Origin of the sequence: Streptomyces sp. NPDC048111 (assembly GCF_043202815.1) — a bacterium.
In the GTDB taxonomy this organism is placed as follows: domain Bacteria; phylum Actinomycetota; class Actinomycetes; order Streptomycetales; family Streptomycetaceae; genus Streptomyces.
Genome location: NZ_JBIDBD010000012.1, coordinates 55969 through 112864, shown reverse-complemented (window position 1 = coordinate 112864; position 56896 = coordinate 55969). Strand labels below are relative to the sequence as shown.

General features: G+C 71.8%; 51 protein-coding genes, 2 pseudogenes and 1 riboswitch (2 of these 54 running past the window's edge). Of the genes and pseudogenes, 13 read left to right on the top strand and 40 right to left on the bottom strand.

Going from position 1 to position 56896, the window contains the following annotated elements; translation table 11 throughout:
* Together ACGF3I_RS20665 and ACGF3I_RS20660 are read left to right on the top strand one after the other, a co-directional pair.
* On the top strand, window positions 1–772 hold the 3' portion of the coding sequence (locus tag ACGF3I_RS20665) for an adenosine deaminase (RefSeq protein WP_393134011.1). It extends 260 nt beyond the left edge of the window; 772 of the gene's 1032 nt are visible here — the last part of the coding sequence; the start codon falls outside the window, past its left edge; its stop codon occupies window positions 770–772.
* A gap of 302 nt (window positions 773–1074) precedes the next feature.
* Complete coding sequence (locus ACGF3I_RS20660; protein WP_393134009.1) at window positions 1075–1758, top strand: glycerophosphodiester phosphodiesterase; 684 nt, start codon at window positions 1075–1077, stop codon at window positions 1756–1758.
* A gap of 94 nt (window positions 1759–1852) precedes the next feature.
* On the opposite strand, the gene ACGF3I_RS20655 is transcribed toward ACGF3I_RS20660, so the two are convergent.
* From ACGF3I_RS20655 to ACGF3I_RS20640, 4 genes and pseudogenes are all read right to left on the bottom strand, one after another.
* Window positions 1853–2410 (bottom strand): hypothetical protein, encoded by a 558-nt coding sequence (locus ACGF3I_RS20655; RefSeq protein WP_393134007.1) that lies wholly within the window; start codon window positions 2408–2410, stop codon window positions 1853–1855.
* A 136-nt stretch (window positions 2411–2546) separates the two neighbouring features.
* Window positions 2547–2972 (bottom strand): annotated as a pseudogene (locus ACGF3I_RS20650) (DUF6308 family protein); the annotation flags it as partial.
* A gap of 49 nt (window positions 2973–3021) precedes the next feature.
* Window positions 3022–4218 carry a spermidine/putrescine ABC transporter substrate-binding protein gene (locus ACGF3I_RS20645; protein ID WP_393134005.1) on the bottom strand — a complete coding sequence of 399 codons (1197 nt, stop codon included), beginning with the start codon at window positions 4216–4218 and terminating at the stop codon, window positions 3022–3024.
* A gap of 197 nt (window positions 4219–4415) precedes the next feature.
* Entirely contained in the window at window positions 4416–5855 is a 1440-nt protein-coding gene (locus ACGF3I_RS20640; RefSeq protein WP_393134003.1) for a gamma-aminobutyraldehyde dehydrogenase, read from the bottom strand.
* Window positions 5856–6035: 180 nt separating this feature from the next.
* Between ACGF3I_RS20640 and ACGF3I_RS20635 the strand changes: the two genes are divergently transcribed.
* The 6 genes from ACGF3I_RS20635 (at window position 6036) to ACGF3I_RS20610 (ending at window position 12215) form a co-directional block, all read left to right on the top strand.
* The gene (locus tag ACGF3I_RS20635) at window positions 6036–6527 is read left to right on the top strand and encodes an Lrp/AsnC family transcriptional regulator (RefSeq protein WP_189764099.1); all 492 of its coding nucleotides are present in this window, start codon (window positions 6036–6038) and stop codon (window positions 6525–6527) included.
* Window positions 6512–7891 carry an aspartate aminotransferase family protein gene (locus tag ACGF3I_RS20630; protein ID WP_393134001.1) on the top strand — a complete coding sequence of 460 codons (1380 nt, stop codon included), beginning with the start codon at window positions 6512–6514 and terminating at the stop codon, window positions 7889–7891. The genes ACGF3I_RS20635 and ACGF3I_RS20630 overlap by 16 nt, the downstream gene beginning before the upstream one ends.
* A 179-nt stretch (window positions 7892–8070) precedes the next feature.
* A complete protein-coding gene (locus ACGF3I_RS20625) occupies window positions 8071–8817 on the top strand; it encodes an ABC transporter ATP-binding protein (RefSeq protein ID WP_393133999.1) in 747 nt (248 codons plus the stop codon).
* The gene (locus ACGF3I_RS20620; protein WP_393133997.1) at window positions 8799–9959 is read left to right on the top strand and encodes a hypothetical protein; all 1161 of its coding nucleotides are present in this window, start codon (window positions 8799–8801) and stop codon (window positions 9957–9959) included. The genes ACGF3I_RS20625 and ACGF3I_RS20620 overlap by 19 nt, the downstream gene beginning before the upstream one ends.
* A 71-nt stretch (window positions 9960–10030) precedes the next feature.
* Window positions 10031–11152, top strand: coding sequence for an LOG family protein (locus ACGF3I_RS20615; RefSeq protein WP_393133995.1), 1122 nt, complete (start codon window positions 10031–10033; stop codon window positions 11150–11152).
* 154 nt (window positions 11153–11306) lie between these two features.
* Entirely contained in the window at window positions 11307–12215 is a 909-nt protein-coding gene (locus tag ACGF3I_RS20610; RefSeq protein WP_393133993.1) for a hypothetical protein, read from the top strand.
* Between the two features lie 720 nt (window positions 12216–12935).
* On the opposite strand, the gene ACGF3I_RS20605 is transcribed toward ACGF3I_RS20610, so the two are convergent.
* The 9 genes from ACGF3I_RS20605 to rpsB form a co-directional block, all read right to left on the bottom strand.
* On the bottom strand, window positions 12936–13955 hold the full coding sequence (locus tag ACGF3I_RS20605) for an ABC transporter ATP-binding protein (RefSeq protein ID WP_393133991.1): 1020 nt from the start codon (window positions 13953–13955) through the stop codon (window positions 12936–12938).
* The gene (locus tag ACGF3I_RS20600; RefSeq protein WP_393134140.1) at window positions 13955–15568 is read right to left on the bottom strand and encodes an ABC transporter permease; all 1614 of its coding nucleotides are present in this window, start codon (window positions 15566–15568) and stop codon (window positions 13955–13957) included. Before ACGF3I_RS20600 ends, ACGF3I_RS20605 begins: the two co-directional genes overlap by 1 nt.
* 77 nt (window positions 15569–15645) lie before the next feature.
* Window positions 15646–16746, bottom strand: a complete 1101-nt coding sequence (locus ACGF3I_RS20595) for a thiamine ABC transporter substrate binding subunit (protein WP_393133989.1) — start codon at window positions 16744–16746, stop codon at window positions 15646–15648.
* Between the two features lie 82 nt (window positions 16747–16828).
* Window positions 16829–16947: riboswitch (TPP riboswitch) on the bottom strand.
* Window positions 16948–17101: 154 nt separating this feature from the next.
* The gene (gene rlmN / locus ACGF3I_RS20590) at window positions 17102–18214 is read right to left on the bottom strand and encodes a 23S rRNA (adenine(2503)-C(2))-methyltransferase RlmN (protein ID WP_393133987.1); all 1113 of its coding nucleotides are present in this window, start codon (window positions 18212–18214) and stop codon (window positions 17102–17104) included.
* A gap of 170 nt (window positions 18215–18384) precedes the next feature.
* Window positions 18385–19497 carry a phosphatidate cytidylyltransferase gene (locus ACGF3I_RS20585; protein WP_393133985.1) on the bottom strand — a complete coding sequence of 371 codons (1113 nt, stop codon included), beginning with the start codon at window positions 19495–19497 and terminating at the stop codon, window positions 18385–18387.
* A complete protein-coding gene (frr, locus tag ACGF3I_RS20580; RefSeq protein WP_120727660.1) occupies window positions 19497–20054 on the bottom strand; it encodes a ribosome recycling factor in 558 nt (185 codons plus the stop codon). The genes ACGF3I_RS20585 and frr overlap by 1 nt, the downstream gene beginning before the upstream one ends.
* A 124-nt stretch (window positions 20055–20178) precedes the next feature.
* Window positions 20179–20970, bottom strand: a complete 792-nt coding sequence (pyrH, locus tag ACGF3I_RS20575) for a UMP kinase (RefSeq protein ID WP_393133983.1) — start codon at window positions 20968–20970, stop codon at window positions 20179–20181.
* 160 nt (window positions 20971–21130) lie between these two features.
* Window positions 21131–21967: a translation elongation factor Ts gene (gene tsf, locus ACGF3I_RS20570; RefSeq protein ID WP_393133981.1), complete on the bottom strand. Its 837-nt coding sequence runs from the start codon at window positions 21965–21967 to the stop codon at window positions 21131–21133.
* A gap of 122 nt (window positions 21968–22089) precedes the next feature.
* Entirely contained in the window at window positions 22090–22992 is a 903-nt protein-coding gene (rpsB, locus tag ACGF3I_RS20565; RefSeq protein ID WP_393133979.1) for a 30S ribosomal protein S2, read from the bottom strand.
* A 363-nt stretch (window positions 22993–23355) separates the two neighbouring features.
* Here rpsB and ACGF3I_RS20560 point away from each other — a divergent pair, with 363 nt between their 5' ends.
* Window positions 23356–23865: a M23 family metallopeptidase gene (locus ACGF3I_RS20560; RefSeq protein WP_393133977.1), complete on the top strand. Its 510-nt coding sequence runs from the start codon at window positions 23356–23358 to the stop codon at window positions 23863–23865.
* 113 nt (window positions 23866–23978) lie between these two features.
* Here the strand turns inward: ACGF3I_RS20560 and ACGF3I_RS20555 are convergent, their stop codons facing one another.
* The 18 genes and pseudogenes from ACGF3I_RS20555 to proS all read right to left on the bottom strand — a co-directional run bounded on the left by ACGF3I_RS20555 (window position 23979) and on the right by proS (window position 39103).
* Window positions 23979–24536 (bottom strand): TetR/AcrR family transcriptional regulator, encoded by a 558-nt coding sequence (locus ACGF3I_RS20555; RefSeq protein ID WP_393134138.1) that lies wholly within the window; start codon window positions 24534–24536, stop codon window positions 23979–23981.
* A gap of 83 nt (window positions 24537–24619) precedes the next feature.
* Complete coding sequence (gene whiG, locus ACGF3I_RS20550; protein WP_393133975.1) at window positions 24620–25462, bottom strand: RNA polymerase sigma factor WhiG; 843 nt, start codon at window positions 25460–25462, stop codon at window positions 24620–24622.
* A 252-nt stretch (window positions 25463–25714) separates the two neighbouring features.
* A complete protein-coding gene (gene dprA, locus ACGF3I_RS20545) occupies window positions 25715–26911 on the bottom strand; it encodes a DNA-processing protein DprA (RefSeq protein ID WP_393134136.1) in 1197 nt (398 codons plus the stop codon).
* 116 nt (window positions 26912–27027) lie between these two features.
* Window positions 27028–28644, bottom strand: a complete 1617-nt coding sequence (locus tag ACGF3I_RS20540) for a YifB family Mg chelatase-like AAA ATPase (protein WP_393133973.1) — start codon at window positions 28642–28644, stop codon at window positions 27028–27030.
* 1 nt (window position 28645) lies between these two features.
* On the bottom strand, window positions 28646–29020 hold the full coding sequence (locus tag ACGF3I_RS20535; RefSeq protein ID WP_393133971.1) for a YraN family protein: 375 nt from the start codon (window positions 29018–29020) through the stop codon (window positions 28646–28648).
* Window positions 29021–29239: 219 nt separating this feature from the next.
* Window positions 29240–29548 (bottom strand): DUF2469 domain-containing protein, encoded by a 309-nt coding sequence (locus ACGF3I_RS20530; protein WP_003965949.1) that lies wholly within the window; start codon window positions 29546–29548, stop codon window positions 29240–29242.
* Between the two features lie 55 nt (window positions 29549–29603).
* Complete coding sequence (locus ACGF3I_RS20525) at window positions 29604–30089, bottom strand: NUDIX hydrolase (protein ID WP_393133969.1); 486 nt, start codon at window positions 30087–30089, stop codon at window positions 29604–29606.
* 5 nt (window positions 30090–30094) lie between these two features.
* Window positions 30095–30835, bottom strand: coding sequence for a signal peptidase I (gene lepB, locus ACGF3I_RS20520; RefSeq protein ID WP_393133967.1), 741 nt, complete (start codon window positions 30833–30835; stop codon window positions 30095–30097).
* 105 nt (window positions 30836–30940) lie between these two features.
* The gene (gene lepB, locus ACGF3I_RS20515; RefSeq protein WP_393134134.1) at window positions 30941–31933 is read right to left on the bottom strand and encodes a signal peptidase I; all 993 of its coding nucleotides are present in this window, start codon (window positions 31931–31933) and stop codon (window positions 30941–30943) included.
* A pseudogene (lepB, locus tag ACGF3I_RS20510) lies at window positions 31842–32987 on the bottom strand (signal peptidase I); the annotation flags it as partial. The gene lepB (ACGF3I_RS20515) and the pseudogene lepB (ACGF3I_RS20510), both read right to left, overlap by 92 nt.
* The gene (gene lepB, locus ACGF3I_RS20505) at window positions 32980–33753 is read right to left on the bottom strand and encodes a signal peptidase I (RefSeq protein ID WP_393133965.1); all 774 of its coding nucleotides are present in this window, start codon (window positions 33751–33753) and stop codon (window positions 32980–32982) included. The gene lepB (ACGF3I_RS20505) and the pseudogene lepB (ACGF3I_RS20510), both read right to left, overlap by 8 nt.
* A gap of 57 nt (window positions 33754–33810) precedes the next feature.
* Window positions 33811–34161, bottom strand: coding sequence for a 50S ribosomal protein L19 (rplS, locus tag ACGF3I_RS20500; protein ID WP_350232925.1), 351 nt, complete (start codon window positions 34159–34161; stop codon window positions 33811–33813).
* A 126-nt stretch (window positions 34162–34287) separates the two neighbouring features.
* The gene (gene trmD / locus ACGF3I_RS20495) at window positions 34288–35109 is read right to left on the bottom strand and encodes a tRNA (guanosine(37)-N1)-methyltransferase TrmD (protein ID WP_393133963.1); all 822 of its coding nucleotides are present in this window, start codon (window positions 35107–35109) and stop codon (window positions 34288–34290) included.
* The gene (rimM, locus tag ACGF3I_RS20490) at window positions 35109–35723 is read right to left on the bottom strand and encodes a ribosome maturation factor RimM (protein WP_393133961.1); all 615 of its coding nucleotides are present in this window, start codon (window positions 35721–35723) and stop codon (window positions 35109–35111) included. Before rimM ends, trmD begins: the two co-directional genes overlap by 1 nt.
* 162 nt (window positions 35724–35885) lie before the next feature.
* Window positions 35886–36125: an RNA-binding protein gene (locus ACGF3I_RS20485; RefSeq protein WP_030206382.1), complete on the bottom strand. Its 240-nt coding sequence runs from the start codon at window positions 36123–36125 to the stop codon at window positions 35886–35888.
* 2 nt (window positions 36126–36127) lie between these two features.
* Complete coding sequence (gene rpsP, locus ACGF3I_RS20480) at window positions 36128–36565, bottom strand: 30S ribosomal protein S16 (protein ID WP_388726104.1); 438 nt, start codon at window positions 36563–36565, stop codon at window positions 36128–36130.
* Window positions 36566–36802: 237 nt separating this feature from the next.
* The gene (locus ACGF3I_RS20475) at window positions 36803–37405 is read right to left on the bottom strand and encodes a hypothetical protein (RefSeq protein WP_393133959.1); all 603 of its coding nucleotides are present in this window, start codon (window positions 37403–37405) and stop codon (window positions 36803–36805) included.
* 285 nt (window positions 37406–37690) lie between these two features.
* Window positions 37691–39103, bottom strand: coding sequence for a proline--tRNA ligase (proS, locus tag ACGF3I_RS20470; protein ID WP_393133957.1), 1413 nt, complete (start codon window positions 39101–39103; stop codon window positions 37691–37693).
* A 199-nt stretch (window positions 39104–39302) separates the two neighbouring features.
* Between proS and ACGF3I_RS20465 the strand changes: the two genes are divergently transcribed.
* Window positions 39303–40163 (top strand): class I SAM-dependent methyltransferase, encoded by an 861-nt coding sequence (locus ACGF3I_RS20465; RefSeq protein ID WP_393133955.1) that lies wholly within the window; start codon window positions 39303–39305, stop codon window positions 40161–40163.
* Window positions 40164–40205: 42 nt separating this feature from the next.
* Here ACGF3I_RS20465 and ftsH read toward each other — a convergent pair whose 3' ends face one another.
* From ftsH to ACGF3I_RS20435, 6 genes are all read right to left on the bottom strand, one after another.
* On the bottom strand, window positions 40206–42062 hold the full coding sequence (ftsH, locus tag ACGF3I_RS20460; protein ID WP_393134132.1) for an ATP-dependent zinc metalloprotease FtsH: 1857 nt from the start codon (window positions 42060–42062) through the stop codon (window positions 40206–40208).
* Between the two features lie 262 nt (window positions 42063–42324).
* Window positions 42325–43866, bottom strand: a complete 1542-nt coding sequence (gene ffh / locus ACGF3I_RS20455; protein ID WP_393133954.1) for a signal recognition particle protein — start codon at window positions 43864–43866, stop codon at window positions 42325–42327.
* Between the two features lie 159 nt (window positions 43867–44025).
* Window positions 44026–46470 carry a [protein-PII] uridylyltransferase gene (locus tag ACGF3I_RS20450; RefSeq protein WP_393134130.1) on the bottom strand — a complete coding sequence of 815 codons (2445 nt, stop codon included), beginning with the start codon at window positions 46468–46470 and terminating at the stop codon, window positions 44026–44028.
* A gap of 36 nt (window positions 46471–46506) precedes the next feature.
* Window positions 46507–46845: a P-II family nitrogen regulator gene (locus ACGF3I_RS20445; RefSeq protein WP_393133952.1), complete on the bottom strand. Its 339-nt coding sequence runs from the start codon at window positions 46843–46845 to the stop codon at window positions 46507–46509.
* On the bottom strand, window positions 46842–48182 hold the full coding sequence (locus tag ACGF3I_RS20440) for an ammonium transporter (protein WP_393133950.1): 1341 nt from the start codon (window positions 48180–48182) through the stop codon (window positions 46842–46844). The genes ACGF3I_RS20445 and ACGF3I_RS20440 overlap by 4 nt, the downstream gene beginning before the upstream one ends.
* A gap of 329 nt (window positions 48183–48511) precedes the next feature.
* Entirely contained in the window at window positions 48512–49987 is a 1476-nt protein-coding gene (locus tag ACGF3I_RS20435) for a hypothetical protein (RefSeq protein WP_393133948.1), read from the bottom strand.
* A gap of 461 nt (window positions 49988–50448) precedes the next feature.
* Between ACGF3I_RS20435 and ACGF3I_RS20430 the strand changes: the two genes are divergently transcribed.
* Complete coding sequence (locus tag ACGF3I_RS20430) at window positions 50449–51114, top strand: bifunctional DNA primase/polymerase (protein WP_393133946.1); 666 nt, start codon at window positions 50449–50451, stop codon at window positions 51112–51114.
* Window positions 51115–51208: 94 nt separating this feature from the next.
* On the opposite strand, the gene ftsY is transcribed toward ACGF3I_RS20430, so the two are convergent.
* Window positions 51209–52417 (bottom strand): signal recognition particle-docking protein FtsY, encoded by a 1209-nt coding sequence (gene ftsY, locus ACGF3I_RS20425; RefSeq protein WP_393133944.1) that lies wholly within the window; start codon window positions 52415–52417, stop codon window positions 51209–51211.
* Window positions 52418–52609: 192 nt separating this feature from the next.
* On the opposite strand from ftsY, the gene ACGF3I_RS20420 reads away from it, so the two are divergent.
* Both ACGF3I_RS20420 and ACGF3I_RS20415 read left to right on the top strand, forming a co-directional pair.
* A complete protein-coding gene (locus tag ACGF3I_RS20420; protein WP_393133942.1) occupies window positions 52610–54079 on the top strand; it encodes a cytosine permease in 1470 nt (489 codons plus the stop codon).
* 70 nt (window positions 54080–54149) lie between these two features.
* On the top strand, window positions 54150–55115 hold the full coding sequence (locus tag ACGF3I_RS20415) for an LLM class flavin-dependent oxidoreductase (protein ID WP_393133940.1): 966 nt from the start codon (window positions 54150–54152) through the stop codon (window positions 55113–55115).
* 88 nt (window positions 55116–55203) lie between these two features.
* Here the strand turns inward: ACGF3I_RS20415 and ACGF3I_RS20410 are convergent, their stop codons facing one another.
* Together ACGF3I_RS20410 and smc are read right to left on the bottom strand one after the other, a co-directional pair.
* Window positions 55204–56622, bottom strand: coding sequence for a sugar porter family MFS transporter (locus tag ACGF3I_RS20410; RefSeq protein ID WP_393133938.1), 1419 nt, complete (start codon window positions 56620–56622; stop codon window positions 55204–55206).
* A 235-nt stretch (window positions 56623–56857) separates the two neighbouring features.
* Window positions 56858–56896, bottom strand: the 3' end of a protein-coding gene (gene smc, locus ACGF3I_RS20405) for a chromosome segregation protein SMC (protein WP_393133936.1). The gene runs 3519 nt beyond the window's last position; only the last 39 of its 3558 coding nucleotides appear in the window; its start codon lies beyond the right edge, outside the window; it ends in the stop codon at window positions 56858–56860.

The window sequence follows — 56896 nt, the reverse complement described above, 5'->3', positions numbered from 1 at the left end:
CATGGCCCGGCAGAACATCCGTTACGCCGAGCTGACCATCACCCCCTTCTCCTCCACCCGCCGGGGCATCGACGAGCGGGCCTTCATGGAGGCGATCGAGGACGCGCGCAAGGCGGCCGAGGCGGAGTTCGGCACGGTGCTGCGCTGGTGCTTCGACATCCCGGGCGAGGCGGGTCTGGAGGCGGCGGCCGAGACGGCCCGGCTCGCCACCGAGGACGGGGTGCGCCCCGAGGGCCTGGTCTCCTTCGGCCTGGGCGGCCCGGAGATCGGGGTGCCGCGCCCGCAGTTCAAGCCCTACTTCGACCGGGCGATCGCCGCGGGGCTGCACTCGGTGCCGCACTCGGGCGAGTCGACCGGGCCGCAGTCCATCTGGGACGCCCTGACCGAGCTGCGCGCCGAACGCATCGGCCACGGCACCAGCGCCACCCAGGACCCGGCGCTCCTCAAGCACCTCGCCGACCACCGGATCGCCCTGGAGGTCTGCCCGACGTCCAACCTGGCCACCCGCGTGGTGCCCGACCTGGACCGGCACCCGGTCAAGGAGATGGTGGCGGCGGGCGTCCTGGTCACCATCAACAGCGACGACCCGCCGATGTTCGGCAGCGACCTGAACAACGAGTACGCGGTGGCGGCCCGCCTCCTCGACCTGGACGAACGGGGCGTGGCGGACCTCGCCAAGAACGCGGTGGAGGCGTCGTTCCTGGACCCGGCGGGCAAGGCGAAGCTGGCGGAGGAGATCGACGCCTACACGGCGGGGTGGACCACCCGCTGACGTCCACCCGGGCCCGGGGGCCCGCGCCCCGGGAGCCCGCGTCCCGGGGGCCCGCGGGATGGTCGCCCCTGACGAGCCCGCGGCGGGGTGAGCCATCCGCTGACGGACGTGCAGACCCGGAGCCCGCGCCCGGGCGGCCCGTGCCCCCGGCCGGTCGGCCCGCACCCCGGTCGCCCGCATCACCCGACCCCTCCTGCATCACGCACCCCCGCCCGGGGGGGGCTTCCCCGCCCGGAGGGGGCTTCCCGCTCGGACCGTCCGCCCGGCTGGCCGCCCCTTCCTGTGCTCAGCACAATGACCCCATGCGCACCGTGACAGCCGTGGCCCACCGCGGCGACCCGTACCGCGTCCGCGAGAACACGCTCCCCTCCATCGCCTCGGCCTGGGAGCGGGGCGCGGACGCGGTCGAGATCGACGTTCGCACGACCCGCGACGGCGTGCCGGTGCTGCTGCACGACGAGACGCTGAAACGGCTGTGGGACTTCGACCGGCCGATCGCGGAGCTGCCGTACGAGGAGGTCCGCGAGGTGACCGGGGGCGGGGTCCCCACGCTGCGCCAGGCCCTGATCGCGGCAGGCGCGCACCGGGTGCTGGTCGACCTGCCCGGCGCCGACGAGAGGGCGGTCCGCGCGATGGTGACCACGGTCCGCGAGTGCGGGGCCGTCGAGCGGGTGTACTACTGCGCGGGCCCGGTCAACGCGCTGCGCCTGCGCGCGGCCGACCCGGCCGCCGAGATCGCCCTGAACTGGACGAAGCCCGGCCTGCCACGCCCCTCCCTGGTCGAGGCCCTGAAGCCGCGCTGGCTCAACTACCGCTTCGGCCTGCTGAGTTCACAGCTGGTGGAGCAGGTGCACCGGGAGGGCCTGCTGGTCTCGGCGTGGACCGCGGACACGGCCCGCACCCAGCGCCGCCTCGTCGCCCACGGCGTGGACGCGATCACCACCAACCGCCTGGACACCCTGCTGGGCGCACTGGCCAGGAGCTGACCCCCCTGGACACCAGGCCCGCCCGGAACCAGGCTTCGCCCGCCCGGAACCCAGGCCCCGCCCGCCCGGAGCCGATGCCCGCCCGCCGCGGAGTTCAGGCCCCGCTCCCCAGAGCACCAGGCACCCCAACCACCTCAGCCGCACCCGTCACCCACCCGTCACCCATCCCCTCCAACACCTTGATCTTGCGCCGCACGACAGCCAGCGGAATCACACCAACCACCCCGAAGGACATGTCGATCACCGACCACCACAGGGGGATCCCCCTGACGGGCCCGCAGATCAGCGCGAGCGGAATGACCCCGGCGCACGCGATCATCGCGAACTCGACGACCCAGATGTTGCGGACGGGATCACGCAGGACCCCGTAGAAGGCCACGGCGATGACGAGGTGGGCGAAGGCCAGCCAGTCGGTCCCGTAGAGCAGGAACGGGTAGTCGGCATCGGCGGAGTCGAGCCCGCCCCGCACCCGGTCGATCCAGGCACTCAACCCCGGCAACCAGTCGCCCAGCGGGGTCGCGCGCAACAGGGACTGCGTCCAGCGCAGCTCGTGCACCAGAGGGAAGGCCGTGAGCCCGCTCAACACGAGACACACGACGAACACGACAACCCACACGCGGATACGGCGCACCAGGGCGCTTCGCTCGCTCATACCCGCAGCGTACGCCCCCATTGAACGCGTTCAAAACGAACAAGGAGCTGGTAGCGCGCGGGGGTTGCCCGTCAACGGTATGAGCCGGCGATCCGTCGCTCAGGTCGGCGGTATCGGCGTCGACCATGTCGACGTCACGCGGCACCCGACCGAGCAGCCCGGTCAACTGGACACCGAGGTCGCCTTCCAGAAGGTCGAGCGCCGTCCGCGCCGGGATCCTGACCGACAGGGTCTGTAGCGCCACCAGATCATCGGCGGTCACCGTGTCCGCGACGGCCGGGCGATCCCCTCCCCCGGCGAGATGCTCGAAGCGGCTCCCGTCGTAGGCGCGCGCATCGCTCCGACTCCCGGTGCCGAAGTAGAGCTGGAGGTCCGTCACCGCAGAGGCGGACGAGATGAGGTCATGCACCCGCGCAACGACGCCATCCGCACCCTCGCCCCCTGAGCACCAGGGGGCAAACGGTAGACCTCCGGGGCCAGGCCGGTCCCCGCTACGGACACATTCGCCGCTCGGCCGCGGACGGGGCGGCCGAACTCGCCGATCCCCCTGCGCACCGGGCATCAACCCACCCCGCCCAAGGGCCACCTGGCACCCAAGCCCCCCCAACCCCCTACAACCCCACAATCCCATTCCACCGCTTGGCGAACCCCACCCGCTCCTCCGACGTGATGTCCCGGGCGATCGCCAGGCGGCCGCGCATCGTGGTGTCGGGGAAGATCAGGGGGTTTTCGGCGAGTTCGGCCTCGTCCTTGTTCTTCGAGGAGGCCAGCACCTCGCGGGCCGCGGGGACGGGGCAGACGTAGTTGACCGAGGCGGCCAGTTCGGCGGCCACCTGGGGGTCGTAGTAGTAGTCGATCAGGGCCTCGGCGTTTGCCTTGTGGCGGGCCAGGTTGGGGATCAGCAGCGACTCCGCCCACAGCTCCGCGCCCTCCTCGGGCACCACGAACTCGATGTCGGGGTTGTCGGCCTGGAGCTGGAAGACGTCCCCGCTGTAGGCCTGGCAGGCCAGGACGTCGCCCTTGTTGAGGTCGCTGGTGTAGTCGTTGCCGGTGAAGCGGCGGATCTGCCGCCGGGCGACCTGCTTCTCCACCTGGTCGCACATGCGGTGGAAGTCGTCCGCGTTCCAGCGGGTGATGTCCACGCCGTTGCCCTGCATCAGGAGCGCGAACGACTCGTCGAGGCCGGAGAAGAGGGTCACCTTGCCGGCCAGGCGCGGGTCCCACAGGTCGCTGACCTGCTTCAGCTCGCGGCCGAGCTTCTTGCGGTTGTACGCGATGCCGGTGATCCCGGACTGCCACGGGACGCTGTGCAGACGGCCGTTGTCGAAGGCCGGTGTGCGCAGCTGGGGGTCGAGGTGGCGGGTGACGTTGGGCTGCTTGGCGCGGTCCATCTCCTGCACCCAGCCGAGCCGGACGAAGCGCGCGGCCATCCAGTCGCTGATGACCATCAGGTCGCGGCCGGTCTCCTGGTGGTTCATCAGCGCGGGGCTGATCTTCCCGAAGAACTCGTCGTTGTCGTTGATCTCCTCGGTGTAGGTGACGGAGATCCCGGTGGTTTTGGTGAAGGCGTCCAGGGTGGGCCGGCGGGAGGCGTCGTCGTCGTCGACGTCTATGTACAGCGGCCAGTTGGCGAAGGTCAGGGACTTGTCGGCGGCCGAGCGGTCGCGCCCGGAGCGTTCGCCCGGCTCGACGTACGCCGCGGGGACCCCGCAGCCGGCCAGCGCCGCCAGCGCGGCGCCGCCGCCGAGGGCGCGCAGCAGGCTGCGGCGGGGGAACGGGCTGCTGGCGCGGGGCGCGGTCGGTGGCATGCCCGCAGGATGCCCGCCCGGGCCCGCTCCCTTCAATGGACGCCGCGTCCAGCCCTCACCCCCAGGCCAGACACCCTGTCGGGCCGGACACCCCGCCGGGGGCGCGCGGGCAGCGAAAAGGGGCGGGGGATCAACTCCCCCGCCCCTGCCCGTCGTTCAGACCTCGGCCCGGACCCGCAAGCCTCGGCCCGGACCGTTCAGCCCTCGATGGACGTCATCACGTGCTTGATGCGGGTGTAGTCCTCGAAGCCGTACGCGGAGAGGTCCTTGCCGTAGCCGGACTTCTTGAACCCGCCGTGCGGCATCTCGGCGACCAGCGGGATGTGGGTGTTGATCCACACGCAGCCGAAGTCGAGGTTCTTGGACATCCGCATGGCGCGGGCGTGGTCCTTGGTCCACACCGAGGAGGCCAGCGCGTACTCGACGCCGTTCGCGTACTCCAGGGCCTGGGCCTCGTCGGTGAAGGACTGGACGGTGATGACCGGCCCGAACACCTCGTTCTGGATGATCTCGTCGTCCTGCTTGAGGCCGGAGACGACGGTCGGGGCGTAGAAGTAGCCCTTGTCACCGACCCGGTGGCCGCCGGCCTCGACCTTGGCGTGGGCCGGGAGGCGGTCGATGAATCCGGAGACCTGCTTGAGCTGGTTGGCGTTGTTGAGCGGGCCGTACAGCACGTCCGCGTCGTCCGGCTGCCCGGTCTTGGTGTCGGCGGCGGCCTTGGCGAGGGCGGTCACGAACTCGTCGTGGATCGACTCGTGGACCAGCACGCGGGTGGCGGCCGTGCAGTCCTGGCCGGCGTTGAAGTAGCCGGCGACCGCGATGTCCTCGACGGCCTTGGCGAGGTCGGCGTCCTCGAAGACGACGACCGGGGCCTTGCCGCCCAGCTCCAGGTGGACGCGCTTGACGTCCTTGGACGCCGACTCGGCGACCTGCATGCCGGCCCGTACCGAACCGGTGATGGAGGCCATGGCCGGGGTCCTGTGCTCGACCATCGCGCGGCCGGTGTCGCGGTCGCCGCAGACGACGTTGAAGACGCCCTTGGGCACGATCGCGCCGATGATCTCGGCGATCAGGACGGTCGAGGCGGGGGTGGTGTCCGACGGCTTGAGGACGACCGTGTTGCCCGCGGCGAGCGCCGGGGCGAACTTCCACACGGCCATCATCATCGGGTAGTTCCACGGCGCGACCTGGGCGCAGACGCCGACCGGCTCGCGGCGCACGATGGACGTCAGTCCCTCCATGTACTCGCCGGCGCTGCGGCCTTCGAGCAGGCGGGCCGCGCCCGCGAAGAAGCGGATCTGGTCCACCATCGGCGGCACTTCTTCGGTGCGGGTGAGCTCGATGGGCTTGCCGGTGTTCTCCGACTCGGCGGCGATGAGCTCCTCGGCGCGCTCCTCGAAGGCGTCCGCGATCTTGAGCAGGACCTTCTGGCGCTCGGCGGGGGTGGTGTCGCGCCAGGCCGGGAAGGCCGCGGCGGCGGCGGCCATCGCGGCGTCGACGTCCGCCTGGCCGGAGAGCGGCGAGGTCGCGTACGCCTGGCCCGTGGCCGGGTTGACCACCTCGATGGTCCGCCCGTCGGCGGCATCGCGGAACTCTCCGTCGATGTAGTTGCGCAAACGACGCAGTTCGGTGGTCACTTCGCTGGCCTCCCGGTCCGATGTCCGATGGGTGAGACACCCCACCCTAGTCGGTGTGGTGACGCTTTCGACAGACCCAACCCCCGGGAACTTCGGATTCAGTTCTCTGGAGGTCACGGAACAACGAATTTCATCGCCTTGGGGTTGCGGCACGGACCGAGTCGGGTGCACAGTGGCTCCGTGGCCAGCCGAAGCACAGACCCCAGGATCGGGAACGGATCGTCCCCCTCCATCGACGCCGTCTCCCTGGCGATCATCGAGCAGCTCCAGGAGGACGGTCGCCGTCCGTACGCCGCCATCGGCAAGGCCGTGGGCCTGTCCGAGGCGGCCGTGCGCCAGCGCGTCCAGAAGCTGCTCGACCAGGGCGTGATGCAGATCGTCGCCGTCACCGACCCGCTCACCGTGGGGTTCCGGCGCCAGGCGATGGTCGGGATCCGCGTCGAGGGAGACCTCGACCCGGTGGCGGAGGCCCTGACGGCCATGGCCGAGTGCGAGTACGTGGTGATGACCGCGGGCTCCTTCGACCTGATGGTGGAGGTCGTCTGCGAGGACGACGACCACCTTCTCGAAGTGATCAACAAGAGGATCCGCGCCCTCCCCGGCGTGCGCTCCACCGAGAGCTTCGTCTATCTCAAGCTGAAGAAGCAGACCTATATGTGGGGAACCCGATAGCCGTGAGCAAGGACCTCAGCCAGACCGCCTACGACCACCTGTGGATGCACTTCACCCGCATGTCGTCGTACGAGAACGCGCCCGTTCCCACCATCGTCCGTGGCGAGGGCACCTACATCTTCGACGACAAGGGCAAGAAGTACCTGGACGGCCTGTCGGGCCTGTTCGTCGTCAACGCCGGCCACGGCCGTCACGAGCTCGCCGAGACCGCCTACAAGCAGGCCCAGGAACTGGCCTTCTTCCCGGTGTGGTCCTACGCCCACCCCAAGGCCGTCGAGCTCGCCGAGCGCCTCGCGAACTACGCGCCGGGCGACCTCAACAAGGTCTTCTTCACCACCGGTGGCGGCGAGGCCGTCGAGACCGCGTGGAAGCTGGCGAAGCAGTACCACAAGCTCACCGGCAACCACACGAAGTACAAGGTCATCTCGCGCGCGGTCGCCTACCACGGCACCCCGCAGGGCGCCCTGTCCATCACCGGTCTGCCCGCCCTGAAGGCGCCCTTCGAGCCGCTGGTCCCCGGCGCGCACAAGGTGCCCAACACCAACATCTACCGCGCCCCGATCCACGGCGAGGACCCGGTGGCCTTCGGCCGCTGGGCCGCCGACCAGATCGAGCAGGAGATCCTCTTCGAGGGCCCCGAGACGGTGGCCGCCGTCTTCCTCGAGCCGGTGCAGAACGCGGGCGGCTGCTTCCCGCCCCCGCCCGGCTACTTCCAGCGGGTGCGCGAGATCTGCGACAAGTACGACGTGCTGCTCGTCTCCGACGAGGTCATCTGCGCCTTCGGCCGCCTCGGCACGATGTTCGCCTGTGACAAGTTCGACTACGTCCCGGACATGATCACCTGCGCCAAGGGCATGACCTCGGGCTACTCCCCGATCGGCGCCTGCATCATCTCGGACAGGCTGGCCGAGCCGTTCTACAAGGGCGACAACACCTTCCTGCACGGCTACACCTTCGGCGGCCACCCGGTCTCCGCCGCGGTGGGCCTGGCCAACCTCGACATCTTCGAGAAGGAAGGCCTCAACCAGCACGTGCTCGACAACGAGGGCGCCTTCTTCGACACCCTCAAGAAGCTGCACGACCTGCCGATCGTCGGCGACGTCCGCGGCAACGGCTTCTTCTACGGCATCGAGCTGGTCAAGGACAAGGCCACCAAGGAGACGTTCAACGACGAGGAGACGGAGCGCGTCCTGTACGGCTTCCTCTCCAAGGCGCTGTACGACAACGGCCTGTACTGCCGGGCCGACGACCGCGGCGACCCGGTCGTCCAGCTCGCTCCGCCGCTGATCTCCGACCAGTCGACCTTCGACGAGATCGAGGGCGTGCTGCGGCAGGTCCTGACGGAGGCCTGGACCAAGCTCTGACCGTCCGCGCCCCCGTCCACGGCCCGGCCCGCGCCCATCCGAGTGAGATGGGAGCGGCCGGGCCGCGTGCTGTCATGGCAGCCACACCCCAGTGCCTAGCGTGCCCAGTGACCGATCGGCCCTGCCTTCGTTCCCCCGTACGGGGAGCAGGAAATCTGATCTGAACCGAGGTGTGCACCATGGTGGCTCCGCCGGACAACGACGTGCTGTGGGCGCGTTCCCTGCACCACTCCCACAGCGGCTCGCCCGCCCTGACCGGGGTCGGCGTGGAGGTCCGCGAGGGCGAGATCCTCGCCGTGGGCGGCCCGCGCGGCGCGGGCAAGACGACCCTGCTGCGCTGTCTCTCCGGCGCCCTCGTGCCGGACGAGGGCGAGGTCTGGTTCAACAGCGGGCCCGTGCACACCCTGGGCGCGGTGGCCCGTGAGCGGCTGCGGCGCGACCGGTTCGGCTGGATCGACCCCGAGCCCACCCTGGTGCCCGAGCTGAGCGCGTGGGAGAACGCGGCGCTGCCGCTGCTCCTGCGCGGGGTCCCGCAGCGGGCCGCCAAGAAGACCGCCTTCGAGTGGCTGGAGCGGCTCGACATCGACTCCTGCGCCAAGAAGCGCCCGCACGCCCTGCTCCAGGCGCAGCGCCAGCGGGTGGCGATCGTGCGCGCCCTGATCACCGAGCCCGCGGTGCTGTTCGCGGACGAGCCGACCGCCACCCTGCACCGCGCGGACGCGGCCCAGGTACTGCGCACCCTGCTCACCGCGGTGCGCTCGCACCGCATCACCACGCTCATCGCCACCCATGACACGGACGTCGCCGAGCTGGCCGACCGCACGGTGGTCCTCATTGACGGCCGCCGCGTGACCGCCGCCAACTCCCGTGCGGACAACGGCACTTCGGATGCGGAGGGTATCGCCGCGTGCTCGCTCTCCGTCTAGCCCGCGGCACCCATCCCCTGGTCCTGCTGCGCCGCCTGCTGGTGTCCGCCGCGTCCGCCGGGGTGGGCTTCCTGCTGCTGTGCACCCTCGGGTACGCGGTCGGCCATCCCGGCGCCTCGGTGCTGCGGCTGCTGTGGTGCGCGGTGCCGCTGGCGGCGACCGTGCACTTCGCGGTCGCGGTGGCCCGCACCGATCCGAGCACCCGGCCGCGGCCCGGGCTCTCCGCGGTCGGCCTCGGCCCCGCCCGGCTCGCCGCGATCGCCGCCGCGTCCACGGCGGTGACCTGCACGCTCGGCTCGGCCATCGCGCTCCTGGTCTATCTGCACCTGCGCGGCGACCTCAACGGACTGCCCTTCGACGGCGCCGCGGCCGGCCTGCTCGCGGCCGACCAGCCGATGCCGCTGGCGGGCGCGCTGACCCTGCTGGCCGTGCTGCCGGTGACCGCGTCCGTCGCGGCCGGCCTCGCCCTGCGCCCGCACCCGCCCCGCTCCGGCGGGGCGAGCGACCCGGTGCACCCCGAGGAGCCCGCGGCGACGCCGAGCGGCCTGCCGTGGGGCTTCGCGCTGGTCGCGGCCGGCCTCGCCGTCGAGACGTACGCGAGCCGGGGCGGCCAGGGGGCCGCCTTCCCGATGCCGGGCCACCCCGAGGGGACCCCGGCCGGAGTGCTCGGCGGCTGGGCGCTGGCCGCGCTCGGCCTCGCCCTCGCGGGACCCGCCCTCGCCCACTTCGCGGGGCGGCTGCTCCAGCTGGCCCGCCCGGGGGCGGCCCGGCTGCTCGCGGGCCGGGTCCTGATGGCGGAGGCCCGCCGCATCGGGCGCCCGCTGGGAGTGGTGGGCGCGGTGGCCTGCGGGGGCATCGCCGCGGCCACCCTGTACGGCGACCGGGCGGGAGCGCATCCCTTCGGCCCGCTGACCGGGCTCGGCGCGGCGCTGGTGATGAGCTGCACGGTCGCCACCCTGCTGACCGCGGCCCTGGAATCACGCCACGCCCGCGCCGACACCACGGCCGCCCTGCTCTCGCTCGGCACCCCGGTGAGCCTGCTGCGCGCCGCGGCGTGGCTGCGGGCGGCGGCCCTGCTCGTGGTCTTCGTCCCGCTGACGGTGACGATCGCGGAGCTGGCGGCGCTGCCGCTGCGCGGCTGAGCACGAGCGCGGCCGCGGGGCCGGACCGGGCCGTTCGCGGACCCGTTCGGCGCAACGCCTAGCATGGCGGGGTGCCGGACGACGAGACGAAGTTCCCCGCGGGCAGCGACATCGAGATCGAGTCGCTCGCCGAGTTCGACGACGTGACCGCGCGCGGCCCGCTGGCCGGATTCCGGCTCCAGTCGGTCGACCTGACGGACCGTACGTCCATCCTGCTCGCCACCGACACCGCGGGAGCCGTCTTCCTCGGCTGCGCGATGACGCCCGAGGCGGCGGCCAAGGTGGGCGCGGACGGCGCGCTGGTCTTCCCGCCCGTGCCGCATCTGCCCTTCGACCCCTACCGGGGCGGCCTCTACTCCCCCGCCGAGCTCTTCGCGGGTCTCGCCGAGGGGTACGAGCGGACCCCGGACGCCCTGTCGTACGCCTGGTTCCAGCGGACCAAGGCGGACGGCGACGTCTTCTCCTCGATGCTGCGCTCCATCCACGACGACGCGATCTCGGACGCGCTCGACGAACTGCTCGTCGGGGCGCGGGTGGTGGGCGTGATGGGCGGCCACGCGATGGCCCGCGGCACGGACGAGTACGCGGGGGCCGCCGAGCTCGGCCGCACGCTGGCCCGCGCCGGGTTCACGGTGGCCACCGGTGGCGGCCCGGGCGCGATGGAGGCCGCGAACCTCGGGGCGTACGCGGCGCCCTTCGACGACGCGATGCTGGCAGCGTCCCTCCAACTCCTGGCCGAGGAGCCCTCGTTCAGGCCGTCGGTGTCCGCGTGGGCCCGCGCAGCCTTCGAGGTGCGTACGAAGTGGCCGCGCGGCGGCACGTCCGTGGGGATCCCCACCTGGTTCTACGGTCATGAGCCGCCGAACGCGTTCGCGGGCGCCATCGCCAAGTACTTCGCCAACGCCACCCGCGAGGACGGGCTGCTCGCCCGCTCCAACGCCGGCGTCGTCTTCCTGCCGGGGGCGGCCGGCACCGTCCAGGAGATCTTCGACAACGCGACGCCGAACTACTACGAGTCGCGGGGGACGCCGACGCCGATGGTGCTGGTGGACCGGGCGCACTGGACGGAGCACCTGCCGACCTGGCCGCTGCTGCGGGCCCTGGCGGGCGACCGGGCGATGGCGCGGCGGATCGCGCTGGTGGACTCGGTGTCCGAGGCGCCGGAGGCGCTGGCCCGGATGTCGTCCGGCTGAGGGGGCCGGGGCGGGGTCGGGTGCAGAAAGGGGCGGGTGCAGAAAGGGTCGGGGGCAGAAAGGGGCGGCCCTCAGGCAACTCCCAAGGACGAGTAAACGTCTGGTAAAGCGGAGTGGGGTGAACGGGTTGCCCCCGCCATGAACGGAGTCACCTGTGCTGCTCGGTCTGCTGACCGCCATCGCCGCCTCGGTCTGTTACGGCACGGGCTCGGTCCTGCAAGCCGTCGGGTCCCGCAGGGCCGCCCGCCTCGACGCGGCCGACGCCGACCGCACCCAGCACGGCGGGCCGAGTCTGTCCTCGACCGCCAAGGCGGCGATGACGTGGGAGTTCATCGTCGGTACCGTCCTCGACTTCGTCGGGTTCGGGCTCGGCGCGCTCGCCGCACGGATGCTTCCCCTCTTCCTCTCCCAGACGGTGATCAGCGCGAACCTCGTGATCACGGCGGTGCTCAGCGTCAAGCTCCTGGGCATCCGGCTGAGCCGTGCGGAGTGGACGTCGATCGGGGTGGTCTGCTCGGCGCTGGTGCTGCTCGCCTCGGCGGCGGGGCACGAGGGGAGCGGGCACACCGGGGTGGCCACGCACTGGTGGCTCCTGGTCGTCTCGCTCGTCCTGATGGCCGGGGGCACAGTGGTCGTACGGGTCCTGGGCGCCGGCGCCGCGATCCTGGCCGGGCTGCTCTCGGGCCTCGGCTTCGGCGCGCTCGGGGTCGGCGTGCGCATCCTGAACGGCATCGACCCCTTCGACCTCGGCGCGCTCCTGGGCGACCCCGCGCTGTACGCGATCCTGGTCGCCGGGGTCGGCGGCATGTACCTGCACACGGTGGCGCTGCAGATCGGCTCGGTGAACGGGGCGACGGCGGCGCTGGTGGTGGGCGAGACGGTGCTGCCGGGGGCGATCGGGGTGCTGTGGCTCGGCGACGCGTCGCGGGCGGGGCTGGGGTGGATGGCAGTGCTGGGGTTCGGCCTCGCGGTGGGGGGTGCGGTGGCGGTTGCCTGGTTCGGCTCCGCGGAGGGGGTTGAGGCTGGGCGGCGCTCTGCCCCGGAGCCCCTGGGGGTGCGCTAGCCGCGCGGGGTGTCCTGGGCCCCGGGGGGTTCGCCCACCCGCCCGCCCGTGCAGGGGGTTGGAGGGTGCCTGGCCCTGGGGCTGCGCCCCAAACCCCCCGGAGGTTGCCCACCCACCCGCCCGTGCAGCGGATTGCATCGGCTGAGCCCTGGGGCTCCGCCCCAGACCCCGAGGGGTTTGCCCACCCGCCCACCCGTACAGGGGGTCGGACAGGCCCGGCCCCTGGGGCTGCGCCCCAGACCCCCCGAGGGGTTTGCCCACCCACCCGCCCGTGCAGCGGGTCGGATAGGCCCGGCCCCTGGGGCTGCGCCCCAGACCCCCTGAGGGGCTCCACCCCTCGAACCCCGGCGGGGGCTGCGCCCCCTGCACCCCCCATCGCGCCTGAACGGCGCTCGTCCTCAAACGCCGGACAGGCTGAGGATGCGCATGCTGGCCAGCACCGAACAGTTAAGGGGCGCGGGGAACTGCGCAAGCCAGGCCGCACACGACATACGGGCCAGCACCCGTCCCGCCAGGGGCGCGAGGAACTGCGCGAGAAGCGACCACGGCCCGCAGACGGCCGAGGGGTTAGGGGCGCGAGGAACTGCGCGACAAGCGGGCACGGGCTGCGCGCGAGCGGCGGGTCAAGGGGCGCGGGGAACTGCGCACACCCCGGGCCCGCCCAGCACCCCCAAGGGCGCGGGGAGCTGGTGCTCGCGGGCGGGGCCGGGGCCGGGGGGCTCACTCCGGTGGGAGCAGCGCCACGCCCCGGGCCGAGAACCCCACCCCCACCACCTCCCCCACCCCGGGCGCCCCCCCGAACTCACACTCCGCCTCCAGCAACGGCCCCACCTCCGGGCGCAGTTGGAGGGACACGTGGCTGCCCCGGAACGTACGGGCCAGGACCTCGCACGGCAGGCCGTCGGCTTCGGGCAGCAGCCGTACCCCGGACGGGCGCACCAGCACCTGCGCCGCCCCCTGGATGCCGCCGGCGACCGGGATCTTGCCCCAGGGGGTGTCGGCCGTCTCCCCGGACACCGTCGCGGGCACCACGTTCTCGAAGCCGAGGAAGCGGGCCACGAAGGCCGAGGCGGGGTGCTGCCAGACGTCCAGGGGCGTGCCGCTCTGCGCGATGCGGCCGTCGCGCATCACCACGACCCGGTCGGCCAGCGCGAACGCCTCGCCCTGGTCGTGCGTCACGGCGAGCACGGTGGTGCCCAACCGGCCGAACAGGGAACGCAGTTCGACCACCAGGCGCTCGCGCAGGGTGCGGTCGAGCTGGCCCAGCGGCTCGTCCAGCATCAGGAGGCGGGGCGAGGGGGCGAGGGCCCGGGCGAGGGCGACGCGCTGCTGTTCGCCGCCGGACAGGGCCGCCACCGCGCGCGGCCCGGCGCCGGGCAGTCCGACCAGGTCGAGCAACTCCGCCACGCGCTCGGCCTGTTCACCCCGGGAGGCGCCGCGCATGCGCAGGCCGAACGCCACGTTGCCGGCGACGTCGCGCTGCGGGAAGAGCTGGTGGTCCTGGAACATCAGGCCGAGCCCGCGCTGGTGCACGGGCACGCCGCTCTGGTCGGCTCCGTCCAGCAACACCCGTCCGCCGTCCAGGGGTTGGAGCCCGGCGACGGCCCGCAGCAGGGTGGACTTGCCGCTGCCGCTGGGGCCGAGCACGCACACCGTCTCGTGGTCGGCGACCTCCAGGTCGACCGCGTCGAGCGCGGTGCGCCGGGCGAACCGTACGGTCGCTCCGTCGAGTCGCAGCATCAGAACTCCCCGCTCCGGTCGGTGCGCAGGCGTTCCAGGACGAGCAGGGACACCGCGCACACCACCATCAAAATCGTGCTGAGGGCCATCGCCTGGCCGTAGTTGAGGTCGCCGGCCCGGCCGAGCAGGCGGGCCACCGCGACGGGCAGCGTCGGGCGGTCGGGCCGGGCGATGAAGACGGTCGCGCCGAATTCGCCGAGCGAGACGGCGAACGCGAAGCCGGCCGCGACCAGCAGGGCCCGCCGCACCAGCGGCAGGTCGACCTCGCGCCAGGCCCGCCACGGGGAGGCACCGAGCACGGCCGCCGCTTCGCGCAGCCGTCCGTCCACCGCGCGCAGCACCGGCAGCATGATCCGTACGACGAAGGGCGTGCCGACCAGGGCCTGGGCCAGCGGCACCAGGATCCAGGAGGTCCTGAGGTCGAGCGGCGGCTCGTCCAGGGTGATCAGGAAGCCGAAGCCGACGGTGACGGCGGAGACGCCGAGCGGCAGCATCAGCAGGGCGTCGAAGCCGCGCATGAGCCGGCCGCTGCCGCGCCGGGCGAGGGCCGCCGCGGCGAGGCCGCCGACCAGGAGCGCGATGGCGGTGGCGGCGAGGGCGTACTGGAGGGAGTTGCCGATGGCCTCGATGGGCGGCACCAGGAAGCTGCCGTTGTCCCCGGCGTCCTGGAGGGCGCGGTAGTAGCCGAGCCCGTAGCCGTCGGGGGTGTCGAGGGAGCGCTGGACCAGGACGCCGAGGGGCAGCAGGATCAGCACCGCGACGACGGCGAGGACCGAGCCGAGCAGGGTGCGCTGCGCCGCGGTGCGCGGGCGGTGCGCGGTGTGCGCCGGGTCGACGAGCTTGAGGGCGCTCTCGCGGCGGCGCACCGTCCGGGCGTGCACGGCGAGGATCGCGCCGACCGCGGCGAACTGCACCATCGTCAGGACGGCGGCGGTCGGCAGGTCGAGGAGTTCGGCGGTCTGGCGGTAGACCTCGACCTCCAGGGTGGAGAACGCGGGGCCGCCGAGGATCTGGACGACGCCGAAGGAGGTGAAGGTGAAGAGGAAGACCATGAGGGCGGCGGCGGCGACCGCGGGGCCGAGCGCGGGCAGCGTCACCCGGCGCCAGGCGGCGAGGCGGGAGGCGCCGAGGACGCGGGCGGCCTCCTCCTGGCGCGGGTCGAGCTGGGACCACAGGCCGCCGACGGTGCGCACCACCACGGCGTAGTTGAAGAAGACGTGCGCGAGCAGGATCGCCCACACCGTGGTGTCCAGGCGTACGCCCCACAGCTGGTCGAGCAGTCCGCCGCGGCCGAGCAGCGCGAGGAAGGCGGTGCCGACGACAACGGTCGGCAGCACGAACGGCACGGTGACCACGGCCCGCAGGAGCTGCTTGCCGGGAAAGTCCAGGCGGGCGAAGACATAGGCGCCGGGCAGCGCGAGGGCCAGGGTGAGCCCCGTGGAGGCGAGCGCCTGCCAGGTGGTGAACCACAGGACGTGCCCGATGTCCGGGTCGGTGAGCACCTCGCCGACGCGGCCGAACTGCCAGGCGCCGTCCGCCTTCAGCCCGCGGCCGACGATGGCGGCCACGGGCCAGGCGAAGAACACGGCGAAGAAGGCGAGCGGCAGGGCCATCAGGCCGAGCCGCACCGCGGTCGCCCGCGGCGCGCGGCGCCGTCCGCCGCCCGCCCGCTCCTCCTGTGCGGGGCGCTCTACTTCAGGACGAGCGAGGACCACGTCTTGACCCACTGGTCGCGGTTCTTGGCGATCGTGTCGGGGGCCACGGTCGACGATTCGGTGACCTTGGCGCCGAACTTGGTGAACTCGGCGGGCACCGCCGCGTCCTTGGCGACCGGGTCGACGAACATCTGGAGCGGCATGTCCTCCTGGAACTTCTTGGAGATCAGGAAGTCGAGGAGCGCCTTGCCGCCGGCCTCGTTCTTCGCGCCGTCGAGCAGGCCCGCGAACTCGGTCTGGCGGAAGCACGTGCCGGTGGCGACGCCGGTGGGGGCCTCGGCCGGCTTGGGGTCGGCGTAGATGACCTCGGCGGGCGGGCTGGAGGCGTAGGAGACGACCAGCGGGCGGTCGCCCTTGGCCTTCCTGCCGCCGGCCGAGCCGGAGAAGTCGGTGTTGTAGGCCTGCTCCCAGCCGTCGACGACCTTGAGACCGTTGGCCTTCAGCTTCTTCCAGTAGTCCTGCCAGCCGTCGTCGCCGTACTGGGCGATGGAGCCGAGCAGGAAGCCGAGGCCGGGCGAGGAGGTGGCCACGTTCTCCGTGACGAGCAGGTCCTTGTACTCGGGCTTGATCAGGTCGGCGAAGGACTGCGGGGGGCTGAGCTTCTTGTCCGCGAAGTACTTCTTGTCGTAGTTGACGCAGATGTCGCCGGTGTCGACGGGCGTGACGCGGTGCTTGGCCCGGTCGAGCTGGTCCGCGGCGGGCACCCGGTCCAGGCCCTTGGCCTCGTACGGCGTGAAGATCCCGTGGTCCAGGGCGCGCGAGAGCAGCGTGTTGTCGACGCCGAAGAAGACGTCGCCGCGCGGGGAGCCCTTGGTGAGGATCTCCTGGTTGAGGGCGGCGCCGGCGTCCCCGCTCTTGAGGACCTTGACGGTGTAGCCGGTCTCGGCGGTGAACGCCTTGAGCACCGGGTCGGAGGCGTTGAACGAGTCGTGGCTGACCAGCGTCACGGTCTTGCTGCCGGAGCCGTCGCCGGCGTTGGAGGTCTTCTTGCCGTCCGAGCCGCCGCACGCCGCGAGGGTGGTGACGCCGAGGGCGGCGGCGAGCGCGCCGGCCGCGAGCCTCTTGGTACTGCGCATTTCTTCATTCCTCCTGGAGATGACCAGGAAGAGACGCGGCCCTGCCCGCACGGTTCGAGACCGTGCGGGCAGGGCGCAACAGCTTGAGTAATCGCCGAACTTCCTACCCCGCATGACCGGGGCAAGGTTCAGAGGGTCTGCGGTCCGTGTCCCTTGCGGGCACCGCACTCTCAGCGCTGTGGCGCTCCCCTGTCGGAATATGCAGATGTTTCCAGCCAGGTTACACGGGGCCCCTGACATGGCCCCGACGGTTTCGCCGTTCGGGACGGGGCCGCCGCGCGGGGCCGGGGCCACCTGCCGCGGCCACCCGTCGCGGCCACCCGTCGCGGCCGGGTGCGCGGCCCGGCGTCGCCGGCTATCGCTCGGAGGCGGCGAGCTGCCCGCAGGCCCCGTCGATCTCCTGGCCGCGGGTGTCGCGGACCGTGACCGGCACGCCGTGGGCCGCGATGGCCTCGACGAACGCCTTCTCGTCCTCGGGGCGCGAGGCGGTCCACTGGGAGCCGGGCGTCGGGTTCAGCGGGATGAGGTTGACGTGCACCCGCTTGCCCTTGAGGAGCCGGCCGAGCAGGTCGCCGCGCCAGGCCTGGTCGTTGATGTCGCGGATCAGGGCGTACTCGATGGAGATGCGGCGCCCGGACTTCTCGGCGTACTCCCATGCCGCGTCGAGGACCTCGCGGACCTTCCAGCGGGTGTTGACGGGGACGAGGGTGTCGCGCAGTTCGTCGTCCGGGGCGTGCAGGCTGACCGCGAGACGGCACTTGAAGCCCTCGTCGGCGAAGCGGTGCATGGCGGGGACCAGGCCCACGGTGGAGACGGTGATGCCGCGCTGGGACAGGCCGAGGCCGTCGGGCTCGGGGTCGGTGAGGCGGCGGATCGCGCCGACGACGCGCTTGTAGTTGGCGAGCGGCTCGCCCATGCCCATGAAGACGATGTTGGACAGCCGCGCCGGGCCGCCCGGCACCTCGCCGTCGCGCAGCGCCCGCATGCCGTCGACGATCTGGTGCACGATCTCGGCAGTCGACAGGTTGCGGTCGAGGCCCGCCTGGCCGGTGGCGCAGAACGGGCAGTTCATGCCGCAGCCGGCCTGCGAGGAGATGCACATGGTGACCCGGTCCGGGTAGCGCATCAGGACGGACTCGACGAGCGTGCCGTCGTGCAGCTTCCACAGCGTCTTGCGAGTGGTGTCGTCGTCGCAGGAGATGTGGCGCACGACGGACATCAGGTCCGGCAGCAGCTCCTCCTGGAGCCGGCCGCGCGCGGCGAGCGGGATGTCGGTCCACTGCGCCGGGTCGTGGGCGTAGCGCGCGAAATAGTGCTGGGAGAGCTGCTTGGCACGGAACGGCTTCTCGCCGATCGCGGCGACGGCCTCCTTGCGCTCGGCGGGCGAGAGGTCGGCGAGGTGGCGCGGCGGCTTCTTGGCTCCGCGAGGGGCGACGAAGGTGAGTTCTCCCGGAACGGGGCGTGCCATGAGCGGTATCTCCTCAGTACGACGAGGCCGGGCGATCCCCCGCTGGCGCGGGGCAGGCGACGATACGGTGCCGAAGCCAGGAGACCTCACAGGATCACCCCGCAGTCGCGGGGCCGAAAAGGGCGCGTCGCTCGCGAGCGACGCGCCCTTCCAGGGTAACCGGCGTGCGGTCAAGCCGTGCCGACGAAGACGGCGAGCAGCAGCCACACCACCGGGGCGGTCGGCAGCAGGGAGTCGAGGCGGTCCATGATGCCGCCGTGCCCGGGCAGCAGGGTGCCCATGTCCTTGATCCCGAGATCCCGCTTGATCATCGACTCGCCGAGGTCGCCGAGGGTGGCGCTCGCGGCGACCGCGAGGCCCAGCAGCAGGCCCTGCCACCAGGTGCCGTCGTCGATCAGGAACTCCATGCACAGCGCGCCCGCCACCATCGCGAACGACACCGCGCCGAACAGGCCCTCGCGGGTCTTGCCCGGGCTGATGCGCGGGGCCAGCTTGTGCTTGCCGAAGCGCCAGCCGATCGCGTACGCGCCGGTGTCGCTGACCACGGTCAGGAGCAGGAAGGTGAGCACCCGCCAGGGGCCGTCGTCCGCGGTGAGCAGCATCGCGACGAACGTGGCGAGGAACGGCACGTAGAACGCGGCGAAGACGCCGGCGGTGACGTCCCGCAGGTAGTTCTCGGGCGGCTCGGTCATCCGCCACACGAGCACCGCGAGCGCGGTCAGCGCCATCGCCACCCACGCGCCCTCGGCGCCGCTGACGTATCCGGCGACGACCATGGCCGCGCCGCCGACGGCGAGCGGCACCAGCGGCGCCTTGATCTGCTTGCGCTCCTGGAGGCGGCTGGTGAGCTCCCAGAGCCCGACCACCACGGCCACCGCGATGACCCCGACGAAGACGGCCTTGACGATGAACAGCGACGCGACGATGACCGCGCCGAGGCCGACGCCGACCCCTATCGCGGACCGCAGATCGCGGCCCGCCTTCTTCTTCTCCGGCTGGGCGGGCACGGGCGGAACGGGCGGAGGGCTTGCCATGGGCTCCTGCGGCGGCTCGTCGCGGAAGTCAGGGCCGCCCGGCAGAGCGGCCCCCAGATGGTGTGGTGCGTCGCGGCCTGCGGCAGCGGTGCCCGGGTCGGGCACCAGCGGCATTTGTTGTGTCCGCGACACGGGCGGGGCGTCATACGCATCGTATGCAGGCCCCGCCGGGAACGCCCCCTGGGAAGGCCCCTCGGGGGTTCCCCAGGAGTCGGGTCTCGGCGGAGCCCCCCAGGAAGAGTCGTTCATCAGACCTCGAGCAGCTCGGCTTCCTTGTGCTTGAGCAACTCGTCGACCTGCGCCACGTACTTGGCGGTGGTGTCGTCGAGCTCCTTCTCCGCACGGCGGACCTCGTCCTCGCCGGACTCCTTGTCCTTGACGAGCTTGTCGAGGGCGTCCTTGGCCTTGCGGCGCACGGCGCGGATCGACACCTTGGAGTCCTCGGCCTTGGTGCGCGCGACCTTGATGTAGTCCTTGCGGCGCTCCTCGGTGAGCTCCGGGAAGTTCACGCGGATGATGCTGCCGTCGTTGCTGGGGTTGACGCCCAGGTCCGAGTCGCGGATGGCCTGCTCGATGTTGCGCAGCGCGCTCTTGTCGAACGGGGTCACGACCGCCATGCGCGGCTCCGGCACGGAGAACGAGGCGAGCTGGTTGATGGGCGTCAGCGCGCCGTAGTAGTCCGCGACGATCTTGTTGAACATCGCCGGGTGCGCACGCCCGGTGCGGATCGCGGCGAAGTCCTCCTTGGCGACCACGACGGCCTTCTCCATCTTCTCCTCGGCCTCGAGGAGGGTTTCTTCGATCACCACTTGCTCCTGCATGTCTTGGTTGGGCCGGGAGTTCTCAGTGCGACCTGAGCCCTTGCGCCCTGGATAACCAGCGTCTTTCCCTGCACGGTGTCCGACCGGCAGGGGATTGTCCATCCCCCGGTCAGGCCCGGGTGCCCTGGTCGCTCACGAGCGTGCCGATCTTCTCACCCTTGACGGCGCGCGCGATGTTGCCCGCCGTGAGGAGCTCGAAGACGAGGATCGGGAGGGTGTTGTCGCGGCACAGGGTGATCGCGGTCATGTCGGCGACCTTCAGGTCCCGCGTGATGACCTCGCCGTACTCCAGGGCGTCGAACTTCACCGCGTCCGGGTTGGTGCGGGGGTCGGAGTCGTAGACGCCGTCCACCCCGTTCTTGCCCATCAGCATGGCCTCGGCGTCGATCTCCAGGGCGCGCTGGGCGGCGGTGGTGTCGGTGGAGAAGTACGGCATGCCCATGCCGGCGCCGAAGATGACGACGCGGCCCTTCTCCAGGTGGCGCACGGCGCGCAGCGGGATGTACGGCTCGGCGACCTGGCCCATGGTGATGGCGGTCTGGACGCGCGAGTCGATGCCCTCCTTCTCCAGGAAGTCCTGGAGGGCGAGGCAGTTCATGACGGTGCCGAGCATGCCCATGTAGTCGGAGCGGGCCCGGTCCATACCGCGCTGCTGGAGCTCGGCGCCCCGGAAGAAGTTGCCTCCGCCGATGACGACGGCGATCTGTGCTCCGTCGCGCACCACGGCGGCGATCTCGCGGGCGATGTTGTGCACGACGTCGGGGTCGACACCGAGCCCCCCACCGCCGGCGAACGCCTCGCCGGAAAGCTTCAGCATGAAGCGCCCGGCCACCTTGCCGTCGTCGCGCTTGTGGTCGGCGGCCGAGTGATCGGCCTTGGCGGCGTCCGCGCCCTGATTCATGGGGATCTCCTCGTGCGCATACGAAGAAGGCCATTGCCGGTGGGTACTCGTCGTCCCTTGCGGCAATGGCCTCCTCGTCAGATCTGCGGTCGTCCGTCGCGTGCGCGGCCGACGACTGCCTCAGACCCTAGCGGGGTCTTGTGTCGAACGCTGAACGGACTCAGATGCCGACCTTGATGCGCGAGAAGCGCGTCAGGGTGACACCGGCCTCCTTCAGAACCTGCTCGACGGACTTCTTGTTGTCCAGCGCGTACGGCTGGCCCAGCAGCGTGGCGTCCTTGAAGAAGCCGTTGACGCGACCCTCGACGATCTTCGGGAGCGCGGCCTCGGGCTTGCCCTCGGCGCGGGTGGTCTCCTCGGCGACGCGACGCTCGGTCTCGACGACCTCGGCCGGAACGTCCTCACGGGTGAGGTACTTCGGCGCGAAGGCGGCGATGTGCTGCGCGACACCCTTGGCGACCTCGGCGTTCTCCTTGTCGAGCTCGACGAGGACACCGATCTGCGGCGGCAGGTCAGGCATGGTGCGGTGCATGTACGCGGCCACGTAGCCGCCCGTGAACTGCGCGAAGCGGTCCAGGACGATCTTCTCGCCGAGGTTGGCGTTGGCCTCGTCCACGAACGCCTGGACGGTCTTGCCGGCCTCGATCTCGGAGGCGAGCAGCGCGGCGATGTCGGCCGGGGAGGTGGCGGCGACGTGCTCGGCGAGCTTGGCGGCGACGGCCTGGAACTTGTCACCCTTGGCGACGAAGTCCGTCTCGCACTTCAGCTCGACCAGGACGCCGGAGGTCTTGTCCTCGGAGATGAGGGAGACGACGGCGCCGTTCTCGGCAGAACGGCCCTCGCGCTTGGCGACGCCCTTCTGACCCTTGATGCGCAGGGCCTCGACGGCCTTGTCGACGTTGCCGTCGGCCTCGTCCAGGGCCTTCTTGCAGTCCATCATGCCGGCGCCGGTGAGCTCACGGAGCTTCTTGACGTCAGCGGCGGTGTAGTTCGCCATGAGTCTGTGTTTCTCTCTCGGAGTCTAGAAAGATCTACGAAGATCTGCGGGGCTACGGGTCGACGGCGGGGGCTTGTGGCCCCCGCCGTCAACTACCGAACCTGTGGTTCCCGGTTAAGGGGTCAGGCCTGCTCGGCGTCCGCGGCCGGAGCCTCGGCGGCCGGGGTGGCCTCCGCGGCCGGAGCCTCGGCGGTCTCGGCAGGCTTCTCGGCCTCGGCGGCGGGCGCCTCGGCGTCGTCGGCCTTCTTCTCACCCTCGAGCAGGTCGCGCTCCCACTCGGCGAGCGGCTCACCGGCCGCCTTCTCGCCCGGCTTCGAGTCGCCGGTGGCCGCGCCGGAGCGGGCGATGAGGCCCTCGGCGACGGCGTCGGCGATCACGCGGGTGAGCAGGGTGACGGAACGGATCGCGTCGTCGTTGCCCGGGATCTTGTAGTCGACCTCGTCGGGGTCGCAGTTCGTGTCGAGGATCGCGACGACCGGGATGTGGAGCTTGCGCGCCTCACCGACGGCGATGTGCTCCTTCTTGGTGTCGACGATCCAGACGGCGCTGGGAACCTTCGACATCTCGCGGATACCACCGAGGGTCTTCTCCAGCTTGGCCTTCTCGCGCGAGAGGACCAGGAGCTCCTTCTTGGTGAGACCCGAGGCCGCGACGTCCTCGAAGTCGATCTGCTCGAGCTCCTTGAGGCGCTGCAGACGCTTGTAGACGGTGGAGAAGTTGGTCAGCATGCCGCCGAGCCAGCGCTGGTTGACGTAGGGCATGCCCACGCGCGTCGCCTGCTCGGCGATCGCTTCCTGCGCCTGCTTCTTGGTGCCGACGAACATGATGGAGCCGCCGTGCGCGACGGTCTCCTTGACGAACTCGTAGGCGCGGTCGATGTACGACAGCGACTGGAGCAGGTCGATGATGTAGATGCCGTTGCGCTCCGTGAAGATGAAGCGCTTCATCTTCGGGTTCCAACGACGGGTCTGGTGACCGAAGTGGACGCCGCTCTCCAGCAGCTCCCGCATCGTGACGACGGCCATGGCCGTACTCCTTGAGGTACTCGGTTACCGCGGCCGCCGGTCGGCTGCCGCGCCTGACGCCCCGGTACGCCATGCCCTGAACCCTGAACGGGATAAAGACCGAGAGGCGCGGCCGGCGATGATGGTGAGACCGCCGGCGGGGCGTGCGAAGTCGACCCGGTCGCCCGGATCGCCACAAGAAGTGTACGGGACCCGCACAGTGCCGGGTGACGGTGCTGTCTTGGGGGGGTGTGACCCACATGGGGGGCGGCACGGGGGGGCTGCGATCCCTTCCGGGTGACCGCGTTGTCCACAACCAACCGGTACTCCACAGTTCTGGGTCAAGATCCACACCGATCTCCCAGGCCCGGGACCCTGTTCCCCATGTACCGCATCCTCCTCGCCGCCCTCGCGGCAGCCGCAGCCTGGCCCGTCCTGCCACCCACGGTGGTCCACCCATGGGCCCCGCCCGCCACGCCTTACGGCCGGGGCCACCGGGGCGTCGACCTGGCCGCACCCCCTGGCACCCCGATCCGCGCCGCCGCCGCGGGCCGCGTCACTTTCGCGGGGCAGGTGGCGGGGCAGGGGGTACTGACGATCACGCTCGCGGGTGGCGGCGCCCTCGCGAGGATGCCGTCCGCGAGAGCTCCGGCGCCTGGGGAGACTCCGCTGAGAACGACCTACGAGCCCGTGCGAGCGCTGGTGCCCGAAGGCACCGAGGTGGCGGCGGGCCAGGTGGTGGCCACGACCACCGACGCACCCTCCCACTGCCCCGGGGGCTGTCTGCACTGGGGCCTGCTGAGAGGGGACGTCTACCTGAACCCCCTGCTGCTCCTGCACCGCTCCACACCGTCCCGGCTGCTGCCGGTGGTGGGGGTGGCTGAGCCGGGGTGAGGTGAGGGGTGGGGGCAGAGGGGCGGCGCCCCCTGCCTCGTGGTGAGAGGGGGAGGGGGGGCCGGGGAGGTGGGGGGGCCGGGGGGGGGCAGGGGGGAAGCCCCCCCCAAAGGTCAGGGGCGGACGCCCGTCAGGGCCATGGCTACCGCCGCGTCCGCGATCGCTGCGGGGGATTCCGTCGTGGCCTGTTCGATGCGGCGGACCGCGGCGTCCACGATGCCCTGGAGCAGGACCGCGGCGAGCCGGGGCTGGGCGTGGTCCAGATCGGCGAGGGCCTCGACGATCATGGCGATGAGGCCGCCGTGGGCGGCGCGGATCTTCTCGCGGGCGCCGGCGTCGAGTTCGCTGGCTGAGATCGCGACCACGGCCCGGTGGCGCTGGTCGCCGACGAGGCCGAGCTGGTGGCGTACGTACGCCTCGACCTTGCCCTCGGGGGTGTCGGCCCGCTGCATCGCGCCTTCGATCTCGGCGGCCCACAGCGGGAAGTCGACGGCGCAGAGCTCCTCGACGACGGCGGCGCGGGAGCGGAAGTACTCGTACACGGACGAGCGGGCGAGGCCGGTGCGCTCGGCCAGGGCGGGGAAGGTCAGCGCCTCCGTCCCGCCTTCGGACAGCAGCGAACGCGCGGCGTCCAGCAGGGCGTCGCGCTGCATGGTGCGGTGCTCGGCCACGGAGGCCGCTCGAATCCTGGGCACTGCTCCACTTTACGGCCGGGCGCCGGCCCGGTTCGGCAGCAACGATTCGCCTGGGCCCCTCAGCGCCCGACGTCTGCCAGTTTGGCCCGTAGCTGGAGCACCGATTTCGTGTGGATCTGGCTCACCCGGCTTTCGGTGACACCGAGGACGTTGCCGATTTCGGCGAGCGTGAGGCCTTCGTAGTAGTAGAGCGTGACGACGGTCTTCTCGCGTTCGGGCAGGGTGTTGATCGCGCGCGCGAGCAGACGTCTCAGTTCGCGGTCCTCGGCGACTTCGACCGGGTCGTCCGCGGAAGTGTCCTCAAGCGTGTCCATGAGGCTCAGCCGGTCGCCGCTCTCGCCGCCGACGTGCAGGAGCTCTTCGAGGGCGACGACGTTGGCGAGCGACAACTGGCTGAAGACGGCGTGCAGTTCCTCCACGCCGATACCCATTTCGGACGCGACCTCGGCCTCCGAGGGCGTGCGTCTGAACTGGGCTTCGAGGGTCGCGTAGGCGCGCTCGACGGCGCGCGCCTTCTGGCGCACGGAGCGCGGGATCCAGTCGAGGGCGCGCAGTTCGTCGATCATGGCGCCGCGGATCCGTGTGATCGCGTACGTCTCGAATTTGATGGCCCGCTCGATGTCGAACTTCTCGATCGCGTCGATGAGCCCGAAGACGCCGGAGGAGACGAAGTCGGCCTGCTCGACATTGGGGGGCAGACCCACGCTCACCCGCCCGGCGACGTACTTCACCAGCGGCGAGTAGTGCAGGATCAACTGCTCGCGGAGCCGCTCGTCGCCGCTGGCCTTGTACGAACGCCACAACTCGTCCACGGACGAGGGCGCCGGTGGCCGCACGGTGCCGCTGCCGCGCGCAGCTGGGGGCACTGCCGTGCGATCAGACCCGGAGGTGTGCTGGGGCATGCGTTGCCTTGAGCCGTTCTGCTGTGACGTGAGCGGGGTGGGCGGGGGCGGTTTCCGGTCGGGGATCCTCGTGAGCGTAGCGTGACTGGGCCGTCGCGGTGCGCGAAGACCGGGTGATATGACCCGGCCGCGCCGGTCGTTTCCGGCGCATGCGCAGGTGGGGGCCACGGTGTCGGAAGACGGCCACGAAAGCGCTGCTCGGCGGACCGCGGTGGACACCGCCCCCTCACCCTGTCACCCGAATGCCCCAGGTCAAGCACCGCCTCGCCGGGTGCCGGCCGGGTCGCGGGCGCCCGGGGTCAACTTCCAGCCGTCACCGACGCGTTCGACGAACCCGAGGGAGTGGAGTTCGTAGAGGCGGCCGAGTGCCTCGTCGGCGCTGGTGCCCGCCTCGCGGGCCAGATCGCGCGCCTCGGCGGTGCCGCGTGAAGGCAGGGCCTCCAGGACGCGGGCGGCGACCGGTGCCAGGAGGTCCCGGGGCAGGACGGGACCGCGCCGGGCGGGAGCGAGGTCGCCCATGTCGCCGACGAGTTCGACCACTTCGGCGGCGTCCGTGACCAGGACGCCTTCCCCGCGCAGGAGTTCGTGGACCCCTGCCGAGAGTCCGCTGGTGGCGGGGCCGGGGACGCCCATCGTGAAGCGGCCGAGCTTCTGCGCGGCCCGGGCGGTGACCAGCGAGCCGCTGCGGTATTCGGCCTCCACCACGACCGTGCCCCGGGTGAGGGCGGCGATGACACGGTTGCGCAGGATGAACCTGCTCGGTGTCGGGTGGTCCCCGGGCGGCAATTCGCCCACGAGGAGGCCCTGTTCGGCGATGCGTCCGAACAACTCGGCGTGGCCGCGCGGGTAGACGACGTCCACCCCGCAGGCGAGGACGCCGATGGTGGCGCCTCCCGCGGCCAGAGCGCCGCGGTGGGCGGCGCCGTCGACCCCGGCGGCAGCCCCCGACACCACGACCCATCCCTTCTCGGCGAGCCCGGAGCCCAGGACGGCCCCCATGTGCGCCCCGTACGGGGTGCAGGCCCGGGCCCCGACCACGGCGACGGAACGCAGCGCCCACATCCGCAGGTCGGGACGGCCGCGCACCCAGAGCCCGACCGGCCGGGCATCACCCAGGTCGTCGAGTTGGCTCGGCCACTCCCTGTCGCCCGGGACGAGGAACCTGGCGCCGACGGACGCGGCGGCCGCCAGGTCCTGCTCGGGGTCGGCCAGGGCGGCTCGGCGCCGGTGACTGTCGAGCCGGGCCGCGCTGACTCCGGGCGGGTCGTCCCCGGGCCCTTCGGGCGCGGTGAGGCGACGCAGGAGTTCCGCGGCGCCGTAGGTCCGCAGCCAGCGGCCACCACGTTCGTCGCCGGGCTCTACGACCCGGGTGAGGGCGGCCCGGGCCAGGCGCTCGGAGTCGACGCCGGACGCGGGGCGCGCACCTTCCGCGCGGCCCGCGCCCTCCATGACGGCTCCCCCATCCGTCACGGCGATGGGTCCCGCACCTCCCACGCGAGCGCCCGCACCCTTCTGTACGCGGCCCGCACCCCCCATGACCTCCTCCGCGCCCGCTCGGGGCGCCTTCACAGCGGACTCGCGGCCGGCATCGGGGCGCCCCGGGAGATGCCGGTGCGCAGTTCCAGGGCCAGGGCGACGTGGCCTGCGTCGGGGCGGGGGTCCCCGGCGAGGTCGGCGATGGTCCAGGCGACGCGCAGCACCCGGTCGAGGCCGCGTGCGGTGAGCAGGCCGCGTTCCATGTCGCGTTCGGCGCCGGCGAGGGCGCCGGGGGCGGTGAGCCAGCGGGTGCGCAGTTCGTGGCCCGGGACTTCGCTGTTGTTGCTCCAGGGGGTGCCGTCGAGCCGGGCCGCGGTGCGTTCCCGGGCGGCCAGGACTCGGGCGGCGACCACCGCGCTGGGCTCGCCCCGCCCGCCTTGGCCCAGGAGGTCTTCGCGGCGCACCGGCTCCACTTCGACGCGCAGGTCGACGCGGTCCAGGAGGGGACCGGAGAGCCGGGCCTGGTAGCGGCGGATCATGGAGGCGGGGCATTCGCAGCCGGCGCCGTGCAGGGTGTGCCTGCCGCACGGGCAGGGGTTGGCGGCGAGGATCATCTGGAAGCGGGCGGGGAGCCTGATGACTCCGGCGCTGCGGGCGATGACGACCTGCCCGGATTCCAGTGGCTGGCGCAGTGCGTCGAGTGCCTTGCCGGCGAATTCGGGGGCTTCGTCGAGGAAGAGCACGCCCCGGTGGGCGATGGAGACGGCGCCGGGGCGCGGGAGTCCGTTGCCGCCACCGACGAGGGACTGCATGGTCGCGGAGTGGTGCGGGGCGCAGTAGGGAGCGCGGCGTACCAGCGGTTCGCCCGGCGGGAGGATTCCGGCGACGGAGTGGACGGCCGTCACTTCGAGGGATTCCTGGCGGCTGAGGGGCGGCAGGATGCCGGGGAGCCGTTCGGCGAGCATGGTTTTTCCTGCGCCCGGAGGGCCGGAGAGCAGCAGGTGGTGGCCGCCGGCGGCGGCGATTTCTAGGGCGGCGCGGGCGGCGTGCTGGCCCGCGACGTCGATGAGGTCGAGTTCGAGGTCGCGCGAGCCTCCGGCGAGGCCGGTGCCGGCTCCGGCGCCGGGCACGATGAGCCCGGCGAGCATGGCGTCGGGCCGGCCCTTTTCGGCGGGCTCCTCCTCGGGGACGGGCCCGTCGGTGAGGATGGCGACGAGCTGGCGCAGGCTGCGGACGCCGAGGACGGAGATCCCGGGGACGAGCGCGGCTTCGGCGGCCGTCTGTTCGGGGACGACGACCTGTTCGTAACCGGCGTCGGCGGCGGCGAGGACGGCGGGCAGGATGCCCCGAACGGGCCGGACGCGGCCGTCGAGGCCGAGCTCACCGATCATGACGAGGTCGGTGAGTTCCCGGGGGTCGATGCGTTCGGCGGCGCCGAGGATCGCGCAGGCGATGGCGAGGTCGAAGCCCGAGCCGCTCTTGGGGACGGACGCGGGGCTGAGGCCCACGGTGAGTTTCTTCTGGGGCCAGGCGTCACCGGAGTTGACGATGGCGGCCCTGACGCGGTCGCGGCTCTCGGCGAGGCTCTTGTCCGGCAGGCCGACCAGGGTGAAGGCGGCGACGCCGGGTTCGAGGTCGGCCTGGACCTCGACGACGACCCCTTCTACGCCGACGAGGGCGACGGAGCAGGTGCGGGCGAATCCCATGTCAGGCCACCCCCCGTACGTGCTCGGTCCGCGGGGCGCCCCTGGGCGGCAGTACGACGCCCACGAGGTCGATGCGTACGCCGCCGGGCGGTGGGCCCCCGTGGTCGGCGAGCCAGTGGCCGGCGAGGCGTTTGAGGCGGTCGGCCTTGGCGGGGGTGACGGCAGCCATGGGCTCGTAGGCGCCGGTCCTGCGGGTCTTGACCTCGCAGATGACGAGCACGGTGCCGCCCGGGGCCGTCGTGTCGTGGGCGACGATGTCGATCTCTCCGGTCCTGCCGCAGCGCCAATTGCGTTGCAGGACCGTCATTCCGGCCGCTTCCAGCAGCCGTGCCGCCAGGTCTTCGCCGTACTTTCCGAGTGCTCCGCGAGCGTTCATCCGGCACCACCTCCGGCACCGACTCTCACGCATCCGGACCGGACGAGTGGATCTTGGTGGACAACGCGGAAGATGTGGAAAACCCCGTCACCCGAAGGTGCTCTTCCGCCGCCCTCGCCCCAGCCCGCGCCCGCTGCCCTCGCACCAACCCCGACCCGGCCCAGCCCCTACCCGTCGCCCCCGCCCCGGCCCGCACCCCCTGACCCAGCCCCCGCGGGCTCAGCCCCCCGGAAGCTCCAGGTCGCTCTTGTTGAGCTCCTCGATGTTCACGTCCTTGAAGGTCAGGACCCGTACCTGCTTGACGAATCTGGCCGGGCGGTACATGTCCCACACCCAGGCGTCCGCCATGGACACCTCGAAGAACACCTCGCCCTGGACCGAGTGCACCTGCATCTCGTAGTCGTTGGTGAGGTAGAAACGACGCTCGGTCTCGATCACGTATTTGAACAGACCGACGACGTCGCGGTACTCCCGGTAGAGCTTCAGCTCCATCTCGGTCTCGTACTTTTCGAGGTCCTCGGCGCTCATGGCATGTTCCCCTTCAGCCGTGCGTCCCCCTATTGTGCGTCAGCCCCCCGGGCCCCTAAACGATTTCGGGGTCCAGGACCACCGGCGCGTGCGGAGGACCCTCGTCGAGCAGCGTGCGCAGCAGCTCGGCGAGCCTGGTCGGGTACACCGTCTCACGGGCCGCTGACAGTTCGGCGGAGGTCCACCATCTCAGCCCCGAGGTACTGCGCAGCTCCAGCTCCGTGAGGCCGGTCGGAGCGGCTTCGGTCTGGGTGGTGCGGGCCAGGTAGTACCACTCGTCCTGGTCCCAGCGGCGCCCGTCGAAGGGGAACGAGCAGCGGCGCCGCCACAGGACCGGGCCGAGTTCGACGTCGGTGATGCCGGTCTCCTCGGCGAGTTCGCGCAGGGCGGCCTCGGCCCGGGTCTCTTCGCCCTCCAGGCCGCCGCCGGGGGTGAACCACCAGGTGTCGGCGGGGTCTTCGGGCTCGTGACCGTGCATGAGCAGGATGCGGTCCTGCGGGTCGAGCAGGACGACCCGGGCGACCTTGCGCGGCTCGTTCACCGGGCTCACCTTCCGGCGGCCGCTGGAGTGCGGGCCCTGCGGCGGCGGGCGAGGCCCGCGAGCGGGCCGTGGGCGGCCCCCGCCACGATCAGGACGGCTCCGGCCACCACGGCGCCCAGGACCAGCCGCAGGGGCCCGGGCTGCGAGAGGCCGCCGGGCAGGGCGGCGAAGCCGGTGGGGCGCGGCAGCATGCCGTCCATGGGCCAGGCGATGGCGTCCACGCGGGCGCTCACCGCGCTGAGCGGGACCGAGCCGTTGGCGGCGTCGTCGAGGTGGACGCGGGAGTCGAGCGAGACGAGCCGGTCGTCGCCGAGGAGGAAGACCTGGCCGTCGGGAACCTTGGCGTCGAAGGGGGTGCCGGAGGCGTTGGCGCCGTGCAGATACGGTTCGTCGACGGGCTTGCCGTTGACGGTGAGGCGGCCGTCGGCGCCGCAGCAGGCGACGTGGTCGCCGCCGATGCCGACGACCCGCTTGACCATGGGCACGTTGGCCCACTTCGGGTCGCTGAACACCACGACGTCACCGCGTCGTACGTCGCCGGCGGATATGCGCTGGGCGAGGACCCGGTCGCCCGCCTTGACGGTGGGCGACATGGACTGGGTGGGCACGGTGTACGGCTTGTACAGGACGGCGCCCCAGGCGAAGCCGCCGAGGAAGAGGACACAGCCGACGGCCACGGCGAGTCCCGACAGCACGCTGCCGAGACTGCGGCCGTGGCCGTGGTGGTCCAGTCCGTTTCCGCTCATGGCAGGGCTCCCTTTCCGGCAGCGCCCCGGGGATGCGCAGGGCACCCCGGGACCCCGGAGATCGACATTCCGGGACCGCACCCTACCCGGCGGTACGCCTCCGGGTCAGCCCTCGGCTGCCGGCGATTGCGCCTTGACCTGCGCTTGAAGGAGCTTGCGGCGGCGCCACAGCACCATCGGCACGGCGCCGACGAGACCGGCGGCGGCGGGTGCCGCGGTGCCCATCGCGCTCAGGCCGGGCTGGTCGAAGGTGTCGGGGACACCGAGCCAGTCGAGGCGGTTGAGCGGCCAGGCGATGGTGAAGGCGCGGCCGACGACCTCGTCGGTGGAGACCGTGCCGCCCCCGGTCAGTTCCTGGTGGTAGCGGGAGTCGAGCGAGTTCTGGCGGTGGTCGCCCATCACCCAGATCCGCCCGTCGGGGACCTTGATCGGGCCGAACGGCATGTCGTCGCAGGCGCTGTCGCCCGGGAAGATGTACGGCTCCTTCAGGGCCTTGCCGTTGACCGTGACCGGCCCGCCCTTCTTGCACTCGACGGTGTCGCCGCCGACCGCGATGACCCGCTTGATCAGGTCCTTCTCCTCGGCGGACGGCATCAGGCCGATGAAGCTGAGGAACTTCTGCACCGCGTTCGGGTTCGGCGTGGGCTCGCCGTCGAGCCAGCCGCCCGGGTCGTGGAAGACGACGACCTCACCGCGCTGCGGCTCCGCCCCGAACCACGGGGTGAGCTTGTCGACCAGCACCCGGTCGCCGCGCTGCAGGGTGTCCTGCATCGAGTCCGACGGGATGGAGAACGCCTGGACCAGGAACGTCTTGATCAGCAGGGCGAGGACCAGCGCGATGCCGATGAGGAGCGGAAGCTCCTTCCAGAAGGAGCGCGGCTTCTTGGGCGCGCGTCCCTCCTCGTCACCGGGTCCTTCGCCGCCGGATCCGCCGTCGCCCTGCCCGCTGTCCTGCGCCGGCACCATGTGCTCGGGCGCGGGACCGTCCGCCGGATCCGCGGAGCCGGGGCCCGCCGCGGGTCCCGGGGAGGAATCGGCGAGCTGCTTCCCCGGTCGCTCCTCCGGCTCTTCGCGTCCGGATCGTGCGCCGACCGCCAAATCCCCCACATCCACTCCTCACTCTGTGCCACCGCCTGGCCCGTACGAGGCTCAGGCCCACCACTCCCATAACGAGCGGGAGTTCCGCAGGGGTCGGGGGCTGGGTCGCTCGGTCCGGCTCCGTCGCCGGATCCCGGGGAGACACCCTATGCGACGCGACCGGTGCGAAACCGCCGGGCGCGGCGGGCACGGAGGCGAACGTCGGCGGCACCTCCAGCCTGCGCCAGTGGGAGAAAGGCCAGGCCACGACCACCGCGCGGCCCACCACCCCGGTGACCGGCACAGTGCCCAGGTGGCCGTCGGTGAGGTGGTAGCGGGAGTCCGCCGAGTTGGACCGGTGGTCCCCCATCACGAAGATCCGGCCCGCCGGAACCTTTACCTCGAATTGGATGAGTGCGCTCGGATCGCCGGGGGCGGTGTAGACGTAGGGCTCGTCGAGGGGCTGCCCGTTGACGGTGACCCGGCCGTCCTTGTCGCAGCACTTGACGGTGTCCCCGCCGACCCCGATGACGCGCTTGATGAGGTCCTGTTCGTCGTCGGAGGGCAGCAGTCCGATGAAGGTCAGGCCTTCTTTGATCTGCTTGACGACGACGGGGTCCTGGCCGGAGGGCGTCTTGTGTTCGCCCTTGAGCCAGCCGCCGGGGTCCTTGAAGACGACGACGTCGCCGCGCTCGGGCTCGGAGCCGAACCACGGCGTGAGCTTGTCGACCAGGACGCGGTCGCCGATGGTGATGGTCTGCTGCATCGAGCCGGACGGGATCACGAAGGCCTGCACGAGGAAGGTCTTGAGGACGAGCGCGATGAGCAGCGCGACGGTGATCAGGAGCGGTATCTCACGGACCGCGGAGCGGCGTCTGCGCCGTTTGACCTTGCGGGCGAGCCTGCGCCGGTCGGCCCGCCCGCTCTGGCCGCGCCGGCCGGGCACCGCGCCGGAGGTCGGCCGGGCGCCGGAGGTCGGCCGGGCGCCGGAGGTGGGCCGGGTGCCGGTGGGCAGCGGGGGCTCGGCGGCGGGCCGGCCGGGGCCGGCGGGGCGGGTCCGTCCGCGGTTACCCATGGGCCGCGCCCGCGTCCGGTACGTGGGCGAAGGCGGCCGGGCCGCCCAGGGAGGTCCAGCGTCCGAAGGGCCAGCCGATCCAGTCGACGCGGCCGATCACGCGGCCGGTCGGGACCATGCCGCCGCCCGGGTCGCCGAGGTGGTCGCGGGAGTCGCTGGAGCGGGAGCGGTGGTCGCCGAGGACCCACAGGGTGCCGTCGGGCACGACGATGTCGAAGGGCACCTGGGAGGGGCTGTCGCCCGGGTGCAGATAGGGCTCGTCGATCGCCGCGCCGTTCACCTGGAGCCTCCCCCGCCGGTCGCAGCACACCACGCGGTCGCCACCGACGCCGATGACGCGCTTGACGTAGTCGGTCTCGGCGGGCTCGGTCAGGCCGAGTGCCGCTCCGGCTGAACGTACGGCACGCCCCACGGGGTTCCCCTGGTCACCTTCGCGGACGAACGAGCCGCGGCCGTCGAAGACGACGACGTCGCCGCGCCGGGGCTCCCCGCCGAAGCGGTAGGCGAGCTTGTTCACCAGGACCCGGTCGCCGACCTGGAGCGTCGGTTCCATCGAGCCGCTGGGGATGAGGAAGGGCTGCACCACGAAGTGGCTGAGCAGGAGCAGGAAGACGACGCAGAGCGTGAGCAGGGCGGCGGCCTTGCGCCAGGGCCCTTCGAGAGGGCGGGACAGGGCGCCGGAACGCGCGGAGCGCGACCCCTCCGCGGGCCCCGGTGCGGGGGTGGCGGAAGGATCGCGCTCCGTGTGCTGTGCTTCGGTGTCCATCGGGGCCAGAGCTTATCCGGCCGCCGTCGGACCCGTACGCGGGTGTGAGCCGGGGGCTCAGCGGTCGCGCTTCTCCTTGATCTTCGCGGCCTTGCCGCGCAGCTCACGGAGGTAGTAGAGCTTGGCGCGACGGACGTCACCGCGGGTCACGACCTCGATCTTCTCGAAGATCGGGGAGTTCACCGGGAAGGTGCGCTCGACGCCGACGGAGAAGGAGACCTTGCGGACCGTGAAGGTCTCGGAGACACCGGCGCCCTGGCGGCGGATGACGACGCCCTTGAACTGCTGGATACGGGAGCGGTTGCCCTCGATGACGCGGACGTGGACGTTGACGGTGTCACCCGGGCGGAAGGCCGGGACGTCGCTGCGCAGCGTGGCGGCGTTGACGGAGTCGAGCAGGCTTGCCATGAAGGACTACTTCCTCACTGATGCCACAGGTCATCAGCGGAATTCGAGATGAATGGGATGCCGGGTGCGGTGGGCGGGCGTCGTTCCCCCTGTGGCAGGGGCGCCGGCCGGGCGTACGGCAGCGGCCTATTCTTCCACGGCCTGCGGCCTGCGCCAAAATCGGCCGCCGGGCTCGGGGGCCCAGCCGAGGATGGAGAGGGTTTCGCGGTCCTTCTTGTCGAAGGCGGACGCCTCGCAGCGCTCGATCAGGTCGGGCCGGTGCAGGGCGGTGCGCTTGAAGGCCTCGTCCCTGCGCCAGCGGGCGATCCTGCCGTGGTGGCCGCTGAGCAGGACGTCCGGGATGCCGTGGCCGCGCCACTCGGGGGGCTTGGTGTAGACCGGCCCTTCGAGGAGGTTGGCCATGGCGCCGGGCGCGAAGGAGTCGTCGCGGTGGGACTCGGCGTTGCCGAGGACACCGGGCAGCAGCCGGGCCACCGCCTCGGTGATCACCAGGACCGCGGCTTCGCCGCCGGCCAGCACGTAGTCGCCGATGGACACCTCGTAGACGGGCAGCCGGGTGGCGTACTCGTCCATGACGCGCCGGTCGATGCCCTCGTAGCGGGCCGGCGTGAAGATCAGCCAGGGGCGCTCGGAGAGTTCGACGGCGAGTTCCTGGGTGAAGGGGCGCCCGCTGGGCGTGGGCACGACCAGGACCGGCCCGCGCGCACCGGACTCGTATCCGTTCGCCAGGGTCTCGTCCAGGCAGTCGCCCCAGGGCCCGGTCTTCATGACCATGCCGGGGCCGCCGCCGTAGGGGGTGTCGTCGACCGTGTTGTGGCGGTCGTGGGTCCAGTCCCGCAGGTCGTGGACGTGTACGTCGAGCTGTCCGCGGGCCCGGGCCTTGCCGACCAGGGAGACGTTCAGCGGGTCGAGGTACTCGGGGAAGATCGTGACGACGTCGAGCCGCATCAGCGCGCGTCCCCGGTGCCCGCAGTGCCTTCGGCGTCCCCGGATTCCGCGGCGTCGGCGTCGGCGTCCGCCGCTGCGTCGTCCCGCTCGGAGGCGATCACGGCGCGGTCGTCGATCAGGCCGGGCGGCGGGTCGATGACCGCGCGCTGGGCTTCCAGGTCGATCTCGGTGACGATCTGCTCGACGAACGGGATCATCACCTCGCTGCCGTCGGGCCGCTCGACGATGAAGAGGTCCTGCGAGGGCAGGTGAGTGATCTCGGTGATGCGGCCGACCTCGGTGCCGTCGGCGAGGACCACGTCCAGGTCCATGAGCTGGTGGTCGTAGTACTCGTCCGGCTCGTCGGGCAGTGCCTGCGGGTCGACGTCGGCGATGAGGAGGGTGTTGCGCAGGGCCTCGGCGGCGGTGCGGTCGCGCACGCCCTCGAAGCGCAGCAGCAGCCGGCCGCTGTGCACCCGGCCGGTCTCGATGGTGAGCGGCCCCGCCGACGCCGGGTCGGTGGTGAGTACGGCGCCGGGGCCGAGCCTGAGTTCGGGCTCGTCGGTGCGCACCTCGACGGTGACCTCGCCCTTGATGCCGTGGGCGCGGCCGATCCGCGCGACTACCAACTGCACGCTTGCTTCTCCTTCGGACGGCTTCGGACCGTCGCGGCCGTGGCCGGCCGCGGTTTTCGTTCTGCCGGGACCACTGTGGCCCGGAATACGACTGCGGGCCGGGGAGGGCCGGAAGCCCTCCCCGGCCCGAGCCGGCGTATCTAGGTAAAGCGACCCAACTGGTCAGCGGACCTGGTCCACGTCGACGAGGTCGACCCGGATGCCGCGTCCGCCGATTGCACCCACGACGGTGCGCAGGGCGCGGGCGGTGCGGCCGTTGCGGCCGATCACCTTGCCGAGGTCTTCGGGGTGGACCCGGACCTCCAGCACGCGCCCCCGGCGCAGGTTGCGCGAGGCGACCTGCACGTCGTCGGGGTTGTCGACGATGCCCTTCACGAGGTGCTCGAGAGCCTCCTCGAGCATGCTCAGGCCTCGGTCGACTCGGCGGCGGCCTCGGCCTCGTCCGCCTTCTTCTCGGTCTTCTTCGCCTTCTGGGTGATGGCCTCACCCTTGGCGTCGTCACCCTCGAGGGTCTTCGCGAAGGCCTCGAAGGAAGCGCGCTTGTCTTCCTTCGCCTCCGGCTGGAGCAGCGGCGCGGGGGCCGGGAGGCCCTTGTGCGCCTGCCAGTCACCGGTGAGCTTCAGGATGGCGAGGACGGCCTCGGTCGGCTGGGCGCCGACGGACAGCCAGTACTGCGCACGCTCGGCGTTGACCTCGATGCGCGACGGGTTGTACGTCGGGTGGTACAGACCGATTTCCTCGATCGCGCGACCGTCACGGCGAGTGCGGGCGTCGGCGACGACGATGCGGTAGTGCGGCTGGCGAATCTTGCCGAGGCGCTTGAGCTTGATCTTGACTGCCACTGGAGTGGTGTCTCCTGGTCTTGACGTGGTTGGGCACATGAGATGCCACGTGGGGTTGCGGTACTCGGGTGCCCGATGGACGCGTCAGCCGGAGGCGAGAGGGTTCCTGTGCGGCTGTCGAGTACAGCTAGCCATTGTGCCACACGCCTGGAGTGCGCACGCCGGGGGTCCGTGGGGCACCCCCGGGCGGCCCGCTCCCCCGGACCTGGGCCGCCCCGTCGGCGGCCGGGCCCGGGGTCAGCCGGCCACGGCGACCACCTCGGCCCCTTCCGGGATGCGGAACGGCTTGCCGCAGCCGCCGCAGACGATCGGCGCCTGGGCGAGCACGGACGGAACGACCCGTACGTTGCGCCCGCAGTCGCACACCGCCTTGACGCGGACGCCGCCCCCGGAGGAGCCGTGCCGGGCGGCGGGCCCGCGGAAGGAGCGCTTGGTGTCGGCGGCGGTGGCCACGGTGTGCGCCTTGAGGGCGCGCTGCAGCCGTTCGATGGTGGGCCGGTAGCGGCGCCGTGCCTCGGCGTTCAGCGTGACCAGGGAGAAGCCGCTGCTGGGGTGCGGTTCCTCCGGGTGGTCGAGGCCGAGCTCCTCGGCGATCGCCAGGAACCTCCGGTTGTGGTAGCGGCCGGCTCGGGAGGTGTCGCGGACACCGCGGGCGGCGGCAATGCCGTGGACTGCCTCATGGAGCAGTCGCTCGAAGGAGAGCTCGGCGCCACAGGCGGACGACGACTCTCCGATCAGGGACTCGGGCGCGGCTAGGTCCGGCAGCTCGGAGTGGTACCGCTGAATGTCGGCCCACGCCTGTGCCAGCTCTGCGGCGAGAACAGGTGGTGTCGTGCTCACGTCGTGACAACGAGCCGCAGGGCCGCTGTGTTCCTATTCCGGGGCATCCCAAATAATTTGCTCGTACCCGTCAGTTGGCATTGATGCGCGCGGACGAGGGCGGGTGCGCTGATCTGCGGAGAAGGCTCACAGCTCACACCAAGGTATGACGTAGCGGCGGGTACGCCCCGGCGCGTAGGCGAAGTGCCCGCGCCAGGACGCCTGTTGCCGGCCGGTCCGCAAGGCGCGTTCCGGCCGACCACCGGTGGCCGGTGCGCGACGGGTACCGGCCGGGCCCGGCGCGGCTCAGTAGGAGCGGGCCACGATCGCGACGGTACCGGGTGCGTCGTCGGCGTCGGGCACCGATCCGTCCTCGGCCACCAGGCAGCGTACCGACACGGCCTGTTCGGCGAGCCTGGCCTCGCCCTCGGGGCCGAGATCGGCCCACGGGATGCGCGCCCAGCCGCCGGCGCTGGCCGCCTCGGCCGCCTCGGCGGGGGTGGTGACGTCGCTCGTGCGGGACTCGCGGCGCTCGCGGGACTGGCGCAGGAGCAGCGCCTGGTCCTCCTCCAGGACGCCGGGCAGCAGCTCGGCGAGGGCGTCGACGGCGACGGACTCCTTGCCGCCGGGGATGCGCCGGGCCAGCATCGCGGTGCCGGCCTCCAGGTCGCGCGGGCCGATCTCGACGCGTACGGGTACGCCCTTGAGCTCCCAGTCCACGGCGCGGCGGCCGAACGGGGTGTCGACGCGGTCGTCGACCTGGACGCGCAGGCCGGCCGCCTTGAGCCGGTCGCCGACTTCGCGGACCTTGGCCACGGCCTCGTCGCCCTTGATCGCCATGACGACGACCTGGACGGCGGCGAGCCGCGGCGGCACCCGCAGTCCGCTGTCGTCGCCGTGCGACATGATCAGGCCGCCGACCATGCGGGTGGAGACGCCCCAGGAGGTCTGCCAGACGAGTTCCTGCTTGCCGTCCCTGGACAGGTACTGGGTGTTGAAGGCCTTGGCGAAGTTGGTGCCGAGCTCGTGGCTCGTGCCCAGCTGCAGGGCCTTGCCGTCGCCCATCATCCCTTCCAGGGTGAGGGTGTTGATGGCTCCGGCGAAGCGCTCCCTGGCGGTCTTGCGGCCGAGGACGACGTCGATGCCGAGGACGTTGATCATGAAGTCCGCGTACACGTCCCGGTGGATGCGGGCGGCGTAGTCGCGGGCGTCCTCGTAGGTGGCGTGGGCGGTGTGTCCCTCCTGCCACAGGAATTCGCTCGTACGGAGGAAGACGCGCGGGCGCATCTCCCAACGGACCACGTTGGCCCACTGGTTGATGAGCAGCGGCAGGTCGCGGTAGCTCTGGACCCACTTCGAGAAGGAGGCGTTGATGATCGTCTCGGAGGTGGGGCGGACCACGACGGGCTCTTCGAGCTCCTTGCCGCCACCGTGCGTGACCACCGCGAGCTCGGGCGCGAAGCCCTCGACGTGCTCAGCCTCGCGAGTCAGGTAAGACTGGGGGATGAAGAGCGGGAAGTAGGCGTTCTGGGCGCCTGCGTCCTTGATGCGTGCGTCCATCTCCTGCTGCATCCGCTCCCACAGGCCGTAGCCGTACGGTCGGATCACCATGGTGCCGCGCACGGGACCGTTGTCCGCGAGCTCGGCCTTGTTGATCAGATCCTGGTACCAGCGGGGAAAGTCTTCCGCCTGGGGCGTGAGAACGGGTGCCTTTGCCATGGCGCGAATGGTACGGCGCCGAGACGGCGGGCCGTGCACCGCCTTCCGGCCGCGGGCCGGGGAGCGGTTGATGGCTCCGCCCTCTGGACGCGGGCCGGGATGCGGAGTTCCCTGGCATACGGGGGAAGTGCGTACGGACATTCACGGGGGGCTGTCAATCAGGGCACAGCTGACCTCTCGGCGGATTGGGGCGCTTTCCATGACACCAACGCTCGTCCGGCATCAGTCCCGCACGGCCGCCGCCCCACCGGCGGGCACGGCCGAGCGCGCGCGGGATTGGGCGGAGATCCAGGAACGGATGCTGGTCCCCCTGATCGAGGCGGCCTACAGCCGGCTCGACGTGGGGCCCGCGACCCGGCTCATCGGCCTCGGCTGCGGCTCGGGGCTCGCGCTCCTGATGGCGGCCTCGCGCGGCGCCGCGGTGACCGGCGTGGACGGTCCGGAGCGGGCCGCGCGCCTGGAGCTGGCCCGTGAGCGGCTGGGCCCCGGGCCCGGGCGGGCCGGCGCCCCGGTGGGCGTGGGCCGCGTGGTGACGGGCGGGCCCGCCGACACCGCGGAGCCGGGCCTGCCGCCGTACAACCTGATCACCGCGTTCGAGCCGGTCGGCTGTGCGGCCGGGGACACCGAGGGCCTGGTGCCCACGCTGCAGGAGGCGGTGGCGCTCGCGGAGCGCGGCAGCGCCGTGGTGCTGGCCGGCTGGGGGCCGCCGGAGCGGTGCGCCACCTCGGCGGTGCTGCGGGTGGCCACCCGGCTGACCGCCCGCCTGAACGAGGCCCCGCACTGGCGCCCGAGCCTGCGCGACGACCTGGAGGACGTGGCGGCGCGCGCCGGGCTCAAGCCGGACGGCTCGGGCCGGGTGGCGTGCCCGTTCGGCTACGCGGACCTGGACAGCGCGATACGGGGTCTGATGTCGACCGGCGCCTTCGACGCGGCGGCCCGCGCCACCGATCAGGCGCAGGTGGAGAAGGAGATCGTCGAGGCGCTGCACGGCCATGTGCGGCGCGACGGAACCGTGTGGATGCCGAACGTCTTCCGCTACCTCATCGCCCGTACGCCGTGAGGACCCGGCAACGGGCTTGATCCGCAGGCGAGTTGGGGCCGTCTACGGCGCACCGCCCGTCCCCGCCTTGGACAGGCGCGGGATGCCGGCCGCGCGGTAGGCGGCCTCCTCCTCCAGGGTCTCGTTGGCCAGCAGGGCCTCGGCGAGGGCGTCGAGCCTGGGACGGTTGTCGCGCAGCAGCCGGCACGCCTCGGCGTAGCACTCGTCGACGATGCGGCGCATCTCGACGGCGATGGCGTCCAGCGTGCCGGGCGCCGCCGAGAGCCCGTAGGCCTGCTGGGCGTCGCCGGGCAGGGCGGACAGGGGGCCGATCTTCTCGCTCATGCCCCAGCGGCCGACCATCCCGCGCACGATGCTGGTGACCTGTTCCAGGTCGTTCTCGGCGCCGGTGGTGATCTCGTCGAAGACGGTCTGCTCGGCCGCCATGCCGCCGAGGGCGCCGATGATCCGGCCGCGCAGATACTCCTCGGTGTAGGCGTACTTGTCGGCGTCGGGGGTGGACAGGGTGACGCCGAGGGCGCGGCCGCGGGGCACGATGGTGACCTTGCGGACCGGGTCGGCGCCGGGCTGGAGCATGCCGAGCAGGGCGTGTCCGCTCTCGTGGTAGGCGGTGCGGCGGCGCTCCTCGTAGGGCATCACCAGGGGCCGCTCCGCGCCCAGTTGGACCTTTTCGAGGGCGTCGGAGAGGTCGGCCTGGGTGACCTCGCGCTGGTCGCGCTTGACGGCCAGCAGGGCCGCCTCGTTGGCGAGGTTGGCCAGGTCCGCGCCGGTCATGCCCGGGGTGGTGCGGGCGACCTGTTCCAGGTCGACGCCTTGCGCCATGGGGATCTCGCGGGTGTGGATCCGCAGGATGGCCGCGCGGCCGTCGCGGTCGGGCGGGCTGACGTGGACGACGCGGTCGAAGCGGCCCGGCCGGGTGAGGGCCGGGTCCAGGACGTCGGGCCGGTTGGTGGCGGCCAGCACGATGACGCCCTCGGAGCCGGTGAAGCCGTCCATCTCGGTGAGGATCTGGTTCAGGGTCTGTTCGCGCTCGTCGTGGCCGCCCATGCCGGAGCCCCCGCCGCGGGCCCGGCCGATGGTGTCGATCTCGTCGATGAACACGATGGCGGGGGCGACCTTGCGGGCCTCGGCGAACAGTTCGCGTACCCGGGAGGCGCCCACGCCCACGATCATCTCGATGAACTCGGAGGCCGACGCCGAGAAGAACGGCACTCCCGCCTCTCCGGCGACGGCCCGCGCGAGCAGTGTCTTGCCGGTGCCGGGCGGCCCGGCCAGGAGCACGCCGCCGGGCATCCGGGCGCCCATCTCGTGGTAGGCGCCGGGGTTCTTGAGGAAGTCGACCACGTCGTTGAGCTCGCCCTCGACCTCGTCGATGCCGGCCACGTCCTCGAAGGTGGTGCGCTTGCCGTCGGCCATCTCGACCGGCTTGGGCGGCGTCTTGCGGCCGAGCATCCCGCCGGCCCCGCCGCCGAGCCCCGCGCTCATGCGGCGGGCGATGAACAGCCACAGGACGACCAGGAGCAGCATCGGGGCGAGCGAGATGAGCAGGTTGGCGAGGAAGCTGCGGTGCTCGACGACGGGCTCGGCGGTGACGGTGACGTTCTGCTTGGTCAGCTGCGCCCACAGGTCGTCGTCGGCGAAGGTGGGCCGCTGGGTGGTGAACTTCGTGTAGTCGCCGCCGCCCTCGCCGGAGGGGACGGGTGCCTTGTTCTTGAGCTGGCCCTGGATGGCGTCGCCCTTGGCGTAGATCTTCGAGACGTTCCCGGCCGCGACCTGCTTGCTGAACTCGGTGTAGGAGACGGTCGGCTCGTCGCCGTCGTTGAAGAACGACAGGATGAGATTGGTGATCAGGTAGACGATCAGGGCGGCGAGGACGAGCCGCCCCCAGCCGCCGGGCATCTTCTTCTTCGGGGCGGGCGGCGGTGGCGCCCCCTCCGAGCGCCACGGCTGGTCGGGGCGTTCGCGCGGCGGTACGGAAGTGGGCACGTGCTCTCCTCATGGCCGGTGTGCGCCATTATGGGAGAACCGGATGAAACGGGCATGCCGGGCGGGCCCGATGAGGGGGTGCGGCGCGCGGGACGCGGGCAGCGCGAAGGGGCGCCCCCGGTCCGGCCGGGAGGCGCCCCCTCGGGTGCTGCCGTGCGGGTCGCCCCGCGCGGGGTCAGCCCATGAACTTCTTGAACTCGTCGGGGAGCTCGAAGTTCTTCTGCTCCTCGGCGGACGGCAGTCCGAGCGCCCCGCCCTGCGCCTTGCGCTCGGCGGCGGCGGCCTCCTCGGCCTTGCGCTTCATGGGGTTGCCGCTCTTGCGCTTGCCCTTGGCCTGCTTGATCTGCTTCTTCTGCCGGCCGGGGCCGCCGCCCATGCCCGGGATCCCCGGCATGCCCGGCATGCCGCCGCCCTGGGCCATCCGGGACATCATCTTGCGGGCGTCGAAGAACCGCTCGACCAGGTTCTTGACGGCGCTGACCTCGACACCGGAACCCTTGGCGATACGGGCGCGGCGCGAGCCGTTGATGATGTTCGGGTCCTGGCGCTCGCCCGGGGTCATCGACTTGATGATGGCCGCGGTGCGGTCCACGTCGCGCTCGTCGATGTTGTTGATCTGGTCCTTGATCTGCCCCATGCCGGGCAGCATGCCGAGCAGCTTGGAGATGGAGCCCATCTTGCGGACCTGCTCCATCTGGGCCAGGAAGTCGTCGAGCGTGAAGTCCTTGCCCTTGCTGGACGCCAGCTTGGAGGCCATCTTCTCGGCCTCGGCCTGGCTGAAGGTCTTCTCCGCCTGCTCGATCAGGGTGAGCAGGTCACCCATGTCGAGGATGCGGGACGCCATCCGGTCCGGGTGGAAGGCGTCGAAGTCGTCCAGCTTCTCGCCGTTGGAGGCGAACATGATCTGCTTGCCGGTGACGTGGGCGATGGAGAGCGCCGCACCGCCCCGGGCGTCGCCGTCGAGCTTGGAGAGCACCACGCCGTCGAAGCCGACGCCGTCGCGGAAGGCCTCCGCGGTGTTGACCGCGTCCTGGCCGATCATCGCGTCGACGACGAAGAGGACCTCGTCGGGGCTCACGGCGTCGCGGATGTCCGCGGCCTGCCGCATCAGCTCCTGGTCGATGCCGAGGCGTCCGGCGGTGTCGACGATGACCACGTCGTACTGCTTGGCGCGGGCGAACTCGATCGAGTCCTGGGCGACCTTGACCGGGTCGCCGACGCCGTTGCCCGGCTCGGGGGCGTAGACCGCGACCCCGGCGCGCTCGGCGACGACGCTCAGCTGGTTGACGGCGTTGGGGCGCTGGAGGTCGCACGCCACCAGGAGCGGGGAGTGGCCCTGGCCCTTGAGCCACTTGCCGAGCTTTCCGGCGAGGGTGGTCTTACCGGCACCCTGGAGACCCGCGAGCATGATCACGGTGGGCGCGGTCTTGGCGAACCGCAGGCGCCGGGTCTCGCCGCCGAGGATGCCGATGAGCTCCTCGTTGACGATCTTGATGACCTGCTGGGCGGGGTTCAGCGCCTGGGAGGTGACGAGGCCGGACGCGCGCTCCTTGACCTGCTTGATGAAGGCGCGAACGACGGGAAGCGCGACATCGGCCTCGAGCAGCGCGATGCGGATCTCGCGCGCCGTGGCGTCGATGTCCGCCTCGCTCAAGCGTCCTTTGCCCCGGAGGTTCTTGAACGTCGCACTCAGGCGGTCGGAAAGGGTATCGAACACGGTGGTCGCGGGTCCTCGGCTCGTGGGGCGGTCGGGTGGAGCCTGTGTCTGCGATCCGGCCGGAATGCAGACGCGGGCTTCGAACGGTCCCCAGGGTATCCCGGCGGATGGCGGTGCGCGGGGGTGCCTGCGCAGCACCGCTCTCCTGGACGGGGGCGGCTATCCGGGCCCGGCCGCCGCCCCCAGGGCCGACTCGACGCGCTCGGCCACCTCCCCCGCCTCCCGCGCCCCCAGCGCCGCGCCCTGCGCGTCCGTCACATAGAAGGCGTCCACGGCGTTGGAGCCCAGCGTCGACACGTGCGCCGAGCGCACGCGTACCCCCGCGCCCTCCAGGGCGTGCCCGATGCGGTGCAGCAGGCCCGGGGCGTCCTGGGCGCGCACCTCGATGACGGTGGCGTGCCGGGAGGCGGAGGGCGCGACGGCGGCCCGGGGCGGCGGGGCCGCGGCGCCGCGCCGGCGCGGGTGGGCGGCCTCGCGCTCGGCGAGCCGGGCCTCGATGTCCAGGGTGCCGGCGAGGGCGCGCACCAGGTCGGCGCGGAGCCGGGCGGCCTGCGGCAGGGAGCCGTAGGCGGCGGCCACCCGCCAGTCCAGGAGCAGGACGTCGCCGCCGACCGGGTCGGGCAGCTCCACGCTCCGCAGCTCGGCGGCGCGCACGGTCAGGCGGTGCAGCGCGAGCACCCCGGCCGTCAGGGGCAGCACCCCCGGCTGGTCGGGGACGGCGACCAGGAGCTCCACGCCGAGGGGCTCGTGTTCCTCCGCCCCGTCGGTACGGGTGCGCAGCGCGAGGACGGGACCGCCGGTGCGGTGGGCCTCGATGGCCAGGCGTTCCTGTTCGGCGGTGATCGCCGCGGGTTCGGGGTCGGCGGGCCGGCCCGCGAGGACCGCCGCGGCCCTGCGGACCAGGTCGGCCACGAGCGAGCCGCGCCAGGAGGACCACGCGGCGGGTCCGGTGGCCAGCGCGTCGGCCTCGGTCAGGGCGTGGAGCAGTTCCAGGGTGCCGGTGGAGCCGACCGCGTCGGCGACCGCGCGCACGGTCGCGGGGTCGTCGAGGTCGCGCCGGGTGGCGGTCTCCACGAGCAGGAGGTGATGGCGTACGAGGGTGGCGACGACGGCCACGTCGGGGGCGTCGAAGCCGACGCGGGCGGCGACGTCGCGGGCGATGGTCTCGCCGGCCACCGAGTGGTCGCCGGGCCAGCCCTTGCCGATGTCGTGCAGCAGTGCGGCGACCAGGAGCAGGTCGGGGCGGTGCACCCGGCGGGTGAGGTGGCAGGCGCGCACGGCGGTCTCGACGAGGTGGCGGTCGACGGTCCAGGTGTGCACGGCGTTGCGCTGGGGCCGGCAGCGCACGCGCTCCCAGTCGGGCAGCAGCGCCGTGATGAGCCCCTCCGCCTCGAGTGCCTCCCACACCGGGACGGCGGACTCCCCCGCGCCGAGCAGGGTGACCAGCTGTTCGCGGGCCTCGGCCGGCCAGGGCGTCGGCAGCGGCCTGGCCGTGGCCGCCAGCCGGCGTACGGCGTGCGGCGAGATGGGCAGGCCCGCCTGGGCGGCCGCGGCGGCGGCCCGCAGCACGAGGACGGGGTCCTTCTCGGGGCGGGCGGCGAGCGCGAGCACGACCTCGCCGTCCTGCTCGACGACGCCTTCGGCGAGCGGGGTGCGCTCCGGGGCCCCGGGGCGCGCGGCGCCGAGCAGCCGGCGCAGCCGCGGCCGGGCGGAGCGGGCCCGCAGCACCCGGTTGACCTCGCGCCAGGTGACGTCGCCTGCGTAGGAGATGACGCGGGCCGACTCCGAGACCTGACGGAGCATCACATCGGCGTCGAGCAGCCCCAGTTCGGCGGCCACCGCGTCCTGTTCCTGGAGGGCGAGGCGGTCGGTGGCGCGGCCGGTGCACAGGTGCAGCGCGTCGCGCACGTCCAGGAGGCGGCGCCGGGCCTCGGCGAGGCCCTCGCGGGGAGCGTCCGCCAGCCAGGAGGCGGCGACCGCGCGCAGGGCGGTCGCGTCCCGCAGGCCGCCCCTGGCCTCCTTGAGGTCGCCTTCGAGGAGGTACTGCAACTCGCCCTGGCGCTGGGCCCGTTCACGGCACAGCTCGTCGAGTTCGGGCAGCCGCCGGGGGGCGGTGTTGCGCCAGTCGGCCAGGACGGTGGTGCGCAGCGCCGACGTCAGGGCGAGGTCGCCGGCGACATGGCGGGCGTCCAGGAGGCCGAGCTGGACCTTGAGGTCCTCGCCGGCCGTCCTGCGGGCCTGGGCGGCGGTGCGCACCGAGTGGTCGAGATCGAGGCCGTGGTCCCACACCGGGTACCAGATCCGGTCCGCGAGGAGGGCGAGGGCCCCGGCGTCCGCCCGGCCGTCGTGCAGGAGCAGCAGGTCGAGGTCGCTGCGCGGCGAGAGTTCGCCCCTGCCGTAACCGCCGACGGCGACCAGGGACGCCCCCGGCACACCGGACTCCCGCGCGGCGGCGGTGAACAGCGCGGCCAGCCGGCCGTCGGTCAGCCGGGACAGGGCCGCGCGGCGCGGCGGCCCCTGCTGCCCCTTCTCGGTGAGCAGGGACAGCCGGGCCGCCGCGTAACCGCCGGGCTCGGAGTCGTCGTCACGGGATCCGGTACTCATCTCAACGCTCGTCACCCAGCAGCTCCTTGCGTGTGCCTACAGTGCGTCGGGGCCGCGTTCGCCGGTGCGCACCCGCACCGCCGTCTCGACCGGCACGCTCCACACCTTGCCGTCGCCGATCTTGCCGGTGCGGGCGGCCTTGACCACGACGTCGATGAGTTCCTCGGCGTCGTCGTCCTCGACCAGGACCTCGACGCGGATCTTGGGGACGAGGTCGACGGTGTACTCGGCGCCGCGGTAGACCTCGGTGTGGCCGCGCTGGCGCCCGTATCCGCTGGCCTCGGTGACGGTCAGGCCGTGGACGCCGAAGGCCTGGAGGGCCTGCTTGATCTCGTCGAGCCGGTGCGGCTTGACCACCGCGGTGATGAGCTTCATGCGTCCACCTTCTTGTTCGCTGCCGGATCGCCGAGCACGGGCAGGGCCTTGCGGGGGGCGGTGCCGCCGCCCGCGCCGCTGAAGTCGTAGGCGGTCTCGGCGTGTTCGACCTGGTCGATGCCCGAGATCTCGTCGTCCTCGGGGACGCGCATCCCGATCGTCCGGTCCAGGGCGAAGGCCAGGGCCGCGGAGACCACGAGCGAGTAGCCGAGGACCGCGCCGACGCCGAGCGCCTGCTTGCCCAGCTGGTCGAGGCCGCCTCCGTAGAAGAGGCCCTTGGCGGTGGACTGTACGCCGCCGGTGGCGAAGAGGCCGACGAGGAGCGAGCCGGTGATGCCGCCGACCATGTGGACGCCGACGACGTCGAGCGAATCGTCGAAGCCGAAGCGGTACTTGAGGCCGATGGCCATGGCGCAGAGCAGACCGGCGACGGCGCCGATGGCGATCGCGCCCAGCGGGCTGACGCAGCCGCCGGATGGGGTGATCGCGACGAGTCCCGCGACCGCGCCGGAGGCGGCGCCGAGGGTGGTGAACGAGCCGTGGCGCAGCTTCTCGTACAGCAGCCAGGCCAGCATGGCGGCGGCCGTGGCGACCTGGGTGTTGAGGAACATCACGGCGCCGACGCCGTCGTCGTTGCCGAGCCAGGACCCGGCGTTGAAGCCGAACCAGCCGAACCAGAGCAGGGCCGCGCCGAGCATGACGAGCGGCAGGCTGTGCGGCCGCATCGGGTCCTTCTTGAAGCCGACGCGCTTGCCGATCACCAGGATCACGCCGAGGGCGGCCGCACCCGCGTTGATGTGCACGGCGGTGCCGCCGGCGAAGTCGATCACGCCCTTCTTGAAGAGCCAGCCGTCCGAGGCCCACACCCAGTGCGCGACGGGGAAGTAGACGATGGTGACCCACAGGGCGGTGAACAGCGACCAGGCGGTGAACTTGACCCGGTCGGCGAGGGCCCCGCTGATGAGGGCGGGCGTGATCACCGCGAACATCAGCTGGAAGACGGCGAAGACGTAGACGGGCACGCTGTAGCCGGGCCAGAGCTGTACCAGGCCGATGCCGCTCAGCCCGAGGTAGTCCTTGGACCAGCCGACGAAGCCGTTGCTCTCGCCGAAGGCCAGGCTGAATCCGTAGAGCACCCACAGGATGGTGACGATGCCGAGGCTGATGAAGCTCATCATCAGCATGTTCAGGGTGCTCTTGACGCGGACCATGCCTCCGTAGAAGAAGGCGAGGCCGGGCGTCATGATCATCACCAGCGCTGAGCAGATCAGCATGAATCCGGTGTTGGCGCTGGACAGCTGCGGAGCGTCAGCTGCGAGCGTGATGCCTGGAGGCATCGGCGTCTCCTCGTCGTCGGTGGGCCCGTGCGGGGGCCTCACTCGGGCGGGACTGGCTGGTGGCCGGTTATGAGCCACGAGGTTGTCCCAGCGCCGTTTCCGACGATGCCGCTCGATGTTTCGCCGCAGTGACGAAGGAGGCGGGCATGTTACGTGCCCGTGAACCGCGGGGTCGGCGGTGCCGCGGCCGATGCCGTGCAGGGAGCCGCCCGAAAGCGGACCGGCCGCGACGCCACCCGCTCGACCTGGCGTGGGGGAGCCGAGTCGGGCTGAACGGGGTGGGTGTCGCGGCCGGGGTCTTGTATGCCGTCCCTGGGGGCGGCGGTGCCTCAGACGGCTTCGGCCGTCTCGGGCAGTTCCCTGCTGAGCAGGTCGGTCATCCGCACCACCTCGGCGACGTCCGAGAAGTCGCGTGCGGCGGTGTCGACGGTCTTGCGCAGCCGGGTGTTGACCCGCTCGGAGCGGACCCGCTTGGCGACCCTGAGGGCCTGCTCGGCCAGCACGGTCGACTGCTCGGGCTCCCGCTTGAGCAGATGCACGGTGGCCATGCCGATGAGGTTCAGGGCGTAGCTGCGCTGGTGCTCCTCGTCCTTGCCGAACAGGGCGACGGCCTGTTCCATCACCGGTTCGGCGAGCGAGGCGTAGGTGGGGCTGCGGCCCGCCACATAGGCGAGGTCGCGGTAGGAGTGGGCATTCTCCCCGTTGAGCTCCGCCTCGGAGAAGAAGCGGATCCAGTCGGGCTCCGGCTCGCCGTCGAGCCCGGCGTCACCGAAGGTGTCCTCGGCCATGCGCACGGCCCGCTTGGTCTTGCTGGGCTGGCCCATGTTGGCGTACGCGCGGGCTTCGAGGGCGTACAGCATGGCCTGGGTGCGGGCGGTGGCGCAGTCGCGGCTGCCGTACTGGGCGAGGTGGATGAGTTCCAGGGCGTCGTCGGGCCGGCCGAGGTGGATCATCTGGCGGCTCATGGAGGACAGGATGTACGAGCCGAGCGGCTTGTCACCCGCCTCCTTGGAGGCGTGCAGGGCGAGCACGAAGTACTTCTGGGCGGTGGGCTGGAGGCCGACGTCGTAGCTCATCCAGCCGGCGAGTTCGGCGAGTTCGGCCGCGCACTGGAAGAGGCGCTTGGAGGTGGCGGCGGGCTGGGGCTCCTGGAGCAGGTCGGTGACCTCGTGGAGCTGGCCGACCACGGCCTTGCGGCGCAGGCCGCCTCCGCACTGGGCGTCCCACTGGCGGAACATCGCGGTGGTCGATTCGAGCAGTTCGAGTTCCGGCTTGGACAGGCGCGAGGGGCGGCGGGCGCCGGCGGCGGTCTCCTGGGGGGCCGGCTCGCTGTTCAGGGAGGGCACGAGCCAGCGCTGCATGGGCTCGATGAGGGCGGGGCCCGCGGCCAGCATCAGCGAGGTGCCGAGGAAGCCGCGCCGGGCGAGCATCAGATCGCTGCGGGAGAACTCGCTGAGCAGGGAGACCGTCTGGGGCCCGGCCCAGGGCAGGTCGACGCCGGCGACCGAGGGTGACTGGTGGGCCTGGCGCAGCCCCAGGTCCTCGATCGCGACCACGCTGCCGAGGCGCTCCGAGAAGAGCTCCGAGAGGATGCGGGGAATGGGCTCGCGGGGCATCTCGCCGTCGAGCCAGCGCCGGACTCTGGAGGTGTCGGTGCTGATGTGGTGGGCGCCCATCTGGCGCGCCCGCCGGTTCACTTGGCGTGCCAGCTCGCCCTTGGACCAGCCGCTCCGTACGAACCACGAACTCAACTGTTCGTTGGGGCGCTTTCCGGCGCTCGTACCGCTAGCCCCACTGCCGCCCACTGGAACGCCCCCAATCCGCTGAAGCCTCATGTGCGTCGGTTGTGCATCGATTGCGCGAACCCCTATCAGAATGCCGCTAGTTGGGCCTCCTGTCCCGCGGTTGGACCCGCTCGGACCGCAAACCCGGTTGCCCCCGGCATACCCGTGGGTGCATACACCCCCGAGGTCTGTGCACCGACAGTAATCCTACGATCACCCGTCCGGCCACGGTGATTCCAGAAACGCCACCATTCGCCACCCCATCGAATGAACTCCCCTGCCGCCAGGCACGATTCACTTGACACAGGGCGATCAGCATCGGGTGGAGCGGAGTGAGCCGGGGCGCGCGGCGCACATCGCACCACCCCTTTCACGACCGTGTCCGACCTGGCGGAGACGGAAAGTGACGGGAAAACTCCGGATCGTCACAACTACGTCATGGGCGTCGTAACCACCGACGCGGCACACCCGTTGGAGGGGGCATGGGCTTCACGATCGGCGGCAGCCGGGGCATCAAGGAGACCCGGCCCGGCTCTTGGCGCCGTGGCCGCTCCGCGCGTACCACCCGGACGAGCGAGGTCACCGCGGTGGCCGAGTACACAGGACTGTGGGGCTGGGACGTCGCCCCGGGCGCCCGCGCCCTCAACGGCGCCTGCTCCTGCGGCAGTTCGGACTGCACGGCGCCGGGCGCGCACCCGCTCGGCTTCCTCCCCGAGGTGCCGGCCGGCGCCACCCTGGACGAGGTGACCCGGGCCTGGTCGCAGTGCCCGGGCGCGGCGGTGCTGCTCCCGGTCGGCCGGAGCTTCGACGTGCTGGACGTCGCCGCCCCGGCCGGGCGGCGGGCGCTGGTGCGCCTGGAGCGGATGGGGCTGCCGCTCGGCCCGGTCTCGACCACGCCCGAGGGCCGCACCCACTTCTACGTGGCCCCCGGCGCCTCGGGCGAACTCCCCCGGCTGCTCTACCGGATGGGCTGGGACGACGCGGTCCTCGACCTGCGCTGCCCGCCGCGCGGCGGGTACGTGCCGGCGCCGCCGTCGGGCGATGTGCACTGGCTGCGCCCGCCCGGCCCGGACACCGCGAACCGCCCGCCCGAGGCCCGTCTGCTGCTCGGCACGCTGGCCTACATCTGCCACCGCTCGGCGGCGTGACCGGCCGGGGCCCCGCGGGGCCCGGACCGCCCGGCACGACAACGCCCCGCCGCACCGGTCGGTGCGACGGGGCGTTCGGGCGGAGCGGGGCGCGCTAGTCGCCGATGAGCGCGTCGACGAACGCCTCGGGCTCGAACGGCGCCAGGTCGTCCGCGCCCTCGCCGAGGCCGACGAGCTTGACGGGGACGCCCAGTTCGCGCTGGACGGCGATGACGATGCCGCCCTTGGCGGTGCCGTCGAGCTTGGTCAGGACGATGCCGGTGATGGCGACGACCTCGGCGAACACGCGGGCCTGGACCAGGCCGTTCTGGCCGGTCGTGGCGTCGAGCACGAGGAGCACCTCGTCGAGCGGGCCGTGCTTCTCCACGACGCGCTTGACCTTGCCGAGCTCGTCCATGAGGCCGGTCTTGGTGTGGAGCCGGCCGGCCGTGTCGATGAGCACGACGTCCGCGCCCTCGGCGATGCCCTCCTTGACCGCGTCGAACGCGATGGAGGCGGGGTCGCCGCCCTCGGGGCCGCGCACGGTGCGGGCGCCCACGCGCTCGCCCCAGGTCTGCAGCTGGTCGGCGGCGGCGGCGCGGAAGGTGTCGGCCGCACCCAGCACCACGGACTTGCCGTCGGCGACCAGGACGCGGGCGAGCTTGCCGGTGGTGGTGGTCTTGCCGGTGCCGTTGACGCCGACGACCATCACGACGCCGGGGACGGTCTCGCCGCCCTCGGTCTTGACCTCGCGGTCGAAGTCGGGGCCGAGCAGCGTGAGGAGTTCCTCGCGCAGCAGCGTGCGCAGCTCGTCGGGGGTGCGGGTGCCGAGCACCTTGACGCGCTCGCGGAGCCGGTCGACCAGCTCCTGGGTGGGCGCGACGCCGACGTCGGCGGTCAGCAGGGTGTCCTCGATCTCCTCCCAGGTGTCGTCGTCGAGGTGCTCGCGGGAGAGCAGGGTGAGCAGCCCCTTGCCGAGCGAGTTCTGCGAGCGGGCGAGGCGCGCCCGCAGCCGGACGAGCCGGCCGGCGGTCGGTTCGGGGACGTCGAGCGCCGGGGCCTCGGGGGCGGCCGGCTCCGCGACGACGACCGGGGTGGCGGGCGCCTCGGGGAGGCCGACCTCCTCGATGGTGCGGCGCGGTTCCTCCGCCGTCTCCGCGGCGTCCTCACCGACCTGAGGCTCGGCGGGCGGGGCTGTGATGGTCGGCGTGCTCGGCGGCGCGGTGGGCGGCAGCTGCTTCTTCTTGCGGCTGCTGACCACGAGCCCGCTGATCGCGCCGACCGCGACCAGGGCGATGACTACAGCAAGGATGACGAATTCCATAACCCTCCCAGTATCGGGTACGAGCTCCCACGGGCCCAGTTTGTGGCTTCGTCCGAGTATGGGCGGGAATGCTGGGGCGGGTGTCGGATTAAAGTACGATAGAGATGGACGCATCAACGCGCGTAGAGTCCCCTTCGACCACCCCCACCGGCTCAGTGTCGAGCCGAGCGAGAGGCACGGAACTCCACCCCCATGAACGACACCGGCTCCCCCGACGAATCGCAGAGCGCCCTGGAGACACGCGGCCTTGAGCCCGTGCCGGACGCGGAGCGCACGGCGAGAACCCGGGAACTCTTCCCCACCTGGGTCGCCGCCAACATCAGCGTGCTGCTGCTCACGATGGGCGCCAGCCTCGTCGTCGCGTACAAGCTCAACTTCTGGCAGGCGATCGTCGTCGCCGTGTGCGCGCCCATCCTCTCGTACGGCCTGGTCGGGCTCATCGGGATCGCGGGCAAGCGCGGCGGCGCCCCGGGCATGGCGCTGTCGCGCGCGGTGTTCGGGCAGCGCGGCAACCTGCTGCCCGGCTCGCTGATCTGGGTGGCGCGCTGGGGCTGGGAGACCATCAACGCGGTGACCGGCGCCTATGCGGTGCTGACCGTGCTCGACATCCTCTTCGGGATCAAGAGCAACACGTTCCTGATCATCGTCACGCTCGCGGTCTTCGTGGTGATCACCTTCGCCATCTCGGGTCTCGGCATCCACGTCGTGCAGAAGTGCAACAAGTACGCGACGTTCCTGTTCGGCGCGTTCTCGGTGCTGGTCCTGGTCTACCTGGTCATGAACACCGACTGGTCGGCCGTCTTCGACCAGCCGGCCGGCAAGACCTCGCTGATGGTCGCGGGCACCGGCATGATCGCCGCGGGCGGTGTCAGCTGGATCCCCTCCGCCCCCGACTTCGCCCGCTATCTGCCGCGCGACGCCTCCGCCAGGGCGATCGTCGGCAACTCGATCGGCGGCGCCGGCATCGTGGTGCTCCCGATGGTCCTGATGGGCGCCGTCATGGCGGTCTCCACCCCCGACCTCGCCTCGGCCGCCGACCCGGTGTCCTTCCTCGGCGAGATCCTGCCGATGTGGATCGCGGTGCCCTACCTGCTGATCGCGCTCGTCGGCATGCTGCTGATCAACTCGATGTCGATGTACTCGGCGGGCTTCACCGCGCAGACCCTCGGCTTCAAGATCCCGCGGCACTGGGCGGTCTCGGTGAACGCGGTGATCTCGCTGGTCTTCGGCGGCATCCTGATGCTGGTCGCCACCAGCTTCATGGGCTCCTTCATCGCCTTCCTCTCGCTGCTCGCCGTCGCGTTCTCGGCCTGGGTCGGCGTGTTCGGCGCGGACATGCTGCGGCGCACCGAGTACGACGCGAAGGCGCTGCTCGACACGGGCCGCACCAGCGCCTACTGGTACAAGGGCGGCTTCTCCCCCGCCGCGGTCACCGCCTGGGCGGTCGGCCTCGTCGGCGGCCTGATGTTCACCACCTCCGACTGGTTCACCGGCCCGCTGGCCGCGAACAATCCGGTCGGCGAGTACGGGCTGGGCTGGGTCGCCACCATCGTGATCTCCGGACTGCTGTACCTGGCGCTGCCCAAGCCCGCGGTCGTGCCCGCCGACACCGGAGCGACCGGCTCCGGGGCCGCCAAGTCCGCCGACACCATGGCGGTCTGACGCCTCGTCAGCTACCGTCCCCCTTCGCCCGGGGTTCCACGGAACCCACCCGGTGGAGGGGGACTTTCCCATGCCGTTCACGGTCGTACGCATGAACCTGGTGGACCCGGACGCCACCACCCGGTCCCTGTCCGCGCGCTACCGGGCGGCCCTGGAGATGGCCGCGTACGCCGACGACCGGGGCATCGACACCGTCCAGACCGAGGAGCACCACGGCACGGACAACAACTGGCTGCCCTCCCCCTTCGCCTTCGCGGGGGCGGTCTTCGGCGCCACCCGCCGGATCGCGGTCACCGTGTCGGCGATCATCGGGCCGCTGTACGACCCGCTGCGCCTGGCCGAGGACATCGCGGTGCTCGACCTGGTGAGCGGGGGCCGTCTGGTGACGGTGTCGGGGATCGGCTACCGGCCGGCCGAGTACGAGCAGCAGGGCGTCGAGTGGGGCCGGCGCGGCAAGCTCCAGGACGAGCTGCTCGAAACGCTCCTGAAGGCGTGGAGCGGCGAGGAGTTCACCTATCGCGGGCGCCGGGTGCGCGTCACCCCGCGTCCGTTCACCGAGCCGCACCCGATGCTGCTGGTCGGCGGCTCCTCACGGGCGGCCGCGAACCGCGCGGCCCGGCTCGGCCTGCCGTTCTTCCCGAGCGCGCACCTGCCGGACCTGGAGGCGTACTACCACGAGCGGCGCGCCGAGTACGGCACCGAGGGCTTCTGCATGATGCCGGCGGCGGTGACACCGCTGCTGCACCTGAGCGAGGACCCGGACCGCACCTGGGCCGAATACGGCGAGCACTTCCTGCACGAGGCGCGGATGTACGCCTCCTGGCAGTCCAAGGACATCCGCTCGGCGGTGAGGTCGGGGGCCACGACGGTGGCCGAGCTGCGCGCCGAGGGCGTCTACCGCGTGGTGACCCCGCAGGAGTGCGCCGCCCTGGAGGCCGACAGCCTGGTCCTGCACCCGCTGTGCGGGGGGATGCCGGTGGACGAGGCGTGGCGCAGCCTGCACCTGTTCTGCGAACGGGTGCTGCCGGCGCTCTGAGGGAGCCCGTGCGGCCGCGCGCACGCGAACCGCCCCGGCTCGATCGGCGAGCCGGGGCGGTTCGGTGAGAGGAGGGGGGCAGCGGGGATTAGCCCATCTCCTCCAACGCCTTGCCCTTGGTCTCCTTGACGTACTTGAGCACGAAGGGGATCGAGAGCGCGGCGAAGGCCGCGTAGATGATGTACGTGCCGGACAGGTTCCAGTCCGACAGGCTCGGGAAGCTCGCGGTGATGGCCCAGTTGGCGATCCACTGGGCGGCCGCGGCCACACCGAGGGCGGCGGCGCGGATCCGGTTCGGGAACATCTCGCCGAGGAAGACCCAGACCACCACGCCCCACGACAGGGCGAAGAAGAGCACGAAGACGTGGGCGGCGATCAGGGCGACGACGCCCTGCGTGTTGGGGAGCTTGCCGTCGACGAGGTGGGCGGAGAAGGCCCAGGCCTCGACGGCCAGCGCGATCGCCATGCCGATGGAGCCGACGAGGGCGAGCGGCTTGCGGCCGACCCGGTCGACCAGGACCATCGCGATCACGGTGCCGATGATGTTGATGATCGACGTGGTGAACGAGTAGAAGAACGAGCTCGACGGGTCGATGCCGACGGACTGCCACAGCGTCGAGGAGTAGTAGAACGCGACGTTGATGCCGACGAGCTGCTGGAAGACCGAGAGGCCGATGCCGACCCAGACGATCGGCAGGAAGCCCCACTTGGAGCCGAGCAGGTCCTTGAAGGTGGACTTGTGCTCGGACTTCATCGCGTGCTCGATCTCGGCGACGCGGGCGTTCAGGTCGACGTCCTTGCCCTCGACCTCGGCCAGCACCTTCTTGGCGTCGGCGTCACGGCCGACGGAGATGAGGAAGCGCGGCGACTCGGGGATGGCGAAGGAGAGCAGCCCGTACAGGACGGCCGGGACGACCATCACGCCGAGCATGACCTGCCAGGCCTCGATGCCCATGAGCTTGCCGCGCTGGTCGCCGTCCGCGGCGTTCAGGATGCCCCAGTTGACGAGCTGGGAGATGGCGATGCCGATGACGATGGCGGCCTGCTGGAAGGAGCCGAGCCGGCCGCGGTAGGCGGGCGGGGCGACCTCGGCGATGTAGGCCGGACCGATGACGGAGGCCATGCCGATGGCGAAGCCTCCGATGATCCGCCAGAAGGCGAGGTCCCACAGCGCGAAGGGCAGTGCGGACCCGACGGCGCTGATGGTGAAGAGGACCGCCGCGATCTGCATGCAGCGGATGCGCCCGATGCGGTCGGCGATGCGGCCCGCGGTGGCGGCACCGATCGCACAGCCGATCAGGGCGATGGCGATGACCTGGGCGAGCGTCCCCGAGCCGATGGAGTACCGGTCGCGGATCGCCTCTACGGCGCCGTTGATCACGGAACTGTCGTAGCCGAAGAGGAAGCCGCCCATCGCGGCCGCCGCCGTGATGAAGATGACATGGCCGAGGTGGTCCGGGGCCGCCTGGCCGCCTCCGGACGCCTTCGCCTGCGCGGTACTGGTCACGTGTACTCCTGGGGCCGCCCGGCAGCGTCGCCGGGCGTAAGGGGACTCCTCCAAGTGGGGCACAACTTCTCGTCACCCACCACTTGAACGTAAAAGCAACGTTGCAGAGACTATGCCTTCAAGTTTCGAAGTCAATACCTGTTCGGTTGTGAATTTCTGGGCACGACTGGCCGCATGTTGTTCAAGACTTGAACATGCGCTCTCGACCCTCGGCTGCCGCCCGGGCCGGAGCCCGTCAGCGCAGCCGCTGGCTGATGACCTTGGAGACCCCGTC

Coding starts and splice junctions, on each gene's coding strand:
- ACGF3I_RS20660 (WP_393134009.1), top strand. CDS start 1,075: ATGCGCACCGTGACAGCCGTGGCCCACCGCGGCGACCCGTACCGCGTC.
- ACGF3I_RS20655 (WP_393134007.1), bottom strand. CDS start 2,410: ATGAGCGAGCGAAGCGCCCTGGTGCGCCGTATCCGCGTGTGGGTTGTC.
- ACGF3I_RS20645 (WP_393134005.1), bottom strand. CDS start 4,218: ATGCCACCGACCGCGCCCCGCGCCAGCAGCCCGTTCCCCCGCCGCAGC.
- ACGF3I_RS20625 (WP_393133999.1), top strand. CDS start 8,071: ATGGTGGCTCCGCCGGACAACGACGTGCTGTGGGCGCGTTCCCTGCAC.
- ACGF3I_RS20605 (WP_393133991.1), bottom strand. CDS start 13,955: ATGCTGCGACTCGACGGAGCGACCGTACGGTTCGCCCGGCGCACCGCG.
- ACGF3I_RS20600 (WP_393134140.1), bottom strand. CDS start 15,568: ATGGCCCTGCCGCTCGCCTTCTTCGCCGTGTTCTTCGCCTGGCCCGTG.
- ACGF3I_RS20595 (WP_393133989.1), bottom strand. CDS start 16,746: ATGCGCAGTACCAAGAGGCTCGCGGCCGGCGCGCTCGCCGCCGCCCTC.
- rlmN (WP_393133987.1), bottom strand. CDS start 18,214: ATGGCACGCCCCGTTCCGGGAGAACTCACCTTCGTCGCCCCTCGCGGA.
- ACGF3I_RS20585 (WP_393133985.1), bottom strand. CDS start 19,497: ATGAACGACTCTTCCTGGGGGGCTCCGCCGAGACCCGACTCCTGGGGA.
- pyrH (WP_393133983.1), bottom strand. CDS start 20,970: ATGAATCAGGGCGCGGACGCCGCCAAGGCCGATCACTCGGCCGCCGAC.
- tsf (WP_393133981.1), bottom strand. CDS start 21,967: ATGGCGAACTACACCGCCGCTGACGTCAAGAAGCTCCGTGAGCTCACC.
- rpsB (WP_393133979.1), bottom strand. CDS start 22,992: ATGGCCGTCGTCACGATGCGGGAGCTGCTGGAGAGCGGCGTCCACTTC.
- ACGF3I_RS20560 (WP_393133977.1), top strand. CDS start 23,356: ATGTACCGCATCCTCCTCGCCGCCCTCGCGGCAGCCGCAGCCTGGCCC.
- whiG (WP_393133975.1), bottom strand. CDS start 25,462: ATGCCCCAGCACACCTCCGGGTCTGATCGCACGGCAGTGCCCCCAGCT.
- dprA (WP_393134136.1), bottom strand. CDS start 26,911: ATGGAGGGCGCGGGCCGCGCGGAAGGTGCGCGCCCCGCGTCCGGCGTC.
- ACGF3I_RS20540 (WP_393133973.1), bottom strand. CDS start 28,644: ATGGGATTCGCCCGCACCTGCTCCGTCGCCCTCGTCGGCGTAGAAGGG.
- ACGF3I_RS20535 (WP_393133971.1), bottom strand. CDS start 29,020: ATGAACGCTCGCGGAGCACTCGGAAAGTACGGCGAAGACCTGGCGGCA.
- ACGF3I_RS20530 (WP_003965949.1), bottom strand. CDS start 29,548: ATGAGCGCCGAGGACCTCGAAAAGTACGAGACCGAGATGGAGCTGAAG.
- lepB (WP_393133967.1), bottom strand. CDS start 30,835: ATGAGCGGAAACGGACTGGACCACCACGGCCACGGCCGCAGTCTCGGC.
- lepB (WP_393133965.1), bottom strand. CDS start 33,753: ATGGACACCGAAGCACAGCACACGGAGCGCGATCCTTCCGCCACCCCC.
- rplS (WP_350232925.1), bottom strand. CDS start 34,161: ATGGCAAGCCTGCTCGACTCCGTCAACGCCGCCACGCTGCGCAGCGAC.
- trmD (WP_393133963.1), bottom strand. CDS start 35,109: ATGCGGCTCGACGTCGTCACGATCTTCCCCGAGTACCTCGACCCGCTG.
- ACGF3I_RS20485 (WP_030206382.1), bottom strand. CDS start 36,125: ATGCTCGAGGAGGCTCTCGAGCACCTCGTGAAGGGCATCGTCGACAAC.
- proS (WP_393133957.1), bottom strand. CDS start 39,103: ATGGCAAAGGCACCCGTTCTCACGCCCCAGGCGGAAGACTTTCCCCGC.
- ACGF3I_RS20465 (WP_393133955.1), top strand. CDS start 39,303: ATGACACCAACGCTCGTCCGGCATCAGTCCCGCACGGCCGCCGCCCCA.
- ftsH (WP_393134132.1), bottom strand. CDS start 42,062: ATGCCCGGCGGCTGGGGGCGGCTCGTCCTCGCCGCCCTGATCGTCTAC.
- ACGF3I_RS20450 (WP_393134130.1), bottom strand. CDS start 46,470: ATGAGTACCGGATCCCGTGACGACGACTCCGAGCCCGGCGGTTACGCG.
- ACGF3I_RS20445 (WP_393133952.1), bottom strand. CDS start 46,845: ATGAAGCTCATCACCGCGGTGGTCAAGCCGCACCGGCTCGACGAGATC.
- ACGF3I_RS20440 (WP_393133950.1), bottom strand. CDS start 48,182: ATGCCTCCAGGCATCACGCTCGCAGCTGACGCTCCGCAGCTGTCCAGC.
- ACGF3I_RS20430 (WP_393133946.1), top strand. CDS start 50,449: ATGGGCTTCACGATCGGCGGCAGCCGGGGCATCAAGGAGACCCGGCCC.
- ftsY (WP_393133944.1), bottom strand. CDS start 52,417: ATGGAATTCGTCATCCTTGCTGTAGTCATCGCCCTGGTCGCGGTCGGC.
- ACGF3I_RS20420 (WP_393133942.1), top strand. CDS start 52,610: ATGAACGACACCGGCTCCCCCGACGAATCGCAGAGCGCCCTGGAGACA.
- ACGF3I_RS20415 (WP_393133940.1), top strand. CDS start 54,150: ATGCCGTTCACGGTCGTACGCATGAACCTGGTGGACCCGGACGCCACC.